Below are 55840 nucleotides of genomic sequence, written 5' to 3'. Positions count from 1 at the left end.
ACGACCGTGTGGCTGCCTTTGGAAGGCAGTGGAAGGTGGGTCAATTGGAGAGGGTCAATTCTGCGAGCAAATCAACAAAATGCAAACAATTTTGCTTAAAAGGCCGGGAGGAGATCGAGAAATGGTGGAGATCCTGGCCTTGGTTATGTTCCACGATGAGAAAGCTGTTTTATCCGCTGTTGAAACGGCGTTGGCAAGCGGGGCGCCCTCGAAGCAAATCGTGCTTAACGTTCTTAGTCGCCTCTTGGATGAAACTCCAGCCCCGAAGATTACTGCGCCACAAGCACTACAACTATGTATAGAGCCTGCAGCCGACGTTGGAAGATACGATACCTTGAGAACGAAGGAGGATGATCATGTCGACGCAGCCTGAGGCAATTTTGGAGATGTTTCGTATTCTCAAGCTACGAGGAATGGCACATGCCATTGCAGATTTGGCGTCGCAAGAGTCTCCCGCATTCCACGCTGCACTTCCTTTTCTTGCGGATTTGGTCAAGGCAGAAATTTCTGAACGAGAAGTTCGGTCGCTGGCTTACCAAATGAAGATAGCTAAGTTTCCAGCTTACCGAGACCTGAACGGTTTCGATTTTAGTGTCAGCGAAGTTAATGAAGCATTAATCCGAAAACTCCATACCTGCAATTTTTTGGAGCCACGGCAAAACATCGTTTTCGTTGGTGGTCCAGGAACCGGAAAGACTCATCTTGCAAGTGCTCTCGGCATTCAGGCAATAGAACATCATGATGCGAGAGTTAGATACTTCTCCACGATTGAGCTCGTCAATCTTCTTGAGCAGGAGAAACAGCAAGGCCGCCCTGGTCATCTCGCGAACCGCCTTCTTTATACCGATTTGGTGATATTAGATGAACTGGGCTATCTTCCCTTTAGTCAAGCTGGTGGTGCTTTACTATTCCACCTCATTAGTAAGCTCTATGAGCGAACCAGCCTAGTTATCACTACTAATTTGGGTTTTGGAGAGTGGGGATCGGTATTCGCCGACCCTAAGATGACGACCGCACTTCTAGATAGACTTACTCATCACTGCCACATAGTCGAAACTGGCAATGACAGCTATCGTTTTAAAAATAGTTCGACGCGTGACATCAAAAAAGGAAAATCAAATAACCGGCCAACTGCACAATAATAGAAATTCATGAGGGTCAAGATCCGATGCAAATTCCGGGTCAGTATTCGATGCAACATCACAGTGAGAGATCAGATTGATTTCATGGAGTGCACTCTGAGCCGATACAGTTTGCAGGCGAGCGTCACGATAGGATGCGATATCGCTGCTACGGATGCTGGCCAAGGTTCTTTTGGCCAGAGTGTGTCGCTGAAATTGTTTGATACGGTTTTGCTCGGCCTGAGCACCTTTCTTTTTAGCGGTAATTTCGTTTTGATAGCGTATCAAGGCTTCGTTTAGGGTGGTGCGCTCTGATTCGGAGCTTGAGACAAACATGCCGCGTGCCATTGATGACTCAATCACCGCTGCCCAAGCTTCTGCTTCAGATTTGGTATTGAACGTTTTTACTTGTGGAGGAAAACCTTTGCGAGCGACACGAGCCTGCCATTGCAGCTCACCGCGCTTACGAAACGACGCCATTCAATGCTCCTATTCAGTCCAATGATTTGGACAAATTTTGGACAATAAATTGAAATGGGGCAACAGAGAATACGCGAATCAGGCGCAAAGCCTTGGAGGGAGTGGCCTGCCCTAAGGGAATCGAACCCCTAACCTACGGCTTAGAAGGCCGTTGCTCTATCCGGTTGAGCTAAGGGCAGAGTTGGAAGCCGCTTTCCATTGCTGCGTTGAACCGCAAGAACGAAAAACGATTCCGGAAAAGAAAAACGGGCTGTCATCGACAGCCCGTTTTCATGTGTGGTCGGAGTACAAGGATTCGAACCTTGGACCCCCTGGTCCCAAACCAGGTGCGCTACCGGGCTGCGCTACACTCCGAGAGGCGAGATAATAGCCCGATACGGGATTCGGGTCAACCTTGCCGAGGATTTATTTTCGCCGGGGGAAGAACCGGCCTTTGCCCTTGCTGAAATCAAACCGTCTCCGCCACCCTGATTTCCACCAGCAGCTTCTTGATCTCCGGCACGCACGAGCCGCAATTGCCGCCGGCCTTGAGGCAGGCCGTGACTTCGCTGACTTCCTTCAAGCCCTTCTCACGGATCGCGCCACAGATGGTGTTGCGGCCCACGCCGAAGCATGAGCACACGGTCGGCCCGGCGTCGGCGCCTTTCTCGATCGGTTGGCCCACCAGCAGGCCGACGCGGTCGGCGTCTTCCAGCTTGTCCTTGGCGAACAGGCCGGCCAGCCAGGAGCGCGAAGGCAGGTCGGGGCGCGCCGACATGAAGAGGCACATGTCGATGCGGTCATCCACCACGTGCACGGCGCGGTAGCTTCCATCGCTCAGGTCTTCGTATTCCAGCCAGTCGGCGTCCGGATCTTGCACGCCCAGCAGCGTGCGCGCCCAGCCGGTGTGGTCGGTGATGTTGCTGCGGCCGGCCAGCTCGTAGCGGGTGAAGTCGCGGCCCTGCACGCGCGTCCAGTGCGTGATCTGATCCAGCGCCAGGTCGTGGCGGGTGAGGATGAAGCCGTGCCAGGAGACACGGAATTCCTCGATCATCACCGGCGTGTGCTTGAACTCCGGCTCGCCCGAGACCGGGTCGACCACCGGGTTCACCAGCGCGCCCACGCGCGCGTCCGAGGCCGACTGGTTGTTCCAGTGGATCGGCACGAACACGCTGCCGCGCGGGATGCCGCCGCCGTGCTGCACGCGCGCTACCATCGCGCCCCAGCGGCTGGACACGCGCGCCAGGCCGCCTTCGCGCACGCCGTATAGCAGCGCGTCCTGCGGGTGGATGTCGATGAAAGATTCCGGGATGTGGCTGGCCAGCGTGGCCGACTTGCCGGTGCGCGTCATGGTGTGCCAATGGTCGCGTACGCGGCCGGTGTTGAGGATCAGCGGATAGTCTTCGCAGGCCAGATGGGCGGGGCTGCGCGGCGCGGTCGGCACGAAGCGGGCGCGGCCGTCGGCGTGAGCGAAACGCAGGTCTTCCAGCACGCGCGGGCTGCCCGCGACGCTGCCGTCGGACAGGCGCTGTACCGGCCACTGGATCGGCTGCAGGGCGTCGTAGCCGCGCTTGTCCATGCCGGTCAGGCCGGCCAGGTTGAACACGCGGCGCGCCTTGCCGGCGTCGGCCTCGCCATTGCGATGAGTGGACAGGCGCGCATGCTCGTCGAAGATCTCGTGCGGGCCGTTGAAGTCGAAGCCGTCAAAGCCCATGCGCTGCGCCACGTCGCAGATGATGCGCCAGTCGCCGCGCGCCTCGCCGGGCGCTGAAAGGAAAGAGCGCTGACGCGAAATGCGGCGCTCGGAATTGGTCACCGTGCCGTCCTTCTCGCCCCAGGCCAGGGCCGGCAGCAGCACGTGGGCGAAGGCATTGGTGTCGGTCTTTTCGATCACGTCGGACGACACCACCAGCTCGCACTTCTGCAGCGCGCGCTGCACCAGGTCGGCGTCCGGCAGGCTGACCATGGGATTGGTCGCCATCACCCACACTGCCTTGACCTTGCCGGATTCAATCTCGCGGAACAGGTCGACCGCCTTCAGGCCGACCTTGTCGGCGATGCGCGGCGCCTGCCAGAAGCCCTGCACGATGTCGCGGTGCACAGCGTTGTCCAGATCCATGTGCGCGGCCAGCATGTTGGCCAGGCCGCCGACTTCACGGCCGCCCATGGCGTTGGGCTGGCCGGTGATGGAGAACGGGCCCATGCCGGGTTTGCCGATGCGGCCCGTGACCAGGTGGCAGTTGATGATGCTGTTGACCTTGTCGGTGCCGGCCGAGGACTGGTTCACGCCCATCGAGAAGCCGGTGACCACTTTCTCGGTTTCGGCAAAGGCTTCATAGAAGGCCAGCAGATCCTGCAGCTCGACCTTGCAGATGCGCGCCACCGCGGCCGGGTCGGCGCAGTCGGCGTCGGCTACGGCCAGCGCCTCGTGGAAGCCGTTGGTGTGCGTTTCGATGAAGGCGTTGTCGCGCCGGCCGCGATGCGCCAGGTAACTTAACAAGCCGTTGAACAGCCAGACGTCGGTACCGGCCTTGACCGGCAGGTGCAGGTCGGCCAGCTCGCAGGTGGCGGTGCGGCGCGGGTCGATCACCACCAGTTTGGTATGCGGGCGCGTCTCCTTCAGTTTGGAAATGCGCTGGAACAGGATGGGGTGGCACCACGCAGCGTTGGAGCCCACCAGCACCACCATGTCGGCCAGCTCCAGGTCTTCATAGCAGACCGGCACCAGGTCTTCGCCGAAGGCGCGCTTGTGGCCGGCCACAGCCGACGACATGCATAGCCGCGAATTGGTATCGATGTTGGCGCTGCCGATGTAACCCTTCATCAGCTTGTTGGCGATGTAATAGTCCTCGGTCAACAGCTGGCCGGAGACGTACAGCGCCACCGCATCCGGGCCGTGCTCGGCGATGATGGCCGAGAACTTCGAGGCCACTGTCTCCAGCGCTTGGTCCCATTCCACGCGTTGCAGGTTGCCTTGCGCGTCGCGCATCTTGGGGTAGAGCAGGCGGCCGTCGAGGTCGACCGTCTCGCCCAGCGCCGAGCCCTTCACGCACAGCCGGCCCTTGTTGGCCGGGTGCAGCGCATCGCCCTTGACGGCGATGCTGCCATCGTCCTTCATCGATGCCGACACGCCGCAGCCCACGCCGCAATAAGGGCAGGTGGTCTGGGTGGTGGCGACGGCAATCGCGATCGGGGTCTGGGATAAATTCACGTAGGGTTCCTTTATGCAGCCTCTGGCGCAGCGCTCAGGCTGCCTTCTTGCACATCGCTTCGCCGAACGGCAGCTCGCGGCGGAAGGCGGAAATGTCGCGTCCGCTCTGGATCAGGTCGAAGTACCACGGGCCATCCTTGACGTCGCCGTACAGCACCGCGCCCACCAGGCGGTTGCCGCGCAATACCAGGCGCTTGTAGACGCCGCGTCGCGGATCGCGCACGACCAGGTCTTCGGTATCTTCGGCGCCGATGAAGTCGCCGGCGGAGTAGAGGTCCACGCCAGTCACTTTCAGCTTGGTGGCCGTGGCTTGCTGCACGTAACGACGATGGCCGGCGCCGGCCAGATGCGCCCCGGCCACCCGCGCCTGATCCCAGATCGGCGCCACCAGGCCGAAGGTGGCGCGGCGGTGTTGCACGCATTCGCCCACCGCGTAGATGCGCGGGTCATAGGTCTGCAGCGTATCGTCAACGATGATGGCGCGTTCGCAATGCAGGCCCGCCGATTTGGCCAGCGCGATATTGGGGCGCACGCCGGCGGTCATCACCACCAGGTCGGCAGGGATCTCGGAGCCGTCGGTGAAGCGCACCGCGCTGACCCGGTCCGGGCCGACGATCTCGGCAGTATTGGCGCTGAGCAAAAAGCGCAGGCCCTTGGCTTCCAGCGCTTTCTTCAGCAAGGCCGCCGCGGGTTTGTCCAACTGCTGGTTCATCAGCGTGTCGGAGACGTGCACCACGGTCACCTCCATGCCCTGGCGCATCAAGCCGTTGGCGGCTTCCAGTCCGAGCAGGCCGCCGCCGATCACCACCGCATGGCGATGCTTGCGAGCGGCCTCCAGCATGGCGTCCACGTCCTGGATGTCACGGAACGCGATCACGCCCGGCAGTTCATGGCCCGGTACCGGAATGATGAACGGGGTGGAGCCGGTGGCCAGCAGCAGGCGGTCGTACTTCACCTCGATGCCGCCTTTGGAGGTCACGGTGCGACGGCGGCGATCGATCTTCTCGACCGGGTCGCCGGCATGCAGCGTAATGCCGTTCTCGGCATACCACTCGCGGGTGTTAAGCATGATGTCGGCGATGCTCTTGTCGCCCGCCAGCACCGGCGAGAGCATGATGCGGTTGTAGTTGCCGTGCGGCTCGGCGCCGAACACGGTGATGTCGTACAGCGCCGGCGCCAGCTTCAGCAATTCCTCGACCGTGCGCATGCCGGCCATGCCGTTGCCGATGACGACCAGCGACGGTTTTGCAGTGGAGTCGGCCGCAGCGTTCATGTCAGCCGCCGATCCAGACCTTGCCGTCGGCGATGCGCGCCGGCCAGGCGGTGACCGAGTTGGCGGGCTCTTCCAGGCATTTGCCGGTCTGCAGGTCGAAGTGCTGCTTGTAGATCGGCGAGGCCACCACGATGCGCTCGCCCAGGTTGCCGACCAGGCCGCGCGAGAGCACCGAGGCTTCCGAGTTCGGGTCGTAGTTGCCGATGGCGAACACGCGTGCTTCATTGCCCGCGGTGTTGCTGTCGATTACATGAAACACCGCCACCTGCTGGCCCTCGATCAGGGCGCACACGCCGGTGTTGGGGACGATGTCCTGCAGATCGCAGACCGGGGTCCAGTGCTTGATTTGTTGGTCGCTGTGCATTGCTTGCTCCTTGTTTCCTGCATCCGGTCAACGCCGAAGATTTGTCGTGCCTTGCTCACTTGCATGCGGTGTACGTCCCATCGCCCCATCTCCGTCATCCCTGCGAAAGCAGGGATCCGGTGTCGTTCAGCGGCCGGTGAATCGCTACAAACGACGCTGGGTTCCTGCTTTCGCAGGAACGACAGGAAGTAGGTGGCTTGAACATATAGCTGTATTGCTTGCCACCCAGCGGTCATCCCTGCGAAAGCTGGGATCCAGTGTCGTTCAGCAGCCGGTGAATCACTGCAAACGACGCTGGGTTCCTGCTTTCGCAGGAATGACAGATTTTTCGATTCAAGCCCGTCATACGGCCTCCGCCACCACCGGAATTTCCAGCAGCTTCTTCTCGGCAAGCGTGGCCGGGCGGATCTGGCCGCGTTCTTCCACGAACCTGATGTTGCCGTCGGCGGCCTTGCTGTTGACGAAGTGGCGGAAGCGCTTGCGGGTTTCCGGATCGGTTACGGCCTTCTTCCATTCGCATTCGTAGGTGTCGACCACGCGCTGCATTTCCGTTTCCAGCTCGTCGGCGATGCCCAGCTTGTCGTCGATCACCACGCTCTTCAGGTACTCGATGCCGCCTTCCAGGTTTTCGCGCCAGGTGCTGGTGCGTTGCAGGCGGTCGGCGGTGCGCACGTAGAACATCAGGAAGCGGTCGACGTAGCGGGTCAGGGTGGCTTCGTCGAGGTCGGAGGCGATCAGCTCGGCGTGGCGCGGCTTCATGCCGCCGTTGCCGCAGACGTACAGGTTCCAGCCCTTGTCGGTGGCGATGATGCCGACGTCCTTGCCCTGCGCCTCGGCGCATTCGCGGGTGCAGCCGGACACGCCGAACTTGATCTTGTGCGGCGAGCGCAGACCCTTGTAGCGGTTCTCCAGGCGCACCGCGAAGCCGACGCTGTCGCCCACGCCGTAGCGGCACCAGGTCGAGCCCACGCAGGACTTCACCGTGCGCAGCGACTTGCCGTAGGCGTGGCCGGTTTCGAAGCCGGCGGCGATCAGTTCTTCCCAGATGTCGGGCAGCTGATCCACGCGCGCGCCGAACAGGTCCACGCGCTGGCCGCCGGTGATCTTGGTGTAGAGGCCGTACTTCTTGGCGATCTGGCCCACCGCGATCAGACCGTCCGGCGTCACTTCGCCGCCGGCCATGCGCGGCACCACCGAGTAGGTGCCGTCCTTCTGGATGTTGCCGAGGAAGTAGTCGTTCGAATCCTGCAGGCCGGCGTGTTCCTTCTTCAGCACGAAGTCGTTCCACAGCGACGCCAGCACGTTGGCCGCCATTGGTTTGCAGATGTCGCAGCCGAGTCCCTTGCCATGTTTGCCCAGCAGTTCGTCGAAGCTCTTGATCTGGCCCACGCGCACCAGGTGGTGGATTTCCTGGCGCGAGTAGGGGAAGTGTTCGCACACGTGGTTGTTCACGGCCAGGCCTTGCTTCTTCATCTCGGCCTTCATCACCTGCGTCACCAGCGGCACGCAGCCGCCGCAGGCAGTACCCGCCTTGGTGCAGGACTTCAGCTCGCCGATGGTGGTCACGCCCGAGGCCACCGCCGCGCACAGCTGGCCCTTGGAGACGTTGTTGCAGCTGCAGATCTGCGCCGACTCCGGCAGCGCATCCACGCCCAGGCCCGGCTTTGCCTTGCCGTCGGACTGCGGCAGGATCAGGAATTCCGGCGACTCCGGCAGCTCGATCTTGTTCAACATCATCTGCAGCAGCGTGCCGTATTCGGCGGCGTCGCCCACCATCACCGCGCCCAGCAGATGCTTGCCGGATTCGGAGACCACGATCTTCTTGTAGATCTGGCGGCGTTCGTCGGTGAACTGGAAGGAGCGGCTGCCGGCTTCCTTGCCGTGCGCGTCGCCGATGCTGGCCACGTCCACGCCCATCAGCTTCAACTTGGTACTCATGTCGGCGCCGTTGAAGGCCGGCACTTCCAGCGCGTCGTCCAGGTGCGCCAGCAGGTGTTTGGCCGCGGTGCGCGCCATGTCGTAGCCGGGCGCCACCAGGCCGAAGATCTTGCCGTTCCACAGCGCGCATTCACCCACGGCGTACACGCTGGCGTCCGACGTCAGGCAGCTGTTGTCGATCACGATGCCGCCGCGCTCGCCCACCTTCAGGCCGGCGTCGCGGGCCAGCTCGTCGCGCGGACGGATGCCGGCGGAGAACACGATCATGTCGGTCTCCAGGTGCGAGCCGTCCTCGAAGTTCATGCGGTGGGTGTGGGTCTTGCCGTCGACGATCTCGACCGTGTTCTTTTGCGTGTGGGCGGTCACGCCCAGATCACTCATTTTCTGGCGCAGGATGCGGCCGCCGCTCTCGTCGATCTGCACCGCCATCAGGCGCGGGGCGAACTCCACCACGTGGGTGTCGAGCTTCATGTCGCGCAGCGCCTTGGCGCATTCCAGGCCCAGCAGGCCGCCGCCGATCACCACGCCGGTCCTGGCGCGGTTGCCGCATTCCAGCATCGCCTCCAGGTCTTCGATGGTGCGGTAGACGAAGCAGTCGCGGCGCTGGTTGCCGGCCACGGTCGGCACGAAGGGGTAAGAGCCGGTGGCCAGGATCAGCTTGTCGTAGGCCAGCGTTTGTTCGACGCCCTCCACGTTGACCAGCACGGTCTTTGCCGCGCAGTCGATGTGCTGTGCCTTGGCGTTGAGCTTGAGGTCGAACTCGACGGCGCTCTTGCCGGCATCGAAGAAGCCAGGCGCCACCAGCGACAGGTCGGCTGCGCTCTTGCCCGAGAAAAATTCGGACAGGTGCACGCGGTCGTAGGCCGGGCGCGGCTCTTCGCACAGGATGGTGACCTTGAGATTGGCTGCGCCGCTCTCAGCCAGGCATTCCAGGAATTTGTGGCCGACCATGCCGTGGCCGATGACGATGATGTTCATGGTGCTCATGCCGGGTTCCTCCTCAGGCCGCTGCTTGGTTGTCTGCGAGGACGGGTTCGTCGCTCTTGTCCGATGTCGTGAAGCGCACCGCCACCGCGCACAGCGCCGAGATGGTGACCAGCACGCCCAGTGCCGACAGGGTCTGCTGGGTGTTGCCCAGGCCCTTCATCAGGAAGCCCGCCAGCACCGCGCCCACGTTGCCGCCGGCGCCGATGATGCCGGCCACCCCGCCCAGCGCGCGGCGGTCGATGAAGGGCACCAGCGCATAGGTGGCGCCGCAGGCCATGTGGGTGAACAAGCCGAAGCACAGCATCGCCATCACCGCGGCCGCCACGCTGCCGGCGTGGGCGAACCACAGCAGGCCCAGGCCTTCGCCCAGCATCAGCACGAACAGCAGGGTGGCGCGGCGATTCAGGCCGCCGGACAGGGCCGCCTTGTCGGAGATGAAGCCGCCCAGCGCGCGGGCGAACAGCGCCAGCAGGCCGAAGCTGGCGGCGGCGATACCGGCCGACTCCAACGACAGGCCGAAGTGGTCGACGTAATAGATGGCGGCGATGTTGTGGATGAAGATCTCCACGCCGAAGCAGGCGCCGTAGGTGATGAAGAGCATCCACACGCGGTAGTTGGCGGCGGCCGCCTTGAAACTGGCCCAGCCGCCTTTTTTACCGCTTTCGATGGAAATGCCTGCTGCGCGCAGTTCGGCGAAGTTGCCTTCAGGGCAGTCCTGGGTGAAGCGCCAGTAGACGGCTGCCATGACGATCATCAGCACGCCCGGCACCATCAGCGCCACGCGCCAGCCCCAGCCATGCGACACGCCGAGCATGATCAGCGCCGCCATCAGCAACGGCATCAGGCCTTGCGCCACGCCGCCGCCGGCATTGCCCCAGCCGGCGGTGGCCGCGTTGGCGGTACCGACCACGTTGGGGGCGAACATCACCGAGGTGTGGTACTGGGTGATCACGAAGCTGGCGCCGACCGCGCCGATCAGCAGGCGGAAGAACAGGAAGCTCTCATAACTCTGCGCGAAGGCCACGCCGATCACCGGTACGGCGCCGGCCAGCAGCAGGCCGGTGTAGGTCTTGCGCGGGCCGAAGCGGTCGCACATGGGGCCGATGATCAGGCGCACCAGGATGGTCACGGCCACGGCGGCGATGTTGATGTTGGCGATCTGCCCGGCGGAGAGGTTGAACTCGCCCTTGATCACCGGCATCAGCGGCGCGCAGGCGAACCAGGCGAAGAAGCAGATGAAGAAAGCCATCCAGGTCAGATGGAAGGCGCGCATCTGCGGGGTGCGCAGCGAAAACAACGCGATACGGTTTGCTTTGCTCATGTTCCGGTTCCTAAAAAGCAAAAAGGCGCCCGCTCGATTCCGGGCATTAACCCGGGTCAAGCGGACGCCATTGTCCTTGTGCGCTGCAGATCCATCGTTAGATCGGCATCAGAAATTGTTGGGATCGCCTTTGATCCTGATCTCGTATGAGCAAAGCCCGTGCCAGCGACGGGGATAAGCGTCAATCCCTTGGCTGGCGCGGGTTGTCAGAGGGAAGAGGGGCTAAGGAAGCGCGGCGCGGAGCTCGGCGATGCACCTGGTATATATCACCGCATGATGTATTGCAGTGCACGCTGCGCGCAGATGGTGCAGCGCATTGCACCAGCGCGGCGGCGCACCGAAACGGGATGGAGAGGAAGATTTCTTGCCGGAAAGGCAAGTCGTTGCGCACAGGACCGGTCGCCGGCCCGTACGTTCTGGGTGAGATGGTGTCAGCGCGGCTGGAAGGCGATGATGCCCATGCCGGCCAGCGCCACCACAACGCCGGCCGCATCCCAGGCCGTAGGGCGCACGCCGTCCACCAGCCACAGCCAGCCGATGGCCACGGCGATATAGACCCCGCCGTAGGCAGCATAGACACGGCCGGACGCGGCGTCGTGCAGCGTCAGCAGCCAGGCGAACAGCGCCAGGCTGGCGGCGGCCGGGATCAGTAGCCAGGCGGAGCGATCCTGCTTGAGCCACAGATAAGGCAAATAGCAGCCGACGATCTCGGCCAGCGCAGTGCAGAAATAGAGGAGCAGCGTCTTCATGGGGCAGGCCGGGCGATCAATCTTCTTCGCGCGAGCTGATGTCGGCGCGCTCGCCGTCACTCTTGTGCAGCCAGCGGCGATGCAGGGAGTTCTCGATCTTGCGTCCCACGGTAAAGAGAATCAGGATCAGCGCGGTCGCCATCAGCGCCACGCGCCACCAGCCCACGCCGCACACGATGCCCACGGCGGCGGTGACCCAGATCGAGGCTGCAGTGGTCAACCCGCGTACCTTTTCGGTGGCCTGCTCGTGGATGATGACGCCGGCTCCCAGAAAGCCGATGCCTGTGATCACGCCTTGGATCGCGCGGCTGACCGCGTCATGACTGTAGCCGTCCGGCGTGAGTGCGAAGTTCATGCTGGCCATGGTCGCCAGCGCGGAACCGAGGGCCACCAGCCCCAGCGTCTTCATGCCGGTAGGCTTGCCGCGCAGGTTGCGGTCGATGCCGATGACGCAGCCGATTAGCATGGCGATGAGGAGTCGATAAAAGATTTCCAGGTGATCGGTCATGAGGCCTTGGCAGAGGGTCCGGCAGGGTCGCCGTGGTGCCGGGAATTGTAACCTCGCGCCGGGACCGGACGAAAAAAAGCCCCGTCGCCGGGACGGGGCAATCAGGCATGGCGGGTTTCACACGGAGGCTGCGCCATGCCTCGCTCAAGCAATTCAAGCCATCATGGATCGCCACAAGCCACCGGCCCGGGCGAGAGGCAGGACAGGTAGCACCGGCGGCTTACTGGCCGCCACCGGAACCGCCGCCTGCGCCCGCACCACCGGCTGCGCCTGCGCCGCCGGCAGCGCCACCCGAGGTGCCGCTATTGCCGCCGCCAGGCGAGGTGCCCAAGGGGCCGTCCTTCATGTCCTTGGCGTTAGGATTGGCCTTCATGCCGTGATCCTTCTCTGCCTTGTGTTTCCTCATGGTCTTGCCGGATGACTGGCTGTCGCTGTTGGACATGGCGCCGGAGGTCGGTGTCGATCCGTCCTTGGTCGGCGGCGAGCTGGTGGCCTGCGCCATGGCGCCGGTGCTGAATGCAGCGGCCACAATGGCCGTACCGAGGAATTTCAACGTCGCTTGCGATGACATATAGGTCTCCTTTGTAAGGGCAGCGCCTCGCGGTTGCGAGCCGTTGAACCCATGCTAGACCTTGCACGCGCATCAATCAGTCGGACGGCTTTCCAAACACGTGTCGGCGTTTTCGTACCCGGATGACGGCGCTTGCCGCTGAGCTGAACCCTCCTGGTCCGGATCCAGCCGGAAGTAGGCAATGGCTTCCAGCAGGCGATCGGCCTGCCGCTTCATTTCCTCGGAGGTGGCTGCCAGTTCCTCCGAACTGGCAGCGTTGATCTGCGTGGCCTGGCTCTGCTGCAGCATGGCGGCGTCGATCTCGCGCGCGCCCAGGGCCTGGTCTTCGGAGGCGCTGGAGATGCCGCGCACCAGCGCCGAAGTCTGGCGTATACCGGGGATCACGTCGCCCAGCAGTTCCGAGATCCGGTCGGCCTGCGCTACGCAGCCGGCAGTGGCGGCCTCGATGTCTTGCGCCGCCTGCCGGCAGCGTTCGGCCAGCTTGCGCACTTCAACGGCCACCACGCCGAAGCCGCGTCCGTGCACGCCGCTGTGCGAGGCCTCAATGGCGGCGTTCAACGCCAGCAGGTTGGTGCGGTAGGCGATGTCGTCGATCATCGCGATCTTCTGGCCGATCTGGTGCATGGTGGCGATCGCTTCGCCCACCACCTGTTCGCCCGTGCCTGCCTCCTGCGCGGCGCGTCCGGCGATGTCGTCGGTCTTCAGCGCGTTCTGGTGATTGGCCGAGATCGACGACGCCATGCGACTGACCGCGGTGCTGGTCTCTTCGATGGTGGCGGCCTGCTCGCTGGTGGCCGACGACAGCGACTGCGCAGCGGCGCTGACGGTACCCGATGCGCGCGCCAGCATCTGTGCGCCTTCGCTGACGTGGCCGATCACGCCGGCCAGCCGCTCGCGCATCTGCCGCATGGCGCCCAGCAGGCTGGCGCGGTCGCCGCGTCGCAGCGGGATGTCCAGAGCCAGGTCGCCGCCCGCGATGCGGCGCACGATTTCCTTGGCTTGCGCCGGTTCGCCGCCCAGCTGGCGGATCAGATGGCGGTAGATCAGCCACAGCACCAGCGCCGATGCCACGAAGGAAACCGCCACCAGCGCAATCGCATTGCGGTGCGCCGCGCGGCTGGCGTCCTCGGCCTCGGCCACGGTGCGGCCGGTGCGATGGTCCAGCAGCACCAGGAATTCATTGATCGGCTTCATGATGGCGGCCACGTCCTGGTAGTAGCGCGGGCCGAACATCAGCGTGCGCGCCATGGCCGCGTCGGGCGGACCCTTGAAGGTAAAGCCGCCGCGGCTGTCGTAGAACTCGCCCCTGAGCGCATGCATGGCGATGCGCTCGGTATCCACCAGCGCGTCGGACTTGTCTTGGGCTTCGCTCAGCTTGGCCAGCTCCTGGCGGCTGAAGCCGGCTTGCTTCATCAGCTCCAGCAGCGGCACGGCGGGACCATCGGGCGAGGGCTTGGGCAGGCCGGCGGCGACAAAGTCCCAGTAGATGCGTTCGTAGTGTTGCGGACGCGGCTTGTTGCCCTGGCGGATGGCCAACACGTCCCAGTATTGCTTTTCGAAGGCGCTGTCGCCGGTGACCACGTAAGTGCGCGCGGCCTGGGTCAGCATGGTCGAGGAATTGCGCAGCTCGTCGGCCAGCAGGAAGGATTGGTGGCGCGACTGGTAAGTGGCGCTCAACTGGTGCTGCGCGCGCAGCATCTGTTCAACGCCCCACAGTGTTGCCGCGTACAGCACTGCCATGAAGACCAGAAACAGGATCATGGTCTTTCTGATGCTGAGATTGCGCATGGATACCCCCGTATCGTGCAAACGCCCGGATGCGCAGGCGGGGAAACCGGCGCGCCCTCCAGTCGGGCCGGCAGTCCCGCCCCCAATATACGGGCACGGAAAACCGGAGCAAAGCCGAAGAAGCAGGGGAAAAAGCCGGGTGGTCGCGCTTTGCGACCTGGGCGGCGCAATCCCCGCGGGAAATTGATGCAGAGGAAGTAGGATGCGCGCCGCCCCTATAATGGCAGCAGAACGTTCTGACAGAATGTTGATCTCATCGGCAAGCCCATGGCGTGAAGATTTTTTTTGCGCCGCACAACCAGCGGAGCCCAGCGCATGACCATCCCCCAGAATCCCGACAGCAACACCTTCCTTTCCACCGGCGTGGCCGGGCTCGACGATGTGCTGCGCGGCGGCTTCACGCGCGACCGCCTGTTCCTGGTAGAGGGCTCGCCCGGCGCCGGCAAGACCACGCTGGCCCTGCAGTTCCTGATGGAGGGCGCGCGCCTGGGCGAGCCGGTGCTCTACATCACGCTATCCGAGACTGCGGTTGAGCTCACGGCCGTCGCCATGGCGCACGGCTGGTCGCTGGACGGCGTCAGAATCCACGAGGTACTGCCCTCCGAGAGCATCCTGAACCCCGAAGAGCAATACAGCATCTTCGCCCCCAGCGATGTGGAAATGGGCACTACCACGCGCGAGATCCTGGCCATCGTCGAGCGACTGAAACCGTCCCGCGTAGTGCTGGATTCGCTGTCCGAGCTGCAGCTGCTGGCCTCCAATCCGCTGGTGTATCGCCGCCAAGTGCTGGCCTTCAAGCAGTTCTTCGCCAGCCGCGCCTGCACCGCCTTGTTCCTCGACGACCGCACCGCCAGCGACGGCGACCTGCAGGTGCGCAGCATCGCACACGGCGTGATCTCGCTGGAGCGCATGGCCACCGACTACGGCGGCACGCGGCGCCGGCTGGAGATCGTCAAGTACCGCGGCATCGCCTTCCGCGAAGGCCTGCATGACTACCGGATCCAGTACGGCGGGCTGGTCGTGTTCCCGCGCCTGGTGGCGGCGGAAACGCGCGAGAACCTGACCCCGGTGCAATTCTCCAGCGGCATTGACGAGCTCGACCAGATGCTGGGCGGCGGCATCGAGGAGGGCAGCAGCACGCTGATCGCCGGGCCGCCGGGCGCCGGCAAGTCGACGCTGGCGGCGCAGTTCATCGACTCCTGTCTGAAGCAGGGCCTGAAGTCCTCGCTGTTCCTGTTTGAAGAGTCGACCTCCAACCTGCTCAACCGCGCCGACAGCCTGGGCTTCTCGCTGCGGGCAGGCACCCGTGAAGGCAAGATGAACGTGCAGCAGATCGACCCCGCCCAGCTGACGCCGGGCGAGTTCGTCTACCTGGTGTGCCGTTCGGCCGACGCAGGCGCCAAGGTGGTGGTGATCGACAGCCTCAACGGCTTCCTGCAATCGATGCCCAACGAGAAGCTGCTCTCCATCCACATGCACGAGCTGCTGACCTACCTCGGCCAGCGCGGCGTGGTCACCATCCTGGTCGGCGTGCAGCAGGGCATGCTGGGCAACAGCATGTCCACCGCGGTGGATGCGACCTACCTCGCCGACAACGTGCTGCTGCTGCGCTACTTCGAATCCCTGGGCGAGGTCCAGCAGGCGCTGTCGGTGTTCAAGAAACGCGGCAGCCAGCACGAGCGCACCATCCGTCGCATGACGATCTCCTCCCGCGGCGTGCAGATCGGCCCGGTGCTCAAGCAGTTCCACGGCATCCTGACCGGGGTGCCCAAGCTCACCGCGCCTCTCGCCCCGGACACCCAGTGATGGCCAGGAGCGAGACGCAGGGACAACGGGTCTTGATCTGCGCCCCCTTCGGGCGTGATGCGGAGCTGTCGGCTGGCGTGTTGCAACGGGCCGGTCTGGAGAGCTTCATCTGCAAGAACATCGACGAGGTCGTGCGCGAGCTGGCCGTCGGCGCCGGCGCGCTGCTGACGGTGGAAGACGTGGTCATCCGCGGACGCTGCGCCGCGCTGGAAGAGTTCATCGCCCGGCAACCCACCTGGTCGGACCTGCCCGTGCTGGTGCTCACGCGCGTGGCCAACGACAGCCACTGGAACAACGACGCCTACCAGCGCCTGCGCAACCTCACGCTGCTGGAAAGCCCGATCCGTCCCTCGACCCTGATCAGCGCCGCACGCGGCGCCGTGCGCGCGCGCGAGCGCCAGTACGAAGTGTTCGAAGCCGATCGCCGCAAGGATGAATTCCTCGCCATGCTCGGCCACGAACTGCGCAACCCCTTGGCCCCGATCGGCGCTGCGGCCCAGTTGCTCAGCCTGAGCGCCGAGAACCCGGACAAGGTCCGCAGCACCAGCCAGATCATCGCGCGCCAGGTCAAGCACATGACCAGCCTGATCGACGACCTGCTCGACGTCGCCCGCGTCACCCGCGGCCTGATCACGCTGGATCGCGAACTGATCTCCGTGAACCAGATCCTGGCCGACGCCGCCGAACAGGTCGACCCCATGCTGCGCGCCAGGCAGCACGAGCTGGAGCTCAAGCTCGCCGCCGACCCCTTCACCGTCGAAGGCGACCGCAAGCGCCTGGTGCAGGTCTTCGCCAACGTGCTGCAGAACGCGGTGAAGTACACCCCCAACGGCGGCAAAATCGTCGTCACCTCCGAGGTCGGCGAGACCGAAGGCGCCGTCCATATCGCCGACAACGGTATCGGCATGACGCAGGACATGGTGGATCACGTGTTTGACCTGTTTGCCCAGGCCGAGCGTTCCGCCGACCGCTCGCAAGGCGGCCTCGGCCTGGGGCTCTCCATCGTCGAGAGCCTGGTGCGCTCCCACGGCGGCAGCGTCGCCGCGCACAGCGATGGATTAGGGCAGGGCAGCACCTTCACCATCCGCCTGCCGCTGCATCGGCAGACAGACCAAGCGCCCGCCGCATCCGCAAGCGTCGTCGCCAACGCCGCGGCATCGGGCTCACTACGCGTCCTCGTCGTCGACGACAACCAGGACGCCGCCGACACCCTCGCCATGCTGATGGAAGCCGGCGGCTACGAAGTCAGCGTGCATTACACCGCACGCGACGCCTTGGCTGCGGCGCAAGAGTCCTTGCCGCACATTTGCCTGCTCGACATCGGCCTGCCCGACATGAACGGCAACGAACTGGCGCGCGAACTACGCAAACTGCCTGGTGCGTCGTCGGCGGTGTTGGTCGCCATTACAGGCTACGGTCAGCAAGAGGATCGGGACAGCAGTCGCAGGGCTGGGTTTGATCATCACTTTGTGAAGCCGGTGGATGTTGAGGAGTTGATGAGGGTGTTGGCGGGCGCGGTAGTTTCTTCCGCGCAGAAGATGCAGCACTGAGTATCTCTCGTTGATCTTCTGAGAATATGGGTCAGATTTGAGTGCAATTCAACAATCTCGGCTTCTATTAGTTCCTTCGAGAATTTCCCTTGGGAACTATTTGAATAGTGCTTCGCACAACACACGTTTCTTGCTATTCGCGAATGCATGCTGAATAATGCTCCGAGGGGTTCAGTACGAAAAACGAACAAAAATGAGGGCGTACATGAAAAAATTTGGTTTTTTGGTTCCGGTCATGACAGCAGCAGCTGCATTGTCCAGCCCGGCAGGGGCAACAGTCGTGTTGGCCGTCGAGGACGGTGTCAATTCCGCGCAAGCGCCGGCCAAGCAGGTTGGTCTCAATGAGAGTTTCTATGTCAAGGATGGCGAGCGGCACTCGCTGATGATGAAACTCTCTGAATCCGGTCAGATGCTCGCCTATCACGGCTCACATGCTTCGCATGGTTCACACGGTTCCCACGGCAGTCACTCCAGCCATCGTTCTGGCTACTAAGCCGTTTGCAGCATAGTCGACGCCCCGGGTTTCCGGGGCGTTTCCGTTTGCGTCCCCATTTCGGTTGTCAAGCAGCCAAATTCACCAAGGAGACCCAGGTGGATTCACATCTATCGGTTGAATTCGATTCGAAAGCCTTTTCTTTACTGGCAGTACAAAAAGCGTGCCACCGTTTTTCCAACCTCGCTTCGTTCGAGATTCAAGTGCGTGGCCATGATGGCCAGGACGTCATCCAAGTGACGGCGCTGCCCTTGAGTGCCAAATCCGAGGGTGGTCTGGAGCACCTAGCCAGGCAATTGCGCAATGAAGCACTGGACCAGCAACTGCGAGAACAAATACGTGCCCAGACGGAAGGTGTGCGCAACCTGATCTTGGCCCATGCCTTTTCAAAGACCGGCCTGATTTCGCCGGACGGTTCTCCGCCGGCAGCCTGAACCCCCATGAGCAGATTTCATCCGATTGCCTTCTTTAACCGTCAGCCGGCTGAAGAACAGGCCCAGTACGAGCTCATGCCGTTTCGGTTCACTCATCTGGACGACGCGCGCTATGTCGCCACCAATCTGGCCGGGGAATACCAGCTCATTGAACGCGAGCCATTGCAGAAACTGGTTGAGGGCAAGCTTGGTGCGACCGACCCACAATATGTAGACCTACGTGCACGGCATTTCCTGACGGACGCGCATTCGAAAATGGCCGCTGACCTTCTGGCCATCAAGGTGCGTACCCGGCACGAGCGTTTGTCCCAATGGACTGGCTTGCACATGTTTGTGCTGACTTTGCGCTGCGAGCATGCGTGCCCGTATTGCCAAGTCTCCAGACAGTCGGAGGACAAGGAATCTTTCGACATGAGTCGTGAACATGCGACCAAAGCGGTAGCGCTAGCACTGCACTCGCCCAATCCCGCTATCAAGCTTGAGTTCCAGGGCGGCGAGTCATTCCTCAATTTCGATCTGATGAAGTACATCGTGCTGCGGGCGAAAGAAGAAAACTCCAAGCTGCCCGTGCCGAAGGATTTAGCGTTTGTAGCAGCGACGAACCTGGCGGTCATCACCGACGAAATGCTCGACTTCTGCGGCGAGCACGACGTCGGAATCTCTACTTCGCTGGATGGCCCTCGCGACCTGCACAACAAGAACCGGCCGCGCCCGGGTGGCGACTCCTACGAACGCACGATTGCTGGGATACGCAAGGTGCGCCAGAAACTCGGTCGAACGTCCGCCAGCGCGCTGATGACGACTACTGCGGCGAGCTTGCCTCGCGTGAAGGAAATCATCGACGAATATCTTGAGCAGGAATTTCACGGCATTTTCTTGCGGCCGTTGTCGCCCTATGGCTTCGCCATGAAGACGAAGTTTTACCGCGCCTATGACGCGGCGCGATGGCTGCAATTCTACGATGAGGGACTGGACTACATAATCGAGGTCAATCGCCAGGGCGTCGAGTTCCTCGAGTACTACTCCGCCACCATTCTTGCCAAGATGCTGACTAGTCGAGACCCCGGATATGTCGACCTCATGTCGCCGGCGGGAATCGGTATCGGAGGGGTCGTCTATAACTATGACGGAACCGTCTATGCCGGCGACGAGGCCCGCATGCTGGCCGAAATGGGTGACACCACATTCAAACTGGGAACGGTCAACGACAGCTTCGAAAAGCTCTTTACCAATGAGATGTTGCTGCAGGCGCTGGACGACAGTTTCGCCTACTCGGCGCCGATGTGTCACGACTGTGCCTTCGAACCCTGGTGTGGCGCCGACCCGGTTTTCCATTGGGGGCAGCAAAAGGACTTCGTCGGCCGCAAGCCCGAGAGCGAATTCTGCCAACGCAATATGCACATCTTCAAAGGCCTCATCCGGCGCATGGAGGAAGATCCTTTCGTGCGCCAGCTTTTCACCCGGTGGGCTAACTTATGCTGAAACTCCGCGGAAAAGTCGATGTTGTGAACGCGACCTGCTGCAACCCAAGCCTAGTCAACATCACCCGAAATCCGGAGCTGCCGACGCCGCTTCGCAGAAAAACGGCGCTATTACTCAAGGGCATGGACCTTGCCCGGCTAACTCCGGAATTCGTCGGGCAACTGCGCACAGGCGTGCGCTTCGCGGCCTTGCTTTTCTGTGGCAGTGGGACGGAACTGGCGGCGGTTGAGATGGCCGCCCGCGAACTGCACGACGTCTATCTGCTTCCAGGCGACTACGCCTACCTAGACGAGGGCGATATCCTGCGGCTCAACCCCGTTGCTGAGTCGATTTCGTCGGTATTCCGAAAGGCGGCGCCGAACAACACCATTTTGTTGACCGAACGCTGTAACCACCTGTGCCTGATGTGTAGTCAGCCACCAAAAAGCGCCGATGATTCTTGGCTGCTGGATGAAGCATTCGAGCTGGTGCGAATGATTCCGTTGGATACCGAAAACATCGGTTTCAGCGGTGGCGAGCCGACCCTGTACGGAGAAAGGTTCATTGATCTGGTGGAGGCGACTAAGCTGGCGCTGCCTCATACCTCGCTTGACATCCTGTCCAACGGGCGAAGCTTTAAGAACGAAGCGTTCGCCGCCAAGTTGGGACGGGTCAAGCATCCCGCCATGCAACTTGGTATTCCCGTGTATTCCGATGACCCGGTGCGACACGACTACGTGGTGCAAGCTCAAGGCGCGTTTGACGAGACAATCCAGGGCATCCTGAATTTGAAGCGGCACGGCGTCCGGGTCGAGATCCGGGTGGTAGTGCACCAGCAGACGCTGCCCCGGCTGGTGCAAACCTGCGAGTTCATTACCCGTAACCTGCTCTTTGTCGACCATGTCGCGCTCATGGGGCTAGAAATCACCGGATTTACCCGGGCTAACTTGGACATTCTGTGGGCCGATCCACAATCGTACCGTGACACCTTATCGGAAGCCATTGGTGTGCTGCGTGCCCACGGCATGCACTGCTCGGTCTACAACCACCAACTCTGCTTAGTGAACAAGGATATCGAACCGGTATATCGCAAGTCGATATCAGACTGGAAGAACGAGTATCTGCCTCAGTGCGAGGGTTGTGCACGCAAATCCGACTGCGGCGGTTTTTTCTCGACGCAAGTGATGTTCAAGCACAGCGAGCACATCCGGCCTCTCAACTGATATTTGCTTAGGCGCAAGAATGCCTGCCAGATGTTAAGGAGCAATCACAATTGCATTTGTGGGTAGCAAAGAAAACGGGCCTCAATCGAGGCCCGTTTTCTATTGTGTCCTGGCGGAGGCTGTGAGATTCGAACTCACGGACGGATCACTCCGTCGGCAGTTTTCAAGACTGCTGGTTTAAACCGCTCACCCAAACCTCCTTGTGGCGGATGCCCGGTGAGAGGGCATCGCGAGGGGCGCATTATACATCACTTGCCTGGCGCCCAACTCTTTCCTGTTTGAAAGTCCCGAGCTTGCCGCTCAGAACGTGCCGGGGTAGGCGCCGCCGTCCATCAGCAGGTTCTGGCCGGTGATGAAACCGGCTTGGGCGCTGCACAGGTAGGCGCAGGCGTCGCCGAACTCGGCCGGGTCGCCGAAGCGGCCGGAGGGGTTCAGCTTGCGGCGTTCGGCCAGCACGTCGTCGACGCTCTTGCCGCTTTCAGTTGCTGCGCCCTGGGCGGTGGCGCGCAGGCGGTCGGTTTCGAAGGGGCCGGGCAGCAGGTTGTTGATGGTGACGTTGCTGGCCACCGTCTTGCGCGAGAGGCCGGCGACGAAGCCGGTCAGGCCCGAGCGGGCGCCGTTGGAGAGGCCGAGGATGTCGATCGGCGCGCGCACCGCGCTGGAGGTGATGTTGACGATGCGGCCGAAGCGGCGGGCGATCATGCCGTCGACGGTGGCCTTGATGAGCTCGATCGGGGTCAGCATGTTGGCGTCCACGGCGGCGATCCAGTCGTCGCGCGACCAGTCGCGGAAGTCGCCGGGCTTGGGGCCGCCGGCGTTGGTGACCAGGATGTCCGGGCTGGGGCAGGCGGCCAGCGCCAGCGCGCGGCCTTCGGGGGTGGTGATGTCGCAGGCCACCGTGGTGATGGTGGCGCCGGTTTCCGCGCGGATTTCCGCGGCGGCGGCTTCCAGCGCTTCCTTGCCGCGGGCCAGCATGGTCACGGCCACGCCTTCGCGCGCCAGCGAGAGTGCGCAGGCGCGGCCCAGGCCTTTGCTCGATGCGCATACCAGCGCGGTTTTACCTTTGAGTCCCAAATCCATTTGTGTCTTTCCTTTGCATGAGGTGGTTGGCGGTTTGCGATGCCGCTTGTTGTGCGTGTGCTGTCGTTGTTGTTACGTCATGCATGCCGTTGCACAGGGAGATCTGCCGGAGCGGCCCGGCCCTTGCATATGACAGCAAGGGCCGGGCTGCGCTACACTGGCGGGCTTGGCAGGCGGGGCGGTAAAGCCCCGGAACCTACTTCTTGACCACCATGTAGACAGCCAACGCGATGATGGCGACCACGCCCATTTCCAACGCGAATACGATGGCGCCGCTCATGACAGTCTCCTTTTTTATTTGAACGCCGCACCGCCGGATGGCAGATGGCGCGCGCAGACGCATAACTTTACACCGATGATGGATTCCTTGTTTTTGTCCAGCGTATTGAATTTCCTGCTGGGTGGTTTGCTGGGCGCGATGGGCGGCCTGTTCGGCATTGGCGGCGGGCTGATCGCCATCCCCGTGCTGGGCTATCTCTACGGCATGGACCAGCAGCTGGCGCAGGGCACCTCGCTGGTGATGATCGTGCCCAATGTGGTGATCGCTTTCTGGCGCTACAAGCAGCGCAACAAGATCGAGTGGAGCTCGGCGGCGATGATGTGCGTGCCGGCGGTGATCACGACCTATTTCTCGGCGCGCGTGGCCACCAGCATCGATGCGCGCAGCCTGCATTTTTGCTTCGCCGCCTTCATGGGCGTGCTGGCGCTGTACTACCTGTGGACGCTGCTGCGCAAGAAGCAAAGCACTAACACCTCCATCGTGCTGTCGCGCAAGTACATCTTCACCGTCGGCATGTCGGCCGGCGCGTCGGCGGGCTTCTTCAGCGTGGGTGGGGCGATCGTCGCGGTGCCGCTGCTGACCGCCTTCTTCGGCGCCACGCAGACGGCGGCGCAGGGCCTGGGCCTGGCGATGGTCACGCCCGGCACGCTGGTGGCGCTGTGGACCTACGCGCATGCCGGTCACGTGAATTGGGCGGTGGGGATTCCGATGGCGCTGGGCGGCGTGCTCAGCATTTCCTGGAGCGTGGCGCTGGCGCACCACCTGCCGGAGCGCCGGCTGCGCATCCTGTTCTGCGGGGCGCTGCTGTTGCTGTCCTTGTGGATGATGATCGAAGGCTGATCAAGCGGCGTCATGCCGGCGCTTTGCTGCGGCGGGCTTGTTCGCAAGTCCGAGGTTCGCGACGAAAGTTGCTGGATCCCGGCTTTCGCCGGGACGACAATGAGGAGACGGCTAATACGCCAATACGCCAGTGCGCTCAAGCCGCTCCATTGCTGAAGGCCTCCTCCAGGCGCCTGACATGTTCAGGCGCTTTTCTTTTCGCGCGCGCTTTTCTTCTTCACGGCGTCGGCCAGTGCGCTGACCTTGCCGTCGTCGGCCGCCGGCGTCGCGGTCTGTTCGCGGATGAAGTCGACCAGGTTGCGCGCGTGCGGCGACAACGTGTCGAAGTTCTGGAACACCATGCTGCGCTCGCGCACGCTCCACGGCTCGGACAGCTCGACGATGGCCAGCTGCATGGTCTGCTGGTGGCGCAGCGCCGCCGACAACGGCACGATGCCGATGCCGACGTTGGTCTCGATCATGCGGCACATCGCCTCGAAGCTGCGCACCTGAATGCGCAGTTTCAGGCGCTGTCCGTTCTCGGTGACGATCTTGCTCAGGAAGTGGTGCAGCGTGCTGCCTTCGTGCAGGCCGACGTGTTCGTACTCCAGCGTGTCGATGAAGGGCAGGGTGCCGGCGCCGGCCAACGGATGTTCCAGCGCGGTGGCCAGCACCAGGCGGTCGGTCGAGAAGTTCAGCACCTCCAGTCCATCGCCCTGCACCGGGCCGGCGACGATGCCGATGTCGGCCGTGCCTTCCTGGATGCCGCGCATGATGTCGTGGTTCAGTCGCTCTTCCAGCGCCACGTTGACCTGCGGGTGCGAGGCCAGGAACTTGCCCAGGATCTCCGGCATGAACTCGGTCACCGCGGTAGTGTTGGCGAAGATGCGGATGTAGCCCTTGATGCCGTTGTTGTACTGCTGCATGTCGCTCTTGAGGTGCTCGACCTGCTGCATGAATTGTTGCGCGTGATGCAGCAGCGTCTGGCCGGCCGGCGTCAGCTGCACGCCCTTGCTCTCGCGATAGAGCAGCCGGGTGCCGAAGCGCGTCTCCAGTTCCTTGATGCGGTTGCTGGTGGCGGCCAGCGAGAGGTTCATGCGCTCGGCGCTGCGCGTGAGGCTGTTGAGTTCGGCGATCAGGATGAAGAGCCGCAGGTCGGTGAGGTCGAAGAGCATGGCATGGTCCGGGCTGATGATGCAGGTGTGGGCGGGGAGGGATGGCGTTTGCGTTGCTGCGCGCTTGCTGCGCCGTGCGGAAATCTTCTGGCGGATGTCTCCGGGTGTCTCCCTGTTGGGCATTCATGTTACGCCGATTTGCCGTTCCTGACCTCGCCTCGCGTGCTGCGCCGCCGCATCCGCCGCGCATCGTGCGCGCAGTGTGTGACTTCACAATCGCGAAAGCCCCCCTTCCAAAAATACAGATTGTCCTTGTGTCTGCGGAGGAACAGACTGGCCCGCATTCCAAAACGATAACGAATGCAGAGGAGACCATGTCGACCCCCGATCTCGACCTGAGCATGCTGCGTCAATGGGTCGACAAGACCGAACGCCGCGACGACCACATCACGCCCGCCTTCGCAGCGGCGCTGGCCGCCTGCATCGACGGCCCGCAGCAGCCGCGTGAAGGCGATGCCTTGCCGCCCCTGTGGCACTGGATTTATTTCTGGACCGTGTGCAAGCAGTCCGACGTCGGCGACGACGGCCACCCCAAGCGCGGCGGTTTCCTGCCGCCGGTGCCGTTACCGCGCCGCATGTGGGCCGGCGGTCGCCTGCGCTTCGCTGCGCCGCTGCCGGTCGGCGCGACGGCGCAGAAAACCTCGCGCATCGCCAGCGTCGACGTCAAGCATGGTCGCACCGGCGCGCTGGCCTTCGTTACCGTCAAGCATGAGATCGGCCACGGCGGCCAGGTCTGCATTCATGAAGAACACGACATCGTCTACCGCGAGATGCCGCAACCCGTCGCAGCGCCTGTCGCGCCCAAGGCGGCGCCGACCGACGCGCAATGGAAGCGTCGCGTCGATCCGGATCCGGTGCTGCTGTTCCGCTACTCCGCGTTGACCTTCAACGGCCATCGCATCCACTACGACCGCACCTATGTCACTGAAGTCGAAGGCTATCCGGGCCTGATCGTGCACGGCCCGCTGATCGCCACCTTGCTGGCCGACCTGCTGGCGCGCGAGATGCCGCAGGCGGTGCTGCGCGAATTCAATTTCCGCGCGGTGGGCAGCCTGTTCGACATCGAAGGTTTCGAGCTGTGCGGCAAGCCTTCCGCCGACGGCAAGTCGGTCCAGCTGTGGGCGCAGAACCTGCGCGGCGAGCTGGCGATGCAGGCCGAGGCGATCCTGGCCTGAGCCGGTCCGACGATCATTCATTCACGTTTTCTGGAGACACACCATGTCGTATCAAGCGCCCAATGACGCTTATGGCGATCTGCGCGATGCAGTGCGCGATCTGTGCAATACCTTCCCCGCAGAATACTGGCGCAAGGTGGACGAGGCCCGCGGCTATCCCGAGGACTTTGTCGACGCGCTCACCAAGGCCGGCTGGCTGGCCGCGCTGATCCCGCAGGAGTACGGCGGCTCCGGCCTGGGCCTGACCGAGGCCTCGGTGATCATGGAAGAGATCAACCGCGCCGGCGGCAACTCCGGCGCCTGCCACGGCCAGATGTACAACATGGGCACGCTGCTGCGCCACGGCTCCGAGCAGCAGAAGCAGCTCTACCTGCCCAGGATCGCCACCGGCGAGCTGCGCCTGCAATCCATGGGCGTGACCGAGCCCACCACCGGCACCGACACCACCAAGATCAAGACCGTCGCGATCAAGAAGGGCGACCGCTACGTGGTCAACGGCCAGAAGGTATGGATCTCGCGCATCCAGCACTCCGACCTGATGATCCTCTTGGCGCGCACCACGCCGCTGGACCAGGTGAAGAAGAAGTCGGAAGGCATGTCGATCTTCATCGTCAACCTGAAGGACGCGATCGGCCGTGGCATGGAAGTGCGCCCGATCCTGAACATGGTCAACCACGAAACCAATGAGCTGTTCTTCGATAACCTGGAAATCCCGGCCGAGAACCTGATCGGCGAAGAGGGCAAGGGCTTCAAGTACATCCTCGACGGCCTGAACGCCGAGCGCACCCTGATCGCCGCCGAGTGCATCGGCGACGGTTACTGGTTCATCGACAAGGCCGCCGCCTACGCCAAGGAGCGCGTGGTGTTCGACCGCCCCATCGGCATGAACCAGGGCGTGCAGTTCCCCATCGCCGACGCCTACATCGAACTGGAAGCGGCCAACCTGATGCGCTACAAGGCCTGCGAGCTGTTCGACGCGCACCAGCCCTGCGGCGCCCAGGCCAACATGGCCAAGTTCCTGGCGGCCAAGGCTTCGTGGGAGGCGGCCAATGTCTGCCTGCAGACGCACGGCGGCTTCGGCTTCGCTTGCGAATACGACGTCGAGCGCAAGTTCCGCGAAACGCGTTTGTACCAGGTGGCGCCGATCTCGACCAACCTGATCTATTCCTACGTGGCCGAACATATCCTCGGCCTGCCGCGCTCGTTCTGACGCAGCAGGAGAGAGCCGCGCCGAGAACAGACAAGGAGACGCCCATGAGCACCGCCGCCAAGCCCCGCAACGACGTCAACACCGACGCCAACACCGACGCCAACACCGACAGTCCCTCGCGCACGCTCGCCGCCTTCCTGGCCGGCCTGCGCTATCAGGACATCCCGCCGGCGGTGATCGCCCGCACTGAAGACCTGTTCCTCGACTGGTTCGCCTCGGCGCTGGCCGGCAAGGGCGCGCGCCAGATCGAGATCATCGAGCGCTACGCCGCGGCGATGGGGCCCAAGGAAGGATCGGCCACCATCCTGACCAGCCGCAAGTCCAGCTCGCCGTATTTCGCGGCGCTGGTCAACGGCGCGTCCTCGCACCTGGTGGAGCAGGACGACGTGCACAACGGCTCAGTGTTCCATCCGGCAGCAGTGGTATTCCCGGCCGCGCTGGCGACCGCGCAAGATCTTGGCAAATCGGGCGCCGATTTGCTAATGGCGGCGGTGGCCGGTTATGAGGCGGGCATCCGCATCGGCGAATTCATGGGCCGTTCGCACTACCGCATCTTCCACACCACCGGCACCGTAGGCACGCTGGCCGCGGCCGTCGCCGTGGGCAAGCTGATGGACTTCGACACCAGGCAGTTCCTGCATGCGCTCGGCTCGGCCGGCACGCAGGCCGCCGGCCTGTGGGAGTTCCTGCGCGACGCCGCGGACTCCAAGCAGCTGCACACCGGCAAGGCCGCCGCCGACGGTTTGCTCGCGGCCTACCTGACGCGTGACGGCTTCACCGGCGCGCAGCGCATCCTGGAAGGTGCGCAAGGCATGGCCGCCGGCATGTCGAGCGATGCCGACCCGGCCAAGCTGACCGACGGCCTGGGATCGCGCTGGGCTACCGCCGAAACGTCTTTCAAGTTTCACGCCTCGTGCCGCCACACGCATCCGGCCGCCGATGCGCTGCAACTGCTGATGCAGCGCGAGGGCCTGCGTCATGACCAGATCGCGGCGGTGAACACGCGCGTGCACCAGGGCGCCATCGACGTGCTGGGCCCGGTGGTCAATCCGCAGACGGTGCACCAGGCCAAGTTCTCCATGGGAACGGTGCTGGGCCTGATCGCCGTGCACCAGCAGGCCGGCCTGACCGAGTTCGAGCAGCAGGCGCTGCAGGATCCGCGCGTGGCGCAGTTCCGCGAGAAGGTGAAGATGACGCTGGACCAGGAGGTCGACGGCGCCTATCCCGCGCGATGGCTGGGCCGCGTTGAAGTTGAAACCACCGACGGCCGCAAGTTCGCCGCCGCCGTCGACGTGCCCAAGGGCGATCCGGACAACACGCTCTCGCGTGCCGAGCTGGAGCGCAAGGCGGCAAAGTTGATCGCCTTCTCAGGCGCCGCCAGCGACGCCGAAATCCAGCGCATCATCGCGCGTGCCTGGGGCCTGCACGAAGAGCGCGCACTGAGCGAGTTGTTTTAAGCGCGCGCACCAAGACAACGAAGAGGAAACATCATGCTGCCATCGAACCGCCCGCTGGAGGGCATCACCGTCATCAGCCTGGAGCACGCCATCGCCGCGCCGTTCTGCACGCGCCAGCTGGCCGACCTCGGCGCCCGCGTGATCAAGATCGAGCGTCCCGGCGTGGGCGACTTCGCGCGCGGCTACGACACCCGCGTCAACGGCCTGTCGTCGCACTTCGTCTGGACCAACCGTTCCAAGGAAAGCCTGACGCTGAACCTGAAGGACGAAGACGGCAAGCAGATCATCGCCAAGCTGCTGGAAGAAGCCGACGTGCTGGTGCAGAACCTGGCGCCGGGCGCTGCCGCCGGCCTGGGCTTGTCGGCCGAGGTGCTGCACAAGAAGCATCCGCGCCTGATCGTGTGCGACATCTCAGGCTACGGCGAAGACGGTCCTTACCGGGACAAGAAGGCCTACGACCTGCTGATCCAGAGCGAGGGTGGCTTCCTGTCGGTGACCGGCACCCGCGATGACATGGCCAAGGCCGGTTGCTCGATCGCCGACATCGCCGCCGGCATGTACGCCTACTCCAACATCCTGGCCGCGCTGATCAAGCGCGGGCGCGACGGCAAAGGCAGCCACATCGACCTGTCGATGCTGGAGGCGCTGACCGAGTGGATGAGTTTCCCGATGTACTACGCCTACCAGGGTGCCTCGGCGCCGGTGCGTTCGGGCGCCGAGCACGCCACCATCTATCCCTACGGCCCGTTCACCGCCGGCGACGGCAAGACAGTGATGCTGGGCCTGCAGAACGAGCGCGAGTGGAGGGTGTTCTGCGAAGTGGTGCTGCAAGATGCAGCACTGGCCGGCGACGAACGCTTCAACAACAACTCGCGCCGCCACGAGAACCGCGACGCGCTGCGTGCGCTGATCCTGACAATGTTTGCCGACATGACGGCCGAGCAGGTGGTGGCGCGGCTGGACGAGGCGCAGATCGCCAACGCCCACGTCTCCACCATGCAAGACATTTGGGAGCACCCGCAACTGGCCGCGCGCAAGCGCTGGGCCGAGGTCGGTTCGCCGGCCGGCGCCTTGCCGGCGCTGCTGCCGCCGGGGGCTAATGACACCTACGACTACCGCATGGACGCAATCCCCGCTCTGGGGCAGCACACCGACAGCATTCTCGCCAAGCTGGGCTACGGCGCCGAGCAGATCGCCGCGATGCGCGAGCGGGGAGCGGTGTGATGGCAGCGCCAGCATCCGCGGCATCCGTGGCGTCAGTGGCGAGTACCTATCTGTTCGTGCCAGCCAACCGGCCGGACCGCTACGCCAAGGCGCTCGACAGCGGCGCCGATGCGGCGATCGTCGACCTGGAAGACGCGGTCGCGCCGTCGCTGAAGGAAGAAGCGCGCGCCACGTTGACGCAGTGGCTTCGTGACAACGGCGCGCAGCCAAGACTGTGGGTGCGCGTGAACGCCGCCGATACGCCCTGGCACGTTGATGACGTGGCCGCCCTGGCGGGACTGGAGATCGCAGGTGTCGTGCTGCCCAAGGCGGAGGATGCGCAGGTAGTGTCGGCCATCGCGGCTCGCCAGACGTCCTGGCGCGTGATTGCGCTGATCGAGACCGCCGCCGGCATTGCCGCCATGCGCGACATTGCCCGCGCCGATGGCCTGTTGCGCATGGCCTTCGGGTCAATCGATTTGCAGGTCGACCTGGGCATGCAGTGCGATGCAACCGAGAGCGAGCTGACGCATCTGCGCGTGGAGATGGTATTGGCGTCCCGCCTGGCGGGCATCGCGCCGCCCATCGACGGCGTGACCACCAGCTTTGATGACATTGCGTTCCTGGTTGCCGCCGTGCAGCGCTCGCTGCACCTCGGGTTCGGCGCCAAGTTGTGTATTCATCCGAAGCAGGTGGCCGCGGTCAACGAGGGTTTCCGTCCGAGCGAGGCGGAACTGGAGTGGGCGCGCGCGGTGATGGCAGCGGTCGCGCGCAGCGACGGCGGCGCCATTTCGCTGGCGGGCAAGATGATCGACAAACCGGTGATCCTGCAGGCGCAACGTTTCTTGCAGCGCGGTGGGCTCGTGTAATCTGCATGTTTTCTTCCCAACGATAAGGAGCGAGACATGAAAATCCAGGCCGCCGTTTTGCGCGAGATGACCGACGTCCATCCGTTTGCACAAAGCCAGCCGCTGAAGATAGAAGAACTGGAGCTGGATCCGCCCGGCCCCGGTGAGGTGCTGGTGAAGATGAAGGCCGCCGGCCTGTGCCACTCCGACCTGTCGGTGATTACCGGTGTGCGTCCGCGCCCGGTGCCGATGGCGTTGGGCCATGAGGCGTCTGCCGAGGTGGTGCAGGTTGGCGCGGGGGTGACCGACCTGCGTGCCGGCGATCTGGTGGTGCTGGTATTCGTGCCCAGCTGCGGCCACTGCCTGCCTTGCATGGAAGGCCGTCCCGCGCTGTGTGAGCCGGGCGCGGCCACCAACACGGTGGGCGAGCTGCTGTCGGGCCAGCGTCGTCTGCATGCGAAGCAGCAGCCTGTGCATCATCACCTCGGTGTGTCGGCGTTCGCTGATCACGCAGTGGTATCGCGCCGTTCCTGCGTCAAGGTCGAGGCTGACATCGATCCGGTGGAGGCCGCGTTGTTCGGCTGCGCGGTGCTGACCGGCGTGGGGGCGGCGGTCAACACAGCCGAGGTCAAGGCCGGCACCACTGCTGTGGTGCTGGGCCTGGGCGGCGTCGGCTTGTGCGCCATGCTGGGCGCGTTGGCCTCCGGCGCGCGCGAGGTGATCGCGGTCGACCTGCACGACAGCAAGCTGGAAGTGGCCAGGTCGCTGGGCGCCACCGCCACCGTCAATGCGCGCGATCCTGATGCCGTGGAGAAGGTCAAGGCGCTGACCCGCGGCGGCGTCGACTACGCATTCGAGATGGCCGGCTCGGTGCAAGCCATGGAAATGGCTTACCGCATGACCCGCCGCGGCGGCATGACGGTCACCGCCGGCCTGCCGGCGCCGGACCAAAAATGGGCCTTGCAGCAGGTCAGCCTGGTGGCCGAGGAGCGCACGGTCAAGGGCAGCTATATCGGCTCCTGCGTGCCGCTGCGCGACATCCCGCGTTACATCGGCCTGTACCAGGCCGGCAAGCTGCCGGTCGACAAACTGATGGGCGAGCGCCTGGCGCTGGCCGACATCAACCGCGGTTTCGACCGCCTGCATACCGGAGAGGGATTGCGGGACCTGATTGTCTTTTAACGCCTTGCCTGGCAGGGCATCATAAGGAGGAGACACGCCATGACCAAAACAAGATTCAGCATCACCAGACGGACCATCCGGGCCGCCATCGCCATATCGGGATTGAGCGTGCTGGCGTTGCACTCGCCACTGGCGTGTGCGCAGCAGCCCATTGTCATCAAGTTCAGCCATGTGGTGGCCAACGACACGCCCAAGGGCAAGGGCGCAGAGCGCTTCAAGGAGCTGGCCGAGAAGGCCACCAAGGGGCGGGTGAAGGTGGAGGTCTATCCCAACAGCACGCTCTACAAGGACAAGGAGGAGCTGGAGGCGCTGCAGCTGGGTTCGGTGCAGATGCTGGCGCCGTCGCTGGCCAAGTTCGGCCCGCTGGGCGCCAAGGAGTTCGAGGTGTTCGACCTGCCGTACATCTTCCCCAACAAGGAAGTGTTGAAGCGCGTGACCGAAGGGCCGGTGGGCCAGGGCCTGTTCCAGAAGCTGGAAAGCAAGGGCATCAAGGGCCTGGCGTATTGGGACAACGGCATGAAGGTGATGACTGCCAACCGGCCGCTGCACAAGGTCTCCGACTTCCGCGCGCTGAAGATGCGCATCCAGTCCTCCAAGGTGCTCGACGAGCAGTTCCGCGCCTTGAAGGCCAACCCGCAGGTGCTGGCCTTCTCCGAGGTCTACCAGGCGATGCAGACCGGCGTGGTCGACGGCAGCGAGAACACGCCGTCCAACGTCTATACGCAAAAGATGCATGAGGTGCAGTCCAACCTCACGGTCTCTGACCACGGTTACATCGGCTATGCGGTGATCGTGAACAAGAAGTTCTGGGACGCGCTGCCGGCCGATGTGCGCACCCAGCTCGAAGGCGCGATGAAGGAAGCCACCGTCTACGCCAACACCATCGCCCAGAAAGAGAATGACGACGCGCTGGCCGCCATCAAGGCCAGCGGCAAGACCAAGGTCTACTACCTGAGCGACGATGAAAAGGCCGAGTGGCGCAAGGCGCTGATGACGGTGCACAAGAGCATGGCCGCGCGCGTGGGCAAGGACCTGATCGACGCGATCTACAAGGAGAGCGAGGCGGCCGGCGTCAAGGTGAACTGATGTTGATTGCGGGATGACTCCCGCAGCGCGACGAGAAGACGGCCCGCAGTGATGCGGGCCGTCGTCATTTGGCGGAGATGCCGGCGACGTGGGCACCCGGGCTTCTGCGCGGGAACATCATCCGTAGCGCCGCCGCGGCAGCCAGGATGGCGAGCGCGCACACGCCGGACAGCCACATGCCGGCCCGCGCGCCCAGCGCCTGCATCAGCCAGGCGTACAGTACGGGCGCCGCGGCCGAAAGCACGAAGCCCGGCGCCACCAGCCGTCCGACGAAGCCGCCATAGCTGCGGTGGTCGAACAGCGACAGCGGCAGCGTGCCGCGCGTGATCGACAACAGGCCGTTGCCGGCGCCGTAGAGCAGGGCAAAGGCGATGGTCGCAACGGCGGAGCCTGCCGCCGCCAGGCCGATGGCGAACGCCAAGGGCAGCAGCAAGCAGGCCAAAAGATTGAGCGAGAGCGGGTTGATGCCGCGCGCGAACAGGATATCCATCAGACGCGCTGCCGACTGGCCGACGCCGCGCAGCGCCGCGATCCACACCGCCAGCGCGCCGGCCACGCCCATGCCGCCGAGGATGGAAATCATGTGTGCCGACATGCCGGCATTGAGGAAGTTGGCCAGTGTGGTCAGCGCGGCGAACAGGATGCCGGAGAGCAGAATCTGACGCGGCTCCCGCGCCAGCGGCGGCGTGTCTTGCGGGGGTGGCGACGATGCGAGCGCGCCCTTCGAATTCCGCCCCGATGGGAGCGAGCAATGCAGCGGCAGCGTACACAGCGCCAGCAATGCATAGACCCACAAGGCCGCGCGCCAGCCGGCCGCTTCGCACAATGCCTGGCCCAGCGGCCAGAACAGCGTGGCGGATAGGCCGCCCGGCAAGGTGATCTGCGCCATCGCGCGGCCGGTGCCGGCGACGTCGCCGCCGCCGATGCGCGCCAGCGCGGCAAAGGCGGCGTCGTACAACGTGCAGCGCATGCCCAGTCCCAGCAGCAGCCATCCCGCATAGTACGCAAGCGATCCGTGGGCCATCGCCAGCATGGCGCAGCCGGCCGCGTTGAACAGCGAGCCGGCGCACATGACGGCGCGGCCGCCGTGGCGGTCGCTGATCTCACCCAGCCGGGGTGAGCACAGGCCCATCGCCAGCAGCGCCAGCGCAAAGCCGCCCTGGATGCGCGTCGAGCTCCAGCCCAGGCCCGCTGCCATCGCCAGACCCAGCGCGCCGACCAGGTAATAAGTGATGCCCCAGCTGATCATCTGTCCCGCGCCCAGGCACAGCACCAGCCGGCGCCGGTTCATGGAAGCGCTCCATCCGGCGCGCACCCGGCGCCGGCTCCGAGCGGGCGTTGCATCAGCGCGGTGTCGATCCATTGTCCGTGCTTGTAGCCGACATGCCTGAGCAGACCCGCCGGCGCGAAACCGAAGCGTCGGTGCAGCGCCATCGATGCCGCATTGCCGTCGGCGCCCGGCATGGCGATGACGGCCAGCATCTGACGCCACGGCCCTTGCTCGCAACGCTTCACCAAAGCATCCAGCAGGCGGCTGCCGGTGCCCAGGCCGACGTGCCCGGGCGCCAGGTAGACCGACTCTTCGATAGTGTGACGGTAGGCCGGTCGCGGCCGGTAGGGCGTGGCGTAGCAATAACCGACGATCTCATCGGCGTGCTCGGCCACCAGCCATGGCAAACCGGCGCGCAGCACCGCATCGCGGCGTGCGGCCAGGTCGGCCACGGACGGAGGATCAAGCTCGAAGGTGGCGAGCTCGTGCAGCACGTAATGGGCGTAGATAGCCTGGATGGCGGGCAGGTCGTGCTGTGCGGCGTCGCGGATGGTGACGGTGGGTGATGGAGTCGACATCGGGTTTCCTCGCTTGATGTCGCCCATCATGCGGTTGGCAGTGTTATAAATGAAGCCTTGTTTGCTTATGTGAACCATAAGGAAAAGTTTGATGAAGAATTTCAACCTCGATTACCTGCAGACCTTTGTTGCCGTGATCCGGCACGGCAGTTTTTCGGCCGCGGCTGAAAGGCTGGATCTTTCCCAGCCGGCAGTGAGCCAGCAGATCCGACAGCTGGAACGCAGCCTGGGCGCGCCGCTGGTGGAGCGGACAGGGCGTCGGGCGCGCGCCACGGCGGCGGGTCAGGAATTGCTGGGCCACGCGGCGCAGATCGAGGCTGCGGTGGATGCCGCGGTGGCAGCGGTTGCCCGACGCGGCGGCAGCGCTGCGGGCCGGGTGCGCCTGGGCACCGGGGCGACTGCGTGCATCTTTTTGTTGCCTGCGGTACTGAAAGATCTGCGCAAGCGCTTTCCGGCGCTGGAAATCACGGTGTCTACCGGCAATACGGCGGAGATCATCAAGGCGGTGGAGGACAACCTGCTCGATGTGGGCCTGGTAACGATGCCGGTGGCGGGTCGCATGTTCGACATCACGCCGGTGCTGGATGACGAGTTCGTCCTGCTGGCGCCGCCCGGCATGGCGCTGCCGGCCAAGGTGACGGCGGCGACGCTGGCCGACCTGCCGGTATTGCTGTTCGAGCCCGGCGGCAATACCCGGCGCATCGCAGACGACTGGTTCGCGCGCGCGGGTGTGCGGCTGGCGCCGGTGATGTCACTGGGCAGCGTGGAAGCGATCAAGGAGCTGGTGGCAGCAGGCCTGGGATGCGCCATCCTGCCGGGGATGGCGGTGCCGCAGGGCAAATTGAAGGGCGGTGTGACGGTACGTGCGCTGTCGCCGCGACTGCATCGCCGGCTGGCGGTGGTGATTCGGCGCGACAAGCGGCTTCATGCCGGCCTGTCGGACGTGGTGCGCAGTCTGCAGGCGCTGGGCAAGTAGTACTCGACATTGGTGCCGAGACCGATTTGCCGGCGCTCGTGGGTGTCTGCAGGTTGTCGCGCTTACTTCTTGCGCGCGGCGACGTATTTCTCGGCCGCCGTCACCGCATTCTGCAGCGCTTCCACCTTGGTCTTGCCGGGTTGAAAGTCGCCGAAGTCATGCGTGGTGCGGTCCGGGAAGTCGATGTGCACGAATGCACTCCACTTGCCGTCGGTGCGCAATACTGGGGTGAGGTTAATGGTGGCGTTCATGTACTTCTGCGCCACTTTGCCTAAGGGTCCTGGCATGTTGCTTCAAGAAAATGTAACCGGAAATCAAGACTCGTGGTGTCTTGGCGACTTCCGGCAAGGTGTGACGATTGCGGAACCGGGATCATGCCACAGGCTGGAAAATCTTGCTGGGCGCGGCTTCCAAGGATGAGCTTGATTTTGCGGGAAGAAAATGAAACGGCGGCGCGATGTGCGCGCCATTTCATTTTTTTGTGGCGGGGATTTGAGGCAAATCAGGATTTCAGGACGTCGCGCAGCGCTGCCAGCCACAGGGCGACGGCATGCGCGCCGGGGTCGGGATGGCCCAGCGCGCGTTGGCCGATGTAGCTGGAGCGACCGCGTCGCGGCGTCATGGCGGCGGTGGCCGCCGTGCCTTGTTCTGCGGCAGTGGCGGCAGCGGCGAGCGCCTTGTCGACGTCGGCGCCGCTGGCCAGCGCCTGCTGCAGTGCGTCGGCGGCCGGCAGCAGGGCGTCGACCATGGTGCGGTCGCCGGGTTTGGCGCCGCCCAGTTGCATCACACCGTTGACCGCTTCGCGCAACGCTGCAGCCCAGGCATGCGCATCGGCGCCATGCTGTTCCAGCGCCGCGGCGCCGCGCATCAGCAGGATGGCGTACAGCGGCCCTGAGGTGCCGCCGACCACGCGACGTACGGTGGCTGACATGGCGCGCAGGACAGCGGCCGGATCCCGTTCGGAGGGCCAGCCCGGCATGTTTTCGCGGATGCCCTGGGCGGCGCGCGTCATGCTGATCCCGAGGTCGCCGTCGCCGACCTGCTGGTCCATGTCGGTCAGGCGGGCCTCGGCTTGCTGCAGGCAGGCGCACACCGCGTCGATGGCGCGCGCCAGCGGCGATGCGGGAGAGAGCGTCGCGCCGCGTGCGGTGGCGGGTGCGGCGGCGACGGCCTGCAGCGACGCCTGCGCATCGGTGGCGATGCGGCCGCTGCCGGCGGGCCACGCAGGCGCCTGCGTTGCAGCATCGAGCAGCGCCAGGCGTTGCTCATCCACGCGCAACAGCGTGAGCGAGATGCCGGCCATCTCCAGCGCCGAGAGGAAGGTGCCGGCCCAGGCGCGCTCGACCTTGATGCCGCGCGTGGTCAAGAGTGTGAGCGCGGCGCCGGCGACGATATCCAGTTCGCTGGCCGGTGTGCCGCCGAGATTGTTGACCAGCAGCGCGACGCGTTCGCCGGCTTGCAGCTTGAGGTCATCGGTGATCTGCAGCAGCAGGCGCTCCACCGCATCGCCCGCAGTCACCAACTGGCCACGTTCGACGCCAGCCTCACCATGAATGCCCAGGCCCCATTCGATTTCGCCTTCGCTCAGCGTGAAGCCCGGCTTGCCGGCGGCCGGCACGGTGCAGGGCGTGAGCGCCACGCCCATGGTGCCCAAGGCCGCTGCGGCGTCGCGCGCGGCCTGCGCGACTTGCGCCAGCGTCGCGCCGCCGGCGGCTGCCGCTCCGGCGATCTTGTGGACCAGCACGGTACCTGCCAGGCCGCGTCGACCGGCGTGGTCGCCGTTGGCGGACAGTGCGACGTCGTCGGCCACCACCACCATGTCCACCGCGATGCCCTCGGCGCGCGCGATCTCGGCAGCCAGGCCGAAGTTGAGGCGGTCACCCGTGTAGTTCTTGACGATCAGCAGCACTCCGGCCGGGCCGGCCACTGCGCGGATGGCATCCAGCACGGCGTCGGTGGAGGGCGAGGTGAAGACTTCGCCGGCCACCGCGGCGCTGAGCATGCCGCGACCGACGTAGCCGCCGTGGGCCGGTTCATGGCCCGAGCCGCCGCCCGAGATCAGGGCAACCTGGCCCTGTGCGGCAGCCTCGCGGGCGTCGGTCCGCAGCACAATGTTTTTGTCCTCCAGCAGGGCCAGTTGCGGGTGCAGGGCGGCCAGGCCGGCCAGCATGTCGGGCACGACGTGCGCGACTTCGTTGATGAGTTTTTTCATGGTCTCCTTCCTCGTGGTCATGGGAGGCGGATGCGCGTTGTGTGTTCTTGTGATGGCGCGCCGCGACGGGACGATTCTAGACCATCCTGCGCCGTCGTTCAGGAAGGCTCAGCCGGCGCCGGCCGCCTCAGGATTATCCCGATGGAGAGATTTCACGGAAGGACTACACTGCTCATCAGTAGGGGGAGAAATATCATGTGCACAAATGCGCAAAGCATAGCCGGCCATCATGTACTGATCATCGAGCGGCTGGGGGAAATGTCCGAACAGGGCGAGCAGGTGGAGCACCTTGTGCGGGCGACGATTCGCAATTGCCTGACGGCGATGCAAACCATGGGCGTGGACGCGGGCGAAGCGGTGGAGATGATCTGCCGCATGCTGGAGTCCGAACTGGCATTGCTGCCGCAAGACCGACAGCGTCTGAGAAACGTGCTGGCCTCGGCCCAGGTGCATGCGGAATATCTGCTGTTGACCGAGCAGCGGGCAATGCATTGAGGCAGCCGACGGACGTCGGCCTGCCACGATACGAAGCAACAGAGGATTGGATGGAGAAAGCCGCCGGCGCGATGACGCGTGCCGGCGGCTTTCTTTTTTTCAATGACGGCCCGGCGTGATCAAGCGCCGCGCAGCATCAGGTCCAGGTTTTGCACTGCAGCGCCGGACGCGCCCTTGCCCAGGTTGTCGAACACCGCGCACAGCAGCAGGTGGCCTTCGTCGTCATTGCCGAACACGCCCAGCGTCATGTCGTTGCTGTTGTTGTGGATGGTCGGATCCAGCCGCTCAGTCGCTGCGGCTTGTGCGGCGGTCAGCACCGTCACATGGCGTGCGCCGGCATAGTGCTGCGCCAGCGCTGCGCGCAGCGTTTCCTTGTTAGTGCCAGCGGGCAGCAGGCGCGCCTGCAGTGCGATGCTCAGCACGATGCCCTGGCGGAACGCGCCGTAGGAGGGCACGAAGATGGGGCGTTGCGACAGCCCGGCATGCAGCTGGATTTCCGGCGGATGCTTGTGCTTGAGCGACAGGCCATAGGTGACGAAAGGCGCGGCCTGGCCGGCTTCAGGTCCTTCGTATTGCTCGACCTGGGCGCGGCCGCCGCCGGAGTAGCCGGACACCGCCTGGATCGCCAGCGGATAGTCGGCCGGCACCAGGCCGGCGGCGACCAGCGGGCGCAACAGCGCGATGGCGCCGGTCGGGTAGCAGCCGGGATTGGTCACGCGGTTCGCGGAGGCAATGCGCCCGGATTGTTCGGCCGACAGCTCGGGGAAACCGTAGGTCCAGCCGTCGGCGGTGCGGTGCGCCGAGCTGGCGTCGATTACGCGCACCCTGGGATTTTCGATCAGCGACACCGCCTCGCGCGCGGCGGCGTCCGGCAGGCACAGCAGGGCGATGTCGGCCGAGTTGATCGCCTCGGCGCGGCGCAGCGCGTCCTTGCGCTCGGCGGCGGGCAACGTCAGCAGGCGCAGGTCGGTACGGCCGCGCAGGCGCTCGTGGATTTGCAGGCCGGTGGTGCCCTGGTCGCCGTCGATGAAAACCAATGGAAGATTGCTCATGGGGAAACTCCTCTGTGGAGGCCGCCGGGCGGCCGTGGCATGTCGTCAGGGGAGATCTTGCGCCAAACCGTATAATCGGAAAAGTTGAATATCATGAAGAGATGATTCATCTTTTCTGAATCATCGCCGGACCACCATCATTCTCTGTTTCTTCCTTTCCTTGCGGGAAACTCCATGCGCGAACTCAATCTAGATCGCCTGCGCACCCTGGTCGCCATCGTCGACCTGGGTTCCTTTGCCGCCGCCGCGCGCGCCTTGCACCTGGCGCCGCCCACTGTGAGCCTGCATATCAGCGAGCTGGAGAGCCGCATCGGCGCCACGCTGCTGCTGCGCCAGCGTGGCCAGGTCCGGCCCTCGGGCGTGGGCGAGACGCTGGTGGCGCGCGCCCGCCAGTTGCTGGCCGATGCCGAGCAGGCGCTGGAGGAAGTCAAACGTCAGGTGTTGGGGCTGGAGGGACGAGTAAGGTTGGGGGCCTCGACCGGCGCCATCGCCTACCTGCTGCCGCAGGCGCTGGAGCGGGTGGGACAAAGCCATCCCGGCATCGACGTGCAGGTGATGGTGCTGACCTCGGAGGAGACCCTGGCGCGCCTGTCCGGCGGCGGGCTGGATATCGGCCTGGTGGCGTTACCGCAGGCGGCGGTGGATGGATTGTCGGTCAAGCCGTGGCGGCGCGATCCGGTGATGGCCTTCGTGCCGGCCGGCTGGGACGCGCCGCGCACGATAACGCCGCAATGGCTGGCCGCACAGCCGCTGATTTTGAATGCGCCCAATACACGGCTGTCGCGCCTGACCACGGAGTGGTTCGCCGCCGCCGGCGAACATCCCACGGCGCGTATCCAGCTTAATTTCAACGACGCGGTGAAGAGCCTGGTGGCGGCCGGTTACGGCGCCACATTGTTGCCGCACGAAGCCGGCGAGCAGGCCGGCATGCCGCCGGCCGACCCGCGCATCGCCATGCGGCCGCTCAAGCCCCGGCTGTGGCGCCCGTTGGGGATCGCCCACCGCGCCGGCCAGCCCGAGCCGGCCACGCAGTATGTGCTGGATGCGCTGTGGGAGCTCAAGCAGCTCAAGTAGCTTCGGCCGCTCAACCGGCCAGCGCTTGTCTGAACGCCAGCAGCGTTTGCTTCTGTTTGCCTTGAGCATCGAAGTTGGCCGGATCCAGCCAGCGTTCGAAGGCGCTGCCCAGCGTCGGCCATTCGGTATCGACAATCGAGAACCACGCGGTGTCGCGGCTGCGACCACGGTACACGACCGCCTGGCGGAAGATGCCTTCAAATTGAAAGCCCAGGCGCTGCGCGGCCTGGCGCGAAGGCGCATTGAGGCTGTCGCATTTCCATTCGTAGCGGCGATAGCCCAGTTGCGCGAATACATAGCGCATCAGCAGGAACTGCGCTTCGGTCGCTACGCGGGTACGTTTGAGCTGGCGCGACAGCGCGATGTGCCCGACCTCGATCACGCCGTGCCGGGGCTCAATGCGCATGAGCGACATGGTGCCAACGGCGCGCCCGCTGGCCAAGTCGATCACGGCGTAGTGCAGCGGATCCTCGCTCTTTTGCAGCGTCTCGGCATAGGCGCGGTAGGACGCCGGGTTGGGGAAGGGGCCGCTCATCATGTAGGTCCAGTCGCTGCCGTCAGTCGCTTGCGCGTAGGCAGCGTAGAGGTCGTCGCTGTGACGCGCGGCGTCCACCGGCTCCAGCCGGCAGTAGCGGCCTTCTACCGCAATGCGTTGCGGACGCGGGCGTTCCTGCCAGTCCGGCAGGGCCGGGCCGATCGGTTGCTTCCATTCGTTCAGGGCGGGTTTGCTGGTGTCGGTCATGGCGTTCGGGCTTGATCTGCGATCGGCTGTTGGGATGGCTGCACGATAGCGCTTTCGTGGCATCATAAAAAGCGCCACAACAAGGCCTTATTATGGAGCCACGATTTTTCCCGTCGCCATGACCGATTCGCTCATCCATTCCCCGCTCTCCGGCGCACCCGGTGCGCCATCCCGCCAGCAACAGCTGCTGGCCCGTTTGAAGGAAGCCATCTTGCGCGGCCAGTTGCCGGCCGGCGGCAAGCTGCCGTCTTCACGCGCCTTGTGCGAGGAGCTGCAGGTGTCGCGCAATACCGTGCTGGCGGTGTACGAGCAACTGGTGGCGGAAGGCTACGCCCGGGCCGACCGGCAGGGGACGCGGGTTGCTGCTTTGGCTGACGCTCGCGCGCCCTCCGGGCCGGCGCCGAAGCCGCCCGCTGCTGCGGTAAGGCAGTCGCGCCGGGTGTCCACCATGACGCCGACGCGCGACGCCGGTGACCGCTCGCTGCCGCTCACGCCGGGCATGCCGGCGCTGAGCCGGTTTCCCGTCAATGCCTGGCTGCGCGCCCAGGAGCGTGCCTTGAAGGCGGCGCCTTCCCACGTGCTGGGTTACGGCGATCCGCTGGGCGAGCCGGCGCTGCGCGAAGCCATCGCGCAGTATTTGCGGGTGGCGCGCGGTGTGCGGTGCGACGCCGCGCAGGTGGTGGTGACCGAGGGCGCGCAGGGCGCCTTGTCGCTGTGCGTGCGGCTGTTCACCAATCCCGGCGAGACGGCCTGGCTGGAGGATCCCGGCTATGGCGGCGTGCGCGCGGCCTTCCATGCGGGCGACTTGAAGATGGTGGCGATGCCGGTCGACGCCGAGGGCATCGTGATCGCGCCGCGCCACTGGCGTACGCGGCCGGCGCGGCTGGTGCATGTGACGCCTTCGCATCAATATCCGACCGGCGCCGTGCTGTCACTGCCGCGCCGGCTGGAGCTGATCGCGCAGGCGCGCGAGGCCGGCAGTTGGATCATCGAGGACGACTACGACAGCGAGTTCCGCCACCGCGGCCATCCCGTGCCGTCCATGCAGGGCCTGGTGCCGGATGCGCCGGTGCTGTATGTGGGCACCTTCAGCAAGACCATGTTCCCGGCCTTGCGCATCGGTTTTCTGGTGTTGCCGGAGTCGGCCGGCGAGGGCGCGTGGCCGGCGCTCGCGGAGATGCTGCGCGGCGGCCATCGGCTGGAGCAGCTGGCGCTGGCCGAGTTCATTGCTGGCGGCCAGTTCTCGCGTCACCTGGGGCGCATGCGTCGCCTCTACCGCGAGCGGCAACAGGCATTGCGGCAGGCCCTGCAGGCGCACATGAAGGTGGAGCATGAGGTGCTGGGCGGCGACAGCGGCCTGCACCTGACGGTGCGCCTGCCGCTGCGTTACGACGACGCGGCCATCAGTGCGGCGGCGCGCGCGGCGGGCATGAACGTGGGGGCGTTGTCGTCGTTCTCGGCGGCGCCGCGTCGGGAAGCCAGCAACGGCCTGGTGATCGGTTACGGCAATACGTCGGAAGAGTTGTTTGCGCCGCTGATGCGGCGCCTGGCAGGGATCGTACGCGCCGGGTGAGGGCGCGGCATGAGCTTACGAGTGGACAGCTTCCTGCAGGCGCAGCTGCACGCAGTTGGTGACGGTGCGCATGTATTCGCGCGGGTCCTGGGATTTGGCGGCGTACCAGATGCGGCTGTCCTGGTCGATGCTGAAGTCGCTGCTGAACGGTGACGACGTGAACAGCACCAGCGGAATATGCGACACGGCCTCATAGATGCACAGCGTGCGCAGCAGCTCGTAGCCCTCGGCGCCGTGGAAGTTGCGCGGATCCAGCAGGATCATCGCCGGCAGGTCCTTGGACTGACACAGTGCGTGAGTGAGCAGCGAGGCGTTGGCCAGTTCGGCATCATCGAACCATTCGAAGCGGTATTGCACGGGGCTGCGCCACAGTGCAAAGCGCGCCAGCTCGATGGCGTCCAGATCGGGATCGATCACCAGGATTTTGGGATGGGATGTGGACATGACGGCCTCCTTGCTGAGTTGCCTTCATCTTCCCAGAGCCATCGGCAGTCGCCTATCAGGGGCTTCCTGAGAGCCCAAAAGAAACGGGCGCCGCGGGGCGCCCGTTGATCTTGCCATCGATGTCTCTTGTTACGACTGTTCGGAGGCATTGCTGGCTTCGAATTGCTTGCCGTACTCTGCGCGCCGCGCCTGGTCGGACTCGATCAGCAGGCGGTAGCGGGTCTCGGAGACACGCTGCTGCAGCACGGCGGCATAGCGTTCGCGCTGCAGCCATTCGATGATGAACGAGGCGGTGGCGATGATCACGGTGTAGACCAGGATCATGAACAGGTCCTTGTCGTTGATGCCGTCCATCGTATAGAAGGGCTTGCGGAAGAAAAACATCGCCGTCGGAATGCTGATGGCCAGCATGCCCAGCGAATACAGGTAGCCGAACAGATAGCTGAGGACGATGCAGTTGACCGCGAAGAACAACATCGACAGCGCTTCATCCACGAACGGCGCGAGCGCATATCGCAGGCCGAAGGCGGCGACGAAGCCGATTGCGCTGGTATAGATCGGGCGCAAGCCCTGAGGCCGCCAGCTTTTCGCATTTTTCAGTTTGATCAGGCTCATGATGGCTCTGGAAGAGGTGCGTGTCGAATCCATCTTTACTTGCATTGCGCGTTTGTGCAATGTTCACATGTTAAGAATACTGTCTGTCAAAACACTGACGGGCGAGCCGGTTTGCTCGCAAATGTTGCTTGTTGGGCGGCTTTTTATTGCCGCCGGTCTTTCAGCGGGGAGGCATGCGCCAGATACTTGCGCGAGAGCTCGTTGCCGTGGATCTCGATGCTGCGCTTGATGAACATCACCGTCTCGTTGGTAACGATTTCGCGCTCGTTGTCGACCGTGATGATGTGATAGCAGTCGCCCAGCCAGATCACCTTGCGCACTTCAGAGCCGATGTTCTGCTGGATCACCTCGGCGTTGCGCGGGGAGGCGGTCTCGTCGTCGATCGAGTGGATGATCAGCGTGTCAGCGCGCACCAGCGGCAGCGATTCGCGCACATAGGAGATCATGCGCAGCGCAGCGCGCAGGTGGCGCGCCGGGATGGAGGCGGCACCGACCGCGGCCACGCCATCCTTTTCCAGCTGGTTGGCGACGCGGCGACGCATGTCGAAATTCTTGATGCCGTAGGGTTCGGTTTCCTTGTAGGACCAGTTGCGAAAGCCCATGTCGTAGACCACCGTCAGCAGCTTCTGATACCAAGGCACCGACCAGCCGTCGTACTGCAGCACCGGCGACAGCAGCACCACCGAAAGCAGTTCGCTGCTGCGGGCGGCCACCGCCAGCGCCAGCGTGGCGCCCATGGACAGGCCGCAGATGGAGACGGTCTTGAATTCTTCCTTCAGGCGGGCCACGCGGCTTTCGACCGCAGCGCACCAGTCTTCCCAGTTGGGCGAGACGCGCGGGTTGGTCAGCGAAGCGGAGTAGTTGTCGATGGTCAGCGGGATGACGGCGCAGCCGGCTTTTTTCAGTTGCTTGGGGATGGACCCCATTTCGAGCTGGGAGCCGCACAGGCCGTGCAGCAGAATGACCGCATGGTCTTTTTGTTGGCCGCTGTAGCGCTCTTCAAACGGCGCAGCGCTGGTGTCGGAAGTATCCGTGGATGACAGTGAGTCCATAAATCAATAAAACCGCATTCGAGCCGGCAAGCTCTTCTTTTTTGGCGAACCGTTCGCCCCCGTTGCACGAAGGTCGGCGGCGTTGCGTGACGCGCGCTCTCATTTCCTTGATGCATCCATTCTTGGCCGCATGGCGTTGCGGACATGCTTTTTTGCAAAAGTCTAACCTTCCGGCCGCAATGTTGCCAGCGTTAATCGTTCGCATTCTGTCTATGGAGTCCTCAGGAAGAGCGGAGTTTCATTTGGCGGGAATGCGGGTGCGGCTTACTGTCTACAACGCTTGAGCGCGGGTTTGGTGTACCAAAGGGAAATATTGTCGCATTGCCATGTTGTAAGGTGAGCACGGCAACAAAAAAGCCCTTCGACTCGCATCGAAGGGCTTTGAGAAGGGGACGGTGTTGGATCAGCCGCGGCCTTCCAGTCGACCGTTGACAACGCGAACCTGATCGCCCACGCGCCAGTTTTCCGAGCTCTGCGGGAAGCTGCGGCTCTTGCCGTTTTCCATGCGTACGTCCACGACATAGGAGGTGGTGGTGCGGGTGCGCTTCTCGACTTCGTTACCGGCATAGCCGCCGCCGACCGCGCCGGCGATGGTGGCCAGCGTGCGGCCGTTGCCGCCGCCGATCTGATTGCCCAGCAGACCGCCGACCACGGCGCCGCCGGCAATACCTACGCCGCTGGTGCTGGGGGTGTGCTGCACGGCGCGCACGGCAACCACTTCACCGCAGCTGCTGCAGATGGCCGGAGTACGTTCAGCCGGAGCCGAGGTTTGGGAGGATTGTTTGACCGGCGCCTGTTGCGATGCCAGCTGTTGCTGGCCGGCGTTCTGGTTCATTGCCGCCATTTGCTGCTGCGGCGAATTGGTGCTGTTCGAACTGGGCAACAGACCGGTCATGGCGGCGACGCCGACCAGGCTGACCAGGATCAGGGCGACAGCGGCGCCTGCGACCAGTGGGTGCAGGCGGCTCGAATTGGGTTTGGCGATGTTGGTGTTTTCCATGATGGGCCTCTCCGTTTATTGGTGTTGGTGATGGAGTGATTATGGAGTGCGCAAAGGCCAAAAAAAATCCCGATTGTGTGTCAGTTGTAAAAACTTGTAATGGCTGAAAAGCCAGTCGGGTGGCCGGTTTTCAGCGGAACAGCTGTTGCGGGAAAGGACGTGTTTTGCCATACGGGCAAGTCATGTTGCCGGAAGAGCAATTCGGACGGGAGTGACTGGAGGGAAGATGCATCCCGGCGACAGGCCGGGATGCGAAAAGGCAATCTTGCGTGATGCGGCAACGCGGGCCGGTCCTTGGGCGGACCAGCCCGGGGCGATCAGTCTTCGCGGCGTAGGTGCGGGAACAGGATCACGTCGCGGATGTTGGGCGAGTCGGTGATCAGCATCATCAGGCGGTCGATGCCGATGCCGCAGCCACCGGCCGGCGGCATGCCGTATTCCAGCGCGCGGATGTAGTCGGCGTCGTAGTACATCGCCTCTTCATCGCCCGCGTCCTTGGCGGCCACCTGGGCCTGGAAGCGCGCGGCCTGGTCTTCGGCGTCGTTCAGCTCGGAGAAGCCGTTGGCGATCTCGCGGCCGGTGATGAACAGCTCGAAGCGCTCGGTAATGCCCGGCACGGTGTCGGAGGCGCGCGCCAGCGGCGAGACTTCGACCGGGTAGTCGATGATGTAGGTCGGGTTCCACAGCTGCGACTCGGCGGTCTCTTCGAACAGCGCCAGTTGCAGCGCGCCGATGCCGGCGCCGGCCAGCGGGGCCTGGTCGGTCTTGACGCCGAACTTCTTCAGTTCGGTGCGCAGGAATTCGATGTCGTTCAGTTGCGCTTCGGCGTACTGCGGCGCGTACTTCAGGATGGCGCCGTTGATGGTCAGGCGGTCGAAGGGCTTGGACAGGTCCAGCTCGCGACCCTGGTAGGTCAGGGTGGCGGTGCCGTGGGCGTCGATTGCGGCCTGGCGGATCACCTGTTCGGTGAAGCCCATCAGCCATTGATAATCCACGTAGGCGGCGTAGAACTCCATCATCGTGAATTCCGGATTGTGGCGCGGCGACACGCCTTCATTGCGGAAGTTGCGGTTGACTTCGAACACGCGCTCGAAGCCGCCCACCACCAGGCGCTTCAGGTACAGCTCGGGGGCGATGCGCATGAACATCTGCATGTCCAGCGCGTTGTGGTGGGTGATGAACGGCTTGGCCGCGGCGCCGCCCGGGATCGGGTGCAGCATCGGGGTTTCGACTTCCATGAAGCCGTTGGTTTCCATGAAGCGGCGGATCGACGACATCGCGGCGGTGCGCGCCTTGAAGGTGCGGCGGGTTTCCTCGCTCATGATCAGGTCGACGTAGCGCTGGCGGTACTTCATTTCCTGGTCGGCCAGGCCGTGGAACTTGTCCGGCAGCGGGCGCAGCGACTTGGTGATCAGCTTCAGCTTGGTGACCTTGATCGACAGCTCGCCGGTCTTGGTCTTGAACAGCGTGCCTTCGGCGCCCAGGATGTCGCCCAGGTCATAGTGCTTGAAGGCGGCCATGGCTTCGTCGCCGGTCACGTCCTTGGTCACGTAGAGCTGGATGCGGCCGTCGGCCTTGTCGCCCGAGGCGTCCTGCAGGGTGGCGAAGGCCGCCTTGCCCATGACGCGCTTCAACATCATGCGGCCGGCCACCGAGACCGATACCGGATCGGCTTCCAGCGCTTCGTTCTCGAAGCCGTCGTACTTGGCGTGCAGGTCGGAAGCCTTGTCGGCCGGACGGAAATCGTTAGGGAAGGCGATGCCCTGTTCGCGGATGGCGGCCAGCTTGGCGCGGCGCTCGGCGATGATGCTGTTCTCGTCGGCTGCCGGTGCCGCCGGGGCTGCCGGTTGTGCGGCGTTGTTGTTTTGCGTGGTCATGGTCGGAATTCTTGAGTGTTGAACGGTCGGTCGGAGGTGTCGCGCCGCAGGGCAGGCCCCGCGGCGCTGTGCATCAGACGCCCTGTTTCAGCGAAGCGGCGATGAAGTCGTCGATGTCGCCATCGAGCACCGCCTTGGTGTTGCCGGTTTCAAAGTTGGTGCGCAGGTCCTTGATGCGGGATTGGTCCAGCACGTAGGAGCGGATCTGGTGGCCCCAGCCGACGTCGGTCTTGGAGTCTTCCAGCTTCTGCTGCTCGCTCATGCGCTTGCGCAGTTCCAGCTCGAACAGCTTGGCGCGCAGCATGTCCCACGCCTCGGCGCGGTTGCGGTGCTGGCTGCGGTCGTTCTGGCATTGCACAACGATGCCCGACGGCGCGTGCGTCAGGCGCACTGCGGAGTCGGTCTTGTTGATGTGCTGGCCGCCAGCGCCGGAGGCGCGGTAGGTGTCCACGCGCACGTCGGCCGGGTTGATGTCGATCTCGAAGGATTCATCGACTTCCGGATACACGAACAGGCTGGAGAACGAGGTGTGGCGACCGTTCGACGAGTCGAACGGCGACTTGCGCACCAGGCGGTGCACGCCGGTTTCGGTGCGCAGGAAGCCGTAGGCGTATTCGCCCTCGACCTTGAGCGTGGCGGTCTTGATGCCGGCCACTTCGCCGTCGGACTGTTCCAGGATCTCGACCTTGAAGCCCTTGCGCTCGCAATAGCGCAGGTACTGGCGCAGCAGCATGGAAGCCCAGTCCTGGGCCTCGGTGCCGCCGGCGCCGGCCTGGATGTCGATGAAGCAGTTGTTGGCGTCCATCGGGCCGCTGAACATGCGGCGGAATTCCATTTCCTCCACCAGCTTCTTCAGTCCCTCGGCATCGCCTTCGATGGCGACGATGGTGTCCTCGTCCTTTTCCTCGCGCGCCATGTCGAACAGGTCGCGCGCGTCGTTCAACTCGCTGTCGATCTTGATCAGCGTGTGGACGATGGCTTCCAGCGATTTCTTTTCCTTGCCGAGATCCTGCGCCCGCTTCTGGTCATTCCAGACGTTCGGGTCTTCCAGTTCGGCGTTGACTTGCTCGAGTTTCTCCGACTTCACATCGAAGTCAAAGATACCTCCGTAGCTCGGTGGCGCGGGTGGCCAGGTCGTCGAGCAGGGATTGAAGGGAATTGAGGCGTTCTGCTTCCATGATGGTTTCTTTTGCGATCAAACCTTGCATTATACAAGAGGAGAAGGGCGATTCGTCGGCCCGTCCGTCACAAGCCTGTCATTTTCGGCCGCTACCATCGCAGCGCTTTGCATGCCTGACAAAGCACTGACGGCCGGGCGCGCCACGGATGCTGCCTCGGCTGTTTTTCTATTGATATGGAGAAACATCGATGAGACAGCACCAGCAAGACGCCATCCAATCCCAATCGTCCTCCGAGACCCTGGCGCCGCAAGCCGGCCGCCGCAGCCTGTTGAAGGCGCTGGCCGCCGCGCCGCTGCTGCCGCTGACCGGCGGCGCCGCCGCCTTGCTGTCGGCCTGCGCCGCGCCGGGCGCGGGCAAGCCGTTCGCCTCGGCACGCTTCACCGGCATGCCGGCGCCGACGCTGGCCGATCCGGCCGCGATGGCCACCACCACCGTGGGCTCGGCGCTGGAAGTGGCGTTTGCCGACGGCAGCAAGCAGACCTACAAGCTGGCCTACCAGCCGTTCTTCATGACCGGCGACATGGTGCCGGACGGCCGCGGCTCCACCATCCTGGCCGGCGGCTACCTCGACATCAACAACCGTCCCATCATCGACCGCTCGGTGCCGGGCAGGGAGCGCCAGTTCTTCTCGGACTGCCCGGACGGCTCGTCGCTGCTGACCATGAAGGGCGCAAGCGTGCCCGGCGTGAAGGGCAATACGGTGTTTGCCGTGGTGCAGTTCGAATACACCACGCGCGACCAGAAGCAGGCCGCCATGTACGGCCAACTGCCGTCGCCGATCGCCGTGCTGACGCTGGACCAGGATCCGTCCTCGGGCAAGCTGTCGCTGGTCAAGTATCACAACGTCGACACCTCCCAGGTCCACGGCCTGTGGATCACCTGCGGCGCCAGCCTGTCGCCGTGGAACACCCACCTGTCGTCGGAAGAGTACGAGCCGGACGCCTCCGCCATCGCCGCCAACCCGCAGTTCAAAGGCTTCAGCCGCAACCTGTATGGCGACGAGACCCGCGCCAACCCCTACCATTACGGCCACCTGCCGGAAGTCACCGTGCATGCCGACGGCACCGGCTCGATCAAGAAGCACTTCTGCCTGGGCCGTATCTCGCACGAGCTGGTGCAGGTCATGCCCGACCAGCGCACCGTGCTCATGGGCGACGACGCCACCAACGGCGGCCTGTTCATGTTCATCGCCGACCGCGCCGCCGACCTGTCCTCCGGCACGCTGTTCGTGGCGCGCTGGGAGCAGGTCTCGGGCGTGGGCCCGGGCTCCGGCAAGCTGACCTGGGTCAAGCTGGGCAGCGCCACCAGCGAGGAAATCCGCGCCATGGCCGACCGCTACAAGGCGGTCGACATCATGGACATCCGCACCAGCGATCCGGCCGACGGCTCGTTCTCCAAAATTCCGTTCAACGGCAAGTTCAACTGGGTGCGCGTCAAGCCGGGCATGCAGAAGGCCGCAGCCTTCCTGGAAACCCACCGCTACGCCGCGCTGGCCGGCGGCAGCCTGGGCTTCACCAAGATGGAAGGCACCACCGTGAACGCGCGCGACAAGATCGCCTATTCCGCCATGTCCTACGTGCAGACCTCGATGCTGGACGGCTCCGGCCACATCAAGGTGCAAGGCCCCAAGGCCGGCGCGGTGTATGCGCTTAACCTGCGCGGCGGCCAGCGTGACGTCGCCGGCGCCGCCATCGACAGCGAATGGGTGCCGGTCGACATGGCGCCGCCGGCCGAGCTGGTGGGCGTGGACCTGAAGACGCCGGACGCCCTGGGCAACCTGGCCGAGCAGGATCGCATCGCCAATCCGGACAACATCAAGTTCTCCGAGAAGCTGCGCACTTTGTTCATCGGCGAGGACAGCGGCATGCACGTCAACAACTTCCTGTGGGCCTACAACGTCGATACCCGCGCGCTCACGCGCGTGCTGTCGTGCCCCTCGGGCGCCGAATCGACCGGCCTGCACGCGGTCGACGAGATCAACGGCTGGACCTACGTGATGAGCAACTTCCAGCACGCCGGCGACTGGGAGAAGGGTCTGCATGACAAGGTCAAGGACAAGCTCGATCCGCTGGTGCGCGCCAACTACAAGGACCGCTTCGGCGCGACGGTGGGGTACCTGACCGGCTTACCTTACACGAAGGCCTGACCCTCTGGTTTGCGGGCTTTAGCAGCGCAGCATGAACAACGGCGGACCGGATGGTTCGCCGTTGTCGTTTTGACGATGCGTTTGCAGATGCGTTTTCGGATTCTTTCGGTGAACGCAATCTGCTAGGATCAGTCCTATCAGCTTGCTCTCCAGTGCCTGCCGATGACAATAATCAAAACGAGACCGCAGTTCTTCCTGACGCTCTTATGCCTGGCCGCCGTGGCCGGCTGCGCCAGTTCCCCGGCGCCGCATGGCGAGGTCAAGGGCGCCTCGGCCAGTTCCGGCGAGATGGGCCAGTCCGACACCAACCGCGTCGCCACCCTGGCCATGCGCGACAACCTCGACGCCTTGTATCTGCTGATGGGAAAGCTCTATCGCCGCAACCCGGGCGAATGGAAGAAGACCGCCGCCACGCGCGAGGAGGCGGAGAAGAAAGTGAAAGACGCCATCGAGTTGCGCCAGCTTTGGCCCGAACTGCAGGGCAAGCGCGATATCGCCGCCATGGCGCTGGCCCTGTCGCCGGATTACAAGGGCGATCGGGTGGCCGCCTTCATCCACGCCACCGCCGACATGATCATCGTCGCCCACGGCAACAAGATCCAGTTCTACCTGGTCGACGGGCTGGATGCCCAGCGTCTCTACAACGCCGCGCGCAATGTGGAGATCGCCGCCTGGATCCTGGCCAGCAGGCGCACCGCCACGGGGGCGCCGCTATTGCTGTCCGACGAGATCGGCAGCGATGTGCGCAATCTCAGTTTCGAGCGGGAGTTCGGCAAGATCGTCGGCCGCCTCGACCTGTTGGCCGAGTTCGTCACCGAGAAATACCGCCGCGCCGGGATCAGCTATGTCCAGAACCTGCTGGGCGGCTCGTTCCTGCAGTTCCTGCCTGTGCGTTGAGGGGGAGGTGGTTGCAGCCGGCCGCCGGCGGCGCCAGCACGAAACAGCCGCGGCCGCTGGCCTTGGCGTCGTACATCGCCTTGTCGGCCGCCTGCAGCAGGCTGTCCGCGCCGCAGCACCCCTCGCACACGGCGATGCCGACCGATACCCCCAGATGAAACTGCGCCGACGCCAGCCATAGCGGCTCGGAGACCGCGGCGATGCATTTCTCGGCCAGCGCGCGCGCGCCGTTTTCCAGCGGTTCGCCCAGGTCGGTCGCCAGCAGCACGAATTCGTCGCCACCCACGCGCGCCAGCGTATCGCTGCGGCGCGCCACCTGGCGCAGGCGCCGCGCCACTTCCTGCAGCACCTGGTCGCCGGCCTTGTGGCCCAGTTTGTCGTTGATCGGTTTGAAGCCGTCGAGATCGAGGAACAGCACCGCGATGCCGCTGCTGAGACGGCTGGCGCGCGCCAGCGCTTCCTCCATGCGGTCGGCCAGCATGACGCGGTTGGGCAGGCCGGTCAGCACATCGTGGTGGGCCTGGTGCTGCAATTCCGACTGGTGCATCTTCAGGCGCGTAAGCAGGCCGTTGAAGGCCATGGTCAGGTGGCCGACCTCATCGCGCCGCACCACCGGCAGCGGCGACAGCGGGATTTCGCCGCGCGTCATCTTGTCGGCCAGCGCCGCAGCGCGCCGCAGCGGGCGGAAGAACCAGAAGTAGGCCAGCACCACCAGCAGGAAGATCCCGGCGCCCTGGATCAGGCCGCCGCGCGCAATCAGGGCGCGCATGCGATCCACCGTCGGCAGCGCCTGCGCCAGCGGCTGGCGCACCACTACGAACCAGGCGGTTCCCGGCACCGAGGCGAAGGCCCTGATCTCGTTCACGCCCTCGGCATTGGGGGCGATGCCGTTGCCGCGGTAACCCTGCATGGCGCTGTCCATCAGGCCGTCGGCGCCGGGGGCCGGCAGCGGCTTGAAGACCCGGGCGGGATCGTTGGAGGCGATCACCAGCCGGCGCGCCGGCGAGACCAGCAGGAAACTGCCGGAGGGCCCTAGTCGCGCCTCTTGCAGGTGATTGAGAAAGCCCGGCGCGTCCAGTTCGGTGGAGCCGCCCAGCACGCCGGCAATCTTGCCGTCGGCGTCCTTGAGCGGGGTCAGCATGGCGAGGATGGGATCCCTGGAGGCGGGGCTGGTCAGCGGTTCGCTGATCACGGTGGCGCCGCCCAGTACCTTGCGAAAGTCCGCGTAAGCGGCCAGCGACAGCGCCCGCCGCCCGCTGATGGTGGGGTAGTCGAGCACGATCAGGCCCTCGCCGTCGGCCACGAACAGGCCGCGCGCGAAGATGGGTTGCAGCTCCTGGCGTTCCCTGAGCCATTCGAGCAGGGCGGCGCGATCGTTGAGCAGGGGCGGCGGCACCTGGCTGGCCAGGCGCTCCAGGAAGTGGCGCCGCTCCAGGATGCGGTAGCCGATATCCTGCGCGAGGTAACTGGCCACGGTGCTTTGCTGTTCGGCGGCGACCTTGGCCTGGTCGTCCTCGAGGAAGTTGAGCAGGATGTTGTAGCGCACGATGGCGCTGGTGACAACGACGAAGACGCCGAACAGCACGAGGCGTGTGATGAGGCTGTTGCTGAAGCGCTTTATCTTCATCGACGAGGTGGTCTTGTTGTTGTGCCGGGAGAGCGGAGTCCCTGTTCTCCGCCCGCTGATCCGCTTTCGCTACTTTCTCGCAAAAGCGCCCCGGGTGTGCGTCATTGTGCCATCAGGCGGGAATTTTGTCGGCCTGATATGCCGTCTTTGCCACAACTTTCGCGTCTGATTCCCCTCAGGCCGGCTCGGCGTGCTCCACCATCAGCTGCACCGTGGTCTTGCCGTTGTACTCGTTGGCGTCCAGCCGGAAGGCCACGTTGGCGTAGTCGGGCAGGGCGTCGGCATGGCCGAACCAGATGGCGTCGTACTTGCGGCCGTCCTTTTCCAGCAGCAGCTTCAGGTGCTTTTCCTTGAGGATGCGCTGGTTCAGCACCTTGAAGGTGTCGCAGAACACCGGCGGGGCGAAGCCCTGGCCCCACACCTGCTCGTCCATCAGGCCGATGAACTGCACGGAGTAATACGCGTCCTCCAGCACGCCGTCGGTCTCGATCACGCGTTCCAGCTGGTTTTGCGTGAGCCAGTCCCGGCCGACCGCTTCGAAGGCCTGGCTGAAGGCGTCGAAGGCGTGGGCATGGATGGTCAGGCCGGCCGCCATCGCGTGGCCGCCGAACTTGGTCATCACCGACGGCGCATGCTTGGAGACCAGGTCCAGCGCGTCGCGCAGGTGGAAACCGGCGATCGAGCGGCCCGAACCCTTGATGAAGCCTTCGTCGCCCGGCGCGAAGGTGATGGTCGGGCGGTAGAACTTGTCCTTCAGGCGCGAGGCCACGATGCCGATCACGCCCTGGTGCCAGGACGGGTCGAACACCGCGATGGTGCGCCGGTCGGCCGGGTTGAAGTCGTCCAGCAGGTTCAGCGCGGTGTCCTGCATGCCGGCTTCGATGTCGCGCCGCTCGCGGTTGATGGCGTCGAGCTGCTGGGCGATGGCCCAGGCGCGACCTTCGTCGTCGGTGGTCAGGCATTCGATGCCCAGCGCCATGTCGGCCAGGCGGCCGGCCGCGTTCAGGCGCGGGCCGACGGCGAAGCCGAGGTCGAACGGTGTGGCGCGGCGCGCCTCGCGGCCGGCGGCGCGAAACAGCGCGGCGATGCCGGGATGCATCTTGCCGCTGCGCATGCGTTTCAGGCCCTGCGCCACCAGGATGCGGTTGTTGGCGTCCAGCTTGACCACGTCGGCCACCGTACCCAGCGCCACCAGGTCCAGCAGCGTGGCCAGGTTGGGTTGGCTGGCGGCGTCGAAGATGCCGCGCTTGCGCATTTCCGCGCGCAGCGCCAGCAGCACGTAGAACATCACACCCACGCCGGCCAGGTTCTTGCTGGGGAAGCCGCACTCGGGCTGGTTCGGGTTCACGATCACGCGCGCCTCGGGCAGCGTGTCGCCGGGCAGGTGGTGATCGGTCACCACCACGTCAATGCCGCGTCGCTTGGCTTCGGCCACGCCCTCGATGCTGGCGATGCCGTTGTCGACGGTGACGATGATGTCCGGCGCTTTCTCGCGCACGGTCAGCTCGACGATCTCGGGCGTCAAGCCATAGCCGTACTCGAAGCGATTGGGCACGATGTAGTCGACCTGCGCGCCCAGCATGCGCAGCCCGCGCAGGCCGACCGCGCAGGCGGTGGCGCCGTCGCAATCGTAGTCGGCCACGATCACCAGCTTCTTGCGCGCGGCAATGGCGTCGGCCAGGTACTGTGCGGCGGCGTCGATGTGCTTCAGGCCGGACGGGGCGATCAGCGAATTCAGCTCACTGGCGAGTTCGCGTGCGCTGGACAAGCCCCGCGCCGCGTACACGCGCGCCAGCACCGGGTGCACGCCCTCGGCGATCAGTTGCTCGGCTTGCTGGGGGGAATAGTTGCGGGTGGCAATGCGGATCATGCGGACAGCTTCGATAAAGAGGGTTTGAGCCAGAACTTGCGCAGCGTGCCGCGCGTGGCCGTGACCTGGGCCAGCCGGTCGGCGCCGCTCAGCACCAGGTGGACGGCCTCGAAGGCGCCGCCCTGCAGCGACGCCAGCAACGGCGCCAGCCACTCGCGGTCCAGCTCTTCCATGCGTTGCAGCCACAGGCCCCATTCTTCGGCCAGCGCCAGTTCAACCAGCGCATCGAGCACCAGCAGGCAAGGGCCGGCGCCTTGCGCGATCTCGGCTGCGCCGGCCTTGCCGGCCGGGCCGAAGGCGCGGATCCAGCCGTCCAGCCCGAAGCTGGCGGCGTAGGGCGATTGCACCGTGGTGGCGGCATCGGCGCCGCCCCACAGCCACATCGAA

48 protein-coding genes, 3 tRNA genes and 1 pseudogene (1 of these 52 only partly in view) are annotated in these 55840 nt (G+C 64.4%); 22 read left to right on the top strand and 30 right to left on the bottom strand.

From position 1 onward, the window contains the following. Window positions 1–373: pseudogene (locus J8I26_RS15730) on the top strand (hypothetical protein); the annotation flags it as partial. Next, entirely contained in the window at window positions 357–1142 is a 786-nt protein-coding gene (gene istB / locus J8I26_RS15725) for an IS21-like element helper ATPase IstB (protein WP_209608042.1), read from the top strand. The pseudogene J8I26_RS15730 and the gene istB, both read left to right, overlap by 17 nt. Here the strand turns inward: istB and J8I26_RS15720 are convergent. The 12 genes from J8I26_RS15720 to J8I26_RS15665 all read right to left on the bottom strand — a co-directional run bounded on the left by J8I26_RS15720 (window position 1116) and on the right by J8I26_RS15665 (window position 14290). Further along, window positions 1116–1601, bottom strand: a complete 486-nt coding sequence (locus tag J8I26_RS15720) for a hypothetical protein (protein ID WP_209608041.1) — start codon at window positions 1599–1601, stop codon at window positions 1116–1118. The two genes, istB and J8I26_RS15720, sit on opposite strands and share 27 nt — an antisense overlap. Window positions 1602–1703: 102 nt before the next feature. Next, window positions 1704–1780, bottom strand: a tRNA-Arg gene (locus J8I26_RS15715). Between the two features lie 98 nt (window positions 1781–1878). After that, window positions 1879–1955: transfer RNA gene (locus J8I26_RS15710), tRNA-Pro, on the bottom strand. Between the two features lie 94 nt (window positions 1956–2049). Then, on the bottom strand, window positions 2050–4791 hold the full coding sequence (locus tag J8I26_RS15705; RefSeq protein ID WP_209608040.1) for a nitrate reductase: 2742 nt from the start codon (window positions 4789–4791) through the stop codon (window positions 2050–2052). A 34-nt stretch (window positions 4792–4825) separates the two neighbouring features. Continuing rightward, entirely contained in the window at window positions 4826–6064 is a 1239-nt protein-coding gene (locus tag J8I26_RS15700) for an FAD-dependent oxidoreductase (RefSeq protein ID WP_209608039.1), read from the bottom strand. A gap of 1 nt (window position 6065) precedes the next feature. Next, complete coding sequence (nirD, locus tag J8I26_RS15695; RefSeq protein ID WP_209608038.1) at window positions 6066–6428, bottom strand: nitrite reductase small subunit NirD; 363 nt, start codon at window positions 6426–6428, stop codon at window positions 6066–6068. Between the two features lie 342 nt (window positions 6429–6770). Beyond that, on the bottom strand, window positions 6771–9344 hold the full coding sequence (nirB, locus tag J8I26_RS15690) for a nitrite reductase large subunit NirB (protein WP_280868813.1): 2574 nt from the start codon (window positions 9342–9344) through the stop codon (window positions 6771–6773). Window positions 9345–9366: 22 nt separating this feature from the next. Then, on the bottom strand, window positions 9367–10674 hold the full coding sequence (locus J8I26_RS15685; RefSeq protein ID WP_209608036.1) for an MFS transporter: 1308 nt from the start codon (window positions 10672–10674) through the stop codon (window positions 9367–9369). A 431-nt stretch (window positions 10675–11105) separates the two neighbouring features. Next, complete coding sequence (locus J8I26_RS15680) at window positions 11106–11423, bottom strand: YnfA family protein (RefSeq protein WP_209608035.1); 318 nt, start codon at window positions 11421–11423, stop codon at window positions 11106–11108. Window positions 11424–11439: 16 nt separating this feature from the next. Beyond that, entirely contained in the window at window positions 11440–11931 is a 492-nt protein-coding gene (locus J8I26_RS15675) for an MgtC/SapB family protein (RefSeq protein WP_209608034.1), read from the bottom strand. Between the two features lie 220 nt (window positions 11932–12151). Continuing rightward, the gene (locus tag J8I26_RS15670; RefSeq protein ID WP_209608033.1) at window positions 12152–12502 is read right to left on the bottom strand and encodes a hypothetical protein; all 351 of its coding nucleotides are present in this window, start codon (window positions 12500–12502) and stop codon (window positions 12152–12154) included. A 72-nt stretch (window positions 12503–12574) separates the two neighbouring features. After that, the gene (locus J8I26_RS15665) at window positions 12575–14290 is read right to left on the bottom strand and encodes a methyl-accepting chemotaxis protein (protein WP_209608032.1); all 1716 of its coding nucleotides are present in this window, start codon (window positions 14288–14290) and stop codon (window positions 12575–12577) included. A 315-nt stretch (window positions 14291–14605) separates the two neighbouring features. Between J8I26_RS15665 and J8I26_RS15660 the strand changes: the two genes are divergently transcribed. From J8I26_RS15660 to hxsC, 6 genes are all read left to right on the top strand, one after another. Further along, complete coding sequence (locus J8I26_RS15660; RefSeq protein ID WP_209608031.1) at window positions 14606–16096, top strand: ATPase domain-containing protein; 1491 nt, start codon at window positions 14606–14608, stop codon at window positions 16094–16096. A 32-nt stretch (window positions 16097–16128) separates the two neighbouring features. Continuing rightward, window positions 16129–17646: an ATP-binding protein gene (locus tag J8I26_RS15655; RefSeq protein WP_245200352.1), complete on the top strand. Its 1518-nt coding sequence runs from the start codon at window positions 16129–16131 to the stop codon at window positions 17644–17646. Between the two features lie 205 nt (window positions 17647–17851). Then, on the top strand, window positions 17852–18139 hold the full coding sequence (gene hxsA2, locus J8I26_RS15650) for a His-Xaa-Ser repeat protein HxsA2 (protein ID WP_209608029.1): 288 nt from the start codon (window positions 17852–17854) through the stop codon (window positions 18137–18139). A gap of 98 nt (window positions 18140–18237) precedes the next feature. Further along, on the top strand, window positions 18238–18573 hold the full coding sequence (gene hxsD, locus J8I26_RS15645; protein WP_209608028.1) for a His-Xaa-Ser system protein HxsD: 336 nt from the start codon (window positions 18238–18240) through the stop codon (window positions 18571–18573). Window positions 18574–18579: 6 nt separating this feature from the next. Continuing rightward, entirely contained in the window at window positions 18580–20055 is a 1476-nt protein-coding gene (gene hxsB / locus J8I26_RS15640) for a His-Xaa-Ser system radical SAM maturase HxsB (RefSeq protein WP_209608027.1), read from the top strand. Beyond that, entirely contained in the window at window positions 20049–21257 is a 1209-nt protein-coding gene (hxsC, locus tag J8I26_RS15635; RefSeq protein ID WP_245200350.1) for a His-Xaa-Ser system radical SAM maturase HxsC, read from the top strand. Before hxsB ends, hxsC begins: the two co-directional genes overlap by 7 nt. Before the next feature lie 110 nt (window positions 21258–21367). Here hxsC and J8I26_RS15630 read toward each other — a convergent pair. Continuing rightward, window positions 21368–21457: transfer RNA gene (locus J8I26_RS15630), tRNA-Ser, on the bottom strand. A 100-nt stretch (window positions 21458–21557) separates the two neighbouring features. After that, window positions 21558–22337, bottom strand: coding sequence for an SDR family oxidoreductase (locus tag J8I26_RS15625; RefSeq protein ID WP_209608026.1), 780 nt, complete (start codon window positions 22335–22337; stop codon window positions 21558–21560). Window positions 22338–22692: 355 nt separating this feature from the next. Between J8I26_RS15625 and J8I26_RS15620 the strand changes: the two genes are divergently transcribed. Beyond that, on the top strand, window positions 22693–23457 hold the full coding sequence (locus J8I26_RS15620; RefSeq protein ID WP_209608025.1) for a sulfite exporter TauE/SafE family protein: 765 nt from the start codon (window positions 22693–22695) through the stop codon (window positions 23455–23457). A gap of 182 nt (window positions 23458–23639) precedes the next feature. On the opposite strand, the gene J8I26_RS15615 is transcribed toward J8I26_RS15620, so the two are convergent. Further along, window positions 23640–24611 carry a LysR family transcriptional regulator gene (locus J8I26_RS15615; RefSeq protein ID WP_209608024.1) on the bottom strand — a complete coding sequence of 324 codons (972 nt, stop codon included), beginning with the start codon at window positions 24609–24611 and terminating at the stop codon, window positions 23640–23642. Between the two features lie 314 nt (window positions 24612–24925). On the opposite strand from J8I26_RS15615, the gene J8I26_RS15610 reads away from it, so the two are divergent. From J8I26_RS15610 to J8I26_RS15580, 7 genes are read left to right on the top strand one after another with little or no spacing between them, the layout of a single operon-like run. Further along, window positions 24926–25786 carry a MaoC family dehydratase N-terminal domain-containing protein gene (locus tag J8I26_RS15610; RefSeq protein ID WP_209608023.1) on the top strand — a complete coding sequence of 287 codons (861 nt, stop codon included), beginning with the start codon at window positions 24926–24928 and terminating at the stop codon, window positions 25784–25786. Between the two features lie 43 nt (window positions 25787–25829). Continuing rightward, window positions 25830–26996 carry an acyl-CoA dehydrogenase family protein gene (locus tag J8I26_RS15605; protein ID WP_209608022.1) on the top strand — a complete coding sequence of 389 codons (1167 nt, stop codon included), beginning with the start codon at window positions 25830–25832 and terminating at the stop codon, window positions 26994–26996. A 44-nt stretch (window positions 26997–27040) separates the two neighbouring features. Next, a complete protein-coding gene (locus J8I26_RS15600; protein WP_209608021.1) occupies window positions 27041–28453 on the top strand; it encodes an MmgE/PrpD family protein in 1413 nt (470 codons plus the stop codon). Between the two features lie 33 nt (window positions 28454–28486). Continuing rightward, complete coding sequence (locus tag J8I26_RS15595) at window positions 28487–29677, top strand: CaiB/BaiF CoA-transferase family protein (RefSeq protein WP_209608020.1); 1191 nt, start codon at window positions 28487–28489, stop codon at window positions 29675–29677. Next, the gene (locus J8I26_RS15590; protein ID WP_209608019.1) at window positions 29677–30525 is read left to right on the top strand and encodes a CoA ester lyase; all 849 of its coding nucleotides are present in this window, start codon (window positions 29677–29679) and stop codon (window positions 30523–30525) included. Before J8I26_RS15595 ends, J8I26_RS15590 begins: the two co-directional genes overlap by 1 nt. Before the next feature lie 36 nt (window positions 30526–30561). After that, complete coding sequence (locus tag J8I26_RS15585) at window positions 30562–31686, top strand: zinc-dependent alcohol dehydrogenase family protein (RefSeq protein ID WP_209608018.1); 1125 nt, start codon at window positions 30562–30564, stop codon at window positions 31684–31686. Between the two features lie 60 nt (window positions 31687–31746). Then, window positions 31747–32772, top strand: coding sequence for a TRAP transporter substrate-binding protein (locus tag J8I26_RS15580; RefSeq protein ID WP_209608055.1), 1026 nt, complete (start codon window positions 31747–31749; stop codon window positions 32770–32772). A 64-nt stretch (window positions 32773–32836) separates the two neighbouring features. On the opposite strand, the gene J8I26_RS15575 is transcribed toward J8I26_RS15580, so the two are convergent. Together J8I26_RS15575 and J8I26_RS15570 are read right to left on the bottom strand one after the other, a co-directional pair. Beyond that, window positions 32837–34063: an MFS transporter gene (locus J8I26_RS15575; protein ID WP_209608017.1), complete on the bottom strand. Its 1227-nt coding sequence runs from the start codon at window positions 34061–34063 to the stop codon at window positions 32837–32839. Next, window positions 34060–34620 (bottom strand): GNAT family N-acetyltransferase, encoded by a 561-nt coding sequence (locus J8I26_RS15570; RefSeq protein WP_209608016.1) that lies wholly within the window; start codon window positions 34618–34620, stop codon window positions 34060–34062. Before J8I26_RS15570 ends, J8I26_RS15575 begins: the two co-directional genes overlap by 4 nt. Window positions 34621–34711: 91 nt before the next feature. Here J8I26_RS15570 and J8I26_RS15565 point away from each other — a divergent pair, with 91 nt between their 5' ends. Beyond that, entirely contained in the window at window positions 34712–35596 is an 885-nt protein-coding gene (locus J8I26_RS15565) for a LysR family transcriptional regulator (protein WP_209608015.1), read from the top strand. Window positions 35597–35658: 62 nt separating this feature from the next. Here the strand turns inward: J8I26_RS15565 and J8I26_RS15560 are convergent, their stop codons facing one another. Both J8I26_RS15560 and dhaL read right to left on the bottom strand, forming a co-directional pair. After that, the gene (locus J8I26_RS15560) at window positions 35659–35883 is read right to left on the bottom strand and encodes a hypothetical protein (protein WP_209608014.1); all 225 of its coding nucleotides are present in this window, start codon (window positions 35881–35883) and stop codon (window positions 35659–35661) included. 215 nt (window positions 35884–36098) lie between these two features. Beyond that, window positions 36099–37808, bottom strand: coding sequence for a dihydroxyacetone kinase subunit DhaL (gene dhaL, locus J8I26_RS15555; RefSeq protein WP_209608013.1), 1710 nt, complete (start codon window positions 37806–37808; stop codon window positions 36099–36101). Window positions 37809–37949: 141 nt separating this feature from the next. Here dhaL and J8I26_RS15550 point away from each other — a divergent pair, with 141 nt between their 5' ends. Further along, window positions 37950–38303, top strand: coding sequence for a hypothetical protein (locus J8I26_RS15550; protein WP_245200348.1), 354 nt, complete (start codon window positions 37950–37952; stop codon window positions 38301–38303). A gap of 119 nt (window positions 38304–38422) precedes the next feature. Here the strand turns inward: J8I26_RS15550 and argC are convergent, their stop codons facing one another. Further along, complete coding sequence (gene argC / locus J8I26_RS15545; protein WP_209608012.1) at window positions 38423–39355, bottom strand: N-acetyl-gamma-glutamyl-phosphate reductase; 933 nt, start codon at window positions 39353–39355, stop codon at window positions 38423–38425. A gap of 174 nt (window positions 39356–39529) precedes the next feature. On the opposite strand from argC, the gene J8I26_RS15540 reads away from it, so the two are divergent. Next, window positions 39530–40429 carry a LysR family transcriptional regulator gene (locus J8I26_RS15540; RefSeq protein ID WP_209608011.1) on the top strand — a complete coding sequence of 300 codons (900 nt, stop codon included), beginning with the start codon at window positions 39530–39532 and terminating at the stop codon, window positions 40427–40429. 10 nt (window positions 40430–40439) lie between these two features. Here J8I26_RS15540 and J8I26_RS15535 read toward each other — a convergent pair whose 3' ends face one another. After that, window positions 40440–41171: a GNAT family protein gene (locus tag J8I26_RS15535; protein WP_209608010.1), complete on the bottom strand. Its 732-nt coding sequence runs from the start codon at window positions 41169–41171 to the stop codon at window positions 40440–40442. A gap of 118 nt (window positions 41172–41289) precedes the next feature. Here J8I26_RS15535 and J8I26_RS15530 point away from each other — a divergent pair, with 118 nt between their 5' ends. After that, the gene (locus tag J8I26_RS15530; RefSeq protein WP_209608009.1) at window positions 41290–42744 is read left to right on the top strand and encodes a PLP-dependent aminotransferase family protein; all 1455 of its coding nucleotides are present in this window, start codon (window positions 41290–41292) and stop codon (window positions 42742–42744) included. A gap of 15 nt (window positions 42745–42759) precedes the next feature. Here the strand turns inward: J8I26_RS15530 and J8I26_RS15525 are convergent, their stop codons facing one another. From J8I26_RS15525 to prfB, 6 genes are all read right to left on the bottom strand, one after another. Then, on the bottom strand, window positions 42760–43188 hold the full coding sequence (locus J8I26_RS15525; RefSeq protein WP_209608008.1) for a histidine kinase: 429 nt from the start codon (window positions 43186–43188) through the stop codon (window positions 42760–42762). A gap of 129 nt (window positions 43189–43317) precedes the next feature. Next, window positions 43318–43803, bottom strand: a complete 486-nt coding sequence (locus J8I26_RS15520) for a DUF4118 domain-containing protein (RefSeq protein ID WP_245200347.1) — start codon at window positions 43801–43803, stop codon at window positions 43318–43320. A gap of 143 nt (window positions 43804–43946) precedes the next feature. Then, window positions 43947–44855: an alpha/beta fold hydrolase gene (locus J8I26_RS15515; RefSeq protein ID WP_209608006.1), complete on the bottom strand. Its 909-nt coding sequence runs from the start codon at window positions 44853–44855 to the stop codon at window positions 43947–43949. A gap of 403 nt (window positions 44856–45258) precedes the next feature. Then, entirely contained in the window at window positions 45259–45855 is a 597-nt protein-coding gene (locus J8I26_RS15510) for a glycine zipper 2TM domain-containing protein (protein ID WP_245200346.1), read from the bottom strand. A 317-nt stretch (window positions 45856–46172) separates the two neighbouring features. Beyond that, window positions 46173–47732 carry a lysine--tRNA ligase gene (lysS, locus tag J8I26_RS15505; protein WP_209608005.1) on the bottom strand — a complete coding sequence of 520 codons (1560 nt, stop codon included), beginning with the start codon at window positions 47730–47732 and terminating at the stop codon, window positions 46173–46175. A gap of 73 nt (window positions 47733–47805) precedes the next feature. Then, window positions 47806–48910, bottom strand: a protein-coding gene (prfB, locus tag J8I26_RS15500; protein ID WP_209608004.1) for a peptide chain release factor 2 whose coding sequence is annotated in 2 segments (ribosomal slippage) — window positions 47806–48828 and window positions 48830–48910 — 1104 coding nt in all. Because the reading frame shifts where the segments join, the coding sequence is not laid out codon by codon here. 190 nt (window positions 48911–49100) lie between these two features. Here prfB and J8I26_RS15495 point away from each other — a divergent pair. Both J8I26_RS15495 and J8I26_RS15490 read left to right on the top strand, forming a co-directional pair. Next, window positions 49101–51059 (top strand): alkaline phosphatase PhoX, encoded by a 1959-nt coding sequence (locus J8I26_RS15495; protein ID WP_209608003.1) that lies wholly within the window; start codon window positions 49101–49103, stop codon window positions 51057–51059. A 162-nt stretch (window positions 51060–51221) separates the two neighbouring features. Beyond that, a complete protein-coding gene (locus tag J8I26_RS15490; RefSeq protein WP_209608002.1) occupies window positions 51222–51956 on the top strand; it encodes a hypothetical protein in 735 nt (244 codons plus the stop codon). Here J8I26_RS15490 and J8I26_RS15485 read toward each other — a convergent pair. From J8I26_RS15485 to J8I26_RS15475, 3 genes are all read right to left on the bottom strand, one after another. Then, entirely contained in the window at window positions 51898–53583 is a 1686-nt protein-coding gene (locus tag J8I26_RS15485; protein ID WP_209608001.1) for a diguanylate cyclase, read from the bottom strand. The genes J8I26_RS15490 and J8I26_RS15485 overlap by 59 nt on opposite strands. A gap of 175 nt (window positions 53584–53758) precedes the next feature. Beyond that, on the bottom strand, window positions 53759–55453 hold the full coding sequence (recJ, locus tag J8I26_RS15480; RefSeq protein WP_209608000.1) for a single-stranded-DNA-specific exonuclease RecJ: 1695 nt from the start codon (window positions 55451–55453) through the stop codon (window positions 53759–53761). Further along, window positions 55450–55840: the final stretch of a hypothetical protein gene (locus tag J8I26_RS15475; RefSeq protein WP_209607999.1), read on the bottom strand. Its footprint extends 638 nt past the window's final position; the window shows 391 of its 1029 coding nt (coding positions 639–1029); the start codon falls outside the window, past its right edge; it ends in the stop codon at window positions 55450–55452. The genes recJ and J8I26_RS15475 overlap by 4 nt, the downstream gene beginning before the upstream one ends.

Origin of the sequence: Herbaspirillum sp. LeCh32-8 (assembly GCF_017814915.1) — a bacterium.
Classification (GTDB): Bacteria; Pseudomonadota; Gammaproteobacteria; order Burkholderiales; family Burkholderiaceae_D; genus Herbaspirillum.
This window is presented reverse-complemented; position numbering and strand designations above follow the sequence as displayed.

Bases quoted from the DNA above. Each gene is read 5' to 3' on its own strand.
- istB (WP_209608042.1), top strand. From the start codon at position 357: ATGTCGACGCAGCCTGAGGCAATTTTGGAGATGTTTCGTATTCTCAAG.
- J8I26_RS15720 (WP_209608041.1), bottom strand. From the start codon at position 1,601: ATGGCGTCGTTTCGTAAGCGCGGTGAGCTGCAATGGCAGGCTCGTGTC.
- J8I26_RS15700 (WP_209608039.1), bottom strand. From the start codon at position 6,064: ATGAACGCTGCGGCCGACTCCACTGCAAAACCGTCGCTGGTCGTCATC.
- nirD (WP_209608038.1), bottom strand. From the start codon at position 6,428: ATGCACAGCGACCAACAAATCAAGCACTGGACCCCGGTCTGCGATCTG.
- nirB (WP_280868813.1), bottom strand. From the start codon at position 9,344: ATGAACATCATCGTCATCGGCCACGGCATGGTCGGCCACAAATTCCTG.
- J8I26_RS15685 (WP_209608036.1), bottom strand. From the start codon at position 10,674: ATGAGCAAAGCAAACCGTATCGCGTTGTTTTCGCTGCGCACCCCGCAG.
- J8I26_RS15680 (WP_209608035.1), bottom strand. From the start codon at position 11,423: ATGAAGACGCTGCTCCTCTATTTCTGCACTGCGCTGGCCGAGATCGTC.
- J8I26_RS15675 (WP_209608034.1), bottom strand. From the start codon at position 11,931: ATGACCGATCACCTGGAAATCTTTTATCGACTCCTCATCGCCATGCTA.
- J8I26_RS15670 (WP_209608033.1), bottom strand. From the start codon at position 12,502: ATGTCATCGCAAGCGACGTTGAAATTCCTCGGTACGGCCATTGTGGCC.
- J8I26_RS15665 (WP_209608032.1), bottom strand. From the start codon at position 14,290: ATGCGCAATCTCAGCATCAGAAAGACCATGATCCTGTTTCTGGTCTTC.
- J8I26_RS15660 (WP_209608031.1), top strand. From the start codon at position 14,606: ATGACCATCCCCCAGAATCCCGACAGCAACACCTTCCTTTCCACCGGC.
- hxsA2 (WP_209608029.1), top strand. From the start codon at position 17,852: ATGAAAAAATTTGGTTTTTTGGTTCCGGTCATGACAGCAGCAGCTGCA.
- hxsB (WP_209608027.1), top strand. From the start codon at position 18,580: ATGAGCAGATTTCATCCGATTGCCTTCTTTAACCGTCAGCCGGCTGAA.
- hxsC (WP_245200350.1), top strand. From the start codon at position 20,049: ATGCTGAAACTCCGCGGAAAAGTCGATGTTGTGAACGCGACCTGCTGC.
- J8I26_RS15625 (WP_209608026.1), bottom strand. From the start codon at position 22,337: ATGGATTTGGGACTCAAAGGTAAAACCGCGCTGGTATGCGCATCGAGC.
- J8I26_RS15620 (WP_209608025.1), top strand. From the start codon at position 22,693: ATGATGGATTCCTTGTTTTTGTCCAGCGTATTGAATTTCCTGCTGGGT.
- J8I26_RS15615 (WP_209608024.1), bottom strand. From the start codon at position 24,611: ATGCTCTTCGACCTCACCGACCTGCGGCTCTTCATCCTGATCGCCGAA.
- J8I26_RS15610 (WP_209608023.1), top strand. From the start codon at position 24,926: ATGTCGACCCCCGATCTCGACCTGAGCATGCTGCGTCAATGGGTCGAC.
- J8I26_RS15605 (WP_209608022.1), top strand. From the start codon at position 25,830: ATGTCGTATCAAGCGCCCAATGACGCTTATGGCGATCTGCGCGATGCA.
- J8I26_RS15600 (WP_209608021.1), top strand. From the start codon at position 27,041: ATGAGCACCGCCGCCAAGCCCCGCAACGACGTCAACACCGACGCCAAC.
- J8I26_RS15595 (WP_209608020.1), top strand. From the start codon at position 28,487: ATGCTGCCATCGAACCGCCCGCTGGAGGGCATCACCGTCATCAGCCTG.
- J8I26_RS15590 (WP_209608019.1), top strand. From the start codon at position 29,677: ATGGCAGCGCCAGCATCCGCGGCATCCGTGGCGTCAGTGGCGAGTACC.
- J8I26_RS15585 (WP_209608018.1), top strand. From the start codon at position 30,562: ATGAAAATCCAGGCCGCCGTTTTGCGCGAGATGACCGACGTCCATCCG.
- J8I26_RS15575 (WP_209608017.1), bottom strand. From the start codon at position 34,063: ATGAACCGGCGCCGGCTGGTGCTGTGCCTGGGCGCGGGACAGATGATC.
- J8I26_RS15570 (WP_209608016.1), bottom strand. From the start codon at position 34,620: ATGTCGACTCCATCACCCACCGTCACCATCCGCGACGCCGCACAGCAC.
- J8I26_RS15565 (WP_209608015.1), top strand. From the start codon at position 34,712: ATGAAGAATTTCAACCTCGATTACCTGCAGACCTTTGTTGCCGTGATC.
- J8I26_RS15560 (WP_209608014.1), bottom strand. From the start codon at position 35,883: ATGCCAGGACCCTTAGGCAAAGTGGCGCAGAAGTACATGAACGCCACC.
- dhaL (WP_209608013.1), bottom strand. From the start codon at position 37,808: ATGAAAAAACTCATCAACGAAGTCGCGCACGTCGTGCCCGACATGCTG.
- J8I26_RS15550 (WP_245200348.1), top strand. From the start codon at position 37,950: ATGGAGAGATTTCACGGAAGGACTACACTGCTCATCAGTAGGGGGAGA.
- argC (WP_209608012.1), bottom strand. From the start codon at position 39,355: ATGAGCAATCTTCCATTGGTTTTCATCGACGGCGACCAGGGCACCACC.
- J8I26_RS15540 (WP_209608011.1), top strand. From the start codon at position 39,530: ATGCGCGAACTCAATCTAGATCGCCTGCGCACCCTGGTCGCCATCGTC.
- J8I26_RS15535 (WP_209608010.1), bottom strand. From the start codon at position 41,171: ATGACCGACACCAGCAAACCCGCCCTGAACGAATGGAAGCAACCGATC.
- J8I26_RS15530 (WP_209608009.1), top strand. From the start codon at position 41,290: ATGACCGATTCGCTCATCCATTCCCCGCTCTCCGGCGCACCCGGTGCG.
- J8I26_RS15525 (WP_209608008.1), bottom strand. From the start codon at position 43,188: ATGTCCACATCCCATCCCAAAATCCTGGTGATCGATCCCGATCTGGAC.
- J8I26_RS15520 (WP_245200347.1), bottom strand. From the start codon at position 43,803: ATGAGCCTGATCAAACTGAAAAATGCGAAAAGCTGGCGGCCTCAGGGC.
- J8I26_RS15515 (WP_209608006.1), bottom strand. From the start codon at position 44,855: ATGGACTCACTGTCATCCACGGATACTTCCGACACCAGCGCTGCGCCG.
- J8I26_RS15510 (WP_245200346.1), bottom strand. From the start codon at position 45,855: ATGGAAAACACCAACATCGCCAAACCCAATTCGAGCCGCCTGCACCCA.
- lysS (WP_209608005.1), bottom strand. From the start codon at position 47,732: ATGACCACGCAAAACAACAACGCCGCACAACCGGCAGCCCCGGCGGCA.
- J8I26_RS15495 (WP_209608003.1), top strand. From the start codon at position 49,101: ATGAGACAGCACCAGCAAGACGCCATCCAATCCCAATCGTCCTCCGAG.
- J8I26_RS15490 (WP_209608002.1), top strand. From the start codon at position 51,222: ATGACAATAATCAAAACGAGACCGCAGTTCTTCCTGACGCTCTTATGC.
- J8I26_RS15485 (WP_209608001.1), bottom strand. From the start codon at position 53,583: ATGAAGATAAAGCGCTTCAGCAACAGCCTCATCACACGCCTCGTGCTG.
- recJ (WP_209608000.1), bottom strand. From the start codon at position 55,453: ATGATCCGCATTGCCACCCGCAACTATTCCCCCCAGCAAGCCGAGCAA.